The 57,671-nt window shown below is 45.7% G+C and carries 51 protein-coding genes (1 of these 51 running past the window's edge); 30 read left to right on the top strand and 21 right to left on the bottom strand.

Features of this window, described 5'->3' with window-relative positions:
* The 5 genes from atpA to LWP20_RS00235 form a co-directional block, all read left to right on the top strand.
* Positions 1–1,229: the 3' portion of a F0F1 ATP synthase subunit alpha gene (gene atpA / locus LWP20_RS00255; RefSeq protein WP_242926100.1), read on the top strand. 352 nt of this gene lie to the left of the window's left edge; only the last 1,229 of its 1,581 coding nucleotides appear in the window; its start codon lies off the left edge, out of view; it ends in the stop codon at positions 1,227–1,229.
* Between the two features lie 72 nt (positions 1,230–1,301).
* Positions 1,302–2,192, top strand: a complete 891-nt coding sequence (gene atpG / locus LWP20_RS00250; RefSeq protein WP_242926099.1) for an ATP synthase F1 subunit gamma — start codon at positions 1,302–1,304, stop codon at positions 2,190–2,192.
* A 170-nt stretch (positions 2,193–2,362) separates the two neighbouring features.
* Positions 2,363–4,066, top strand: a complete 1,704-nt coding sequence (gene pafA / locus LWP20_RS00245; RefSeq protein WP_242926098.1) for an alkaline phosphatase PafA — start codon at positions 2,363–2,365, stop codon at positions 4,064–4,066.
* 54 nt (positions 4,067–4,120) lie between these two features.
* A complete protein-coding gene (locus tag LWP20_RS00240) occupies positions 4,121–4,678 on the top strand; it encodes an inorganic diphosphatase (protein ID WP_242926097.1) in 558 nt (185 codons plus the stop codon).
* A gap of 114 nt (positions 4,679–4,792) precedes the next feature.
* Positions 4,793–5,701, top strand: a complete 909-nt coding sequence (locus tag LWP20_RS00235) for a UbiA prenyltransferase family protein (RefSeq protein ID WP_242926096.1) — start codon at positions 4,793–4,795, stop codon at positions 5,699–5,701.
* On the opposite strand, the gene LWP20_RS00230 is transcribed toward LWP20_RS00235, so the two are convergent.
* Positions 5,698–7,209 carry an NAD(P)H-hydrate dehydratase gene (locus LWP20_RS00230; protein ID WP_242926095.1) on the bottom strand — a complete coding sequence of 504 codons (1,512 nt, stop codon included), beginning with the start codon at positions 7,207–7,209 and terminating at the stop codon, positions 5,698–5,700. The two genes, LWP20_RS00235 and LWP20_RS00230, sit on opposite strands and share 4 nt — an antisense overlap.
* A 279-nt stretch (positions 7,210–7,488) precedes the next feature.
* Here LWP20_RS00230 and LWP20_RS00225 point away from each other — a divergent pair, with 279 nt between their 5' ends.
* From LWP20_RS00225 to LWP20_RS00215, 3 genes are read left to right on the top strand one after another with little or no spacing between them, the layout of a single operon-like run.
* The gene (locus tag LWP20_RS00225; RefSeq protein WP_242926094.1) at positions 7,489–8,007 is read left to right on the top strand and encodes an NADH-quinone oxidoreductase subunit A; all 519 of its coding nucleotides are present in this window, start codon (positions 7,489–7,491) and stop codon (positions 8,005–8,007) included.
* A 39-nt stretch (positions 8,008–8,046) separates the two neighbouring features.
* Complete coding sequence (gene nuoB, locus LWP20_RS00220; protein ID WP_367615732.1) at positions 8,047–8,562, top strand: NADH-quinone oxidoreductase subunit NuoB; 516 nt, start codon at positions 8,047–8,049, stop codon at positions 8,560–8,562.
* Positions 8,510–9,202, top strand: coding sequence for an NADH-quinone oxidoreductase subunit C (locus tag LWP20_RS00215; RefSeq protein ID WP_367615731.1), 693 nt, complete (start codon positions 8,510–8,512; stop codon positions 9,200–9,202). Before nuoB ends, LWP20_RS00215 begins: the two co-directional genes overlap by 53 nt.
* A 26-nt stretch (positions 9,203–9,228) precedes the next feature.
* On the opposite strand, the gene LWP20_RS00210 is transcribed toward LWP20_RS00215, so the two are convergent.
* Positions 9,229–9,651 carry a hypothetical protein gene (locus LWP20_RS00210; protein ID WP_242926093.1) on the bottom strand — a complete coding sequence of 141 codons (423 nt, stop codon included), beginning with the start codon at positions 9,649–9,651 and terminating at the stop codon, positions 9,229–9,231.
* Between the two features lie 452 nt (positions 9,652–10,103).
* Entirely contained in the window at positions 10,104–10,970 is an 867-nt protein-coding gene (locus LWP20_RS00205) for an O-fucosyltransferase family protein (protein ID WP_242926092.1), read from the bottom strand.
* 204 nt (positions 10,971–11,174) lie between these two features.
* Between LWP20_RS00205 and LWP20_RS00200 the strand changes: the two genes are divergently transcribed.
* The 4 genes from LWP20_RS00200 to LWP20_RS00185 all read left to right on the top strand — a co-directional run bounded on the left by LWP20_RS00200 (position 11,175) and on the right by LWP20_RS00185 (position 17,334).
* A complete protein-coding gene (locus LWP20_RS00200) occupies positions 11,175–12,386 on the top strand; it encodes an NADH-quinone oxidoreductase subunit D (RefSeq protein ID WP_242926091.1) in 1,212 nt (403 codons plus the stop codon).
* A 79-nt stretch (positions 12,387–12,465) separates the two neighbouring features.
* On the top strand, positions 12,466–13,311 hold the full coding sequence (locus LWP20_RS00195) for a phosphatase PAP2 family protein (protein WP_242926090.1): 846 nt from the start codon (positions 12,466–12,468) through the stop codon (positions 13,309–13,311).
* Positions 13,312–13,417: 106 nt separating this feature from the next.
* The gene (locus LWP20_RS00190) at positions 13,418–15,826 is read left to right on the top strand and encodes a DUF5686 and carboxypeptidase-like regulatory domain-containing protein (protein WP_242926089.1); all 2,409 of its coding nucleotides are present in this window, start codon (positions 13,418–13,420) and stop codon (positions 15,824–15,826) included.
* Positions 15,827–15,915: 89 nt separating this feature from the next.
* Entirely contained in the window at positions 15,916–17,334 is a 1,419-nt protein-coding gene (locus tag LWP20_RS00185) for a thioredoxin-like domain-containing protein (protein WP_242926088.1), read from the top strand.
* A gap of 33 nt (positions 17,335–17,367) precedes the next feature.
* Here LWP20_RS00185 and LWP20_RS00180 read toward each other — a convergent pair whose 3' ends face one another.
* Both LWP20_RS00180 and LWP20_RS00175 read right to left on the bottom strand, forming a co-directional pair.
* On the bottom strand, positions 17,368–18,012 hold the full coding sequence (locus LWP20_RS00180; RefSeq protein WP_242926087.1) for a YczE/YyaS/YitT family protein: 645 nt from the start codon (positions 18,010–18,012) through the stop codon (positions 17,368–17,370).
* Between the two features lie 109 nt (positions 18,013–18,121).
* A complete protein-coding gene (locus LWP20_RS00175) occupies positions 18,122–18,682 on the bottom strand; it encodes a DinB family protein (protein WP_242926086.1) in 561 nt (186 codons plus the stop codon).
* A 205-nt stretch (positions 18,683–18,887) separates the two neighbouring features.
* Here LWP20_RS00175 and LWP20_RS00170 point away from each other — a divergent pair, with 205 nt between their 5' ends.
* A complete protein-coding gene (locus LWP20_RS00170) occupies positions 18,888–19,574 on the top strand; it encodes a carbon-nitrogen hydrolase family protein (RefSeq protein ID WP_242926085.1) in 687 nt (228 codons plus the stop codon).
* Between the two features lie 133 nt (positions 19,575–19,707).
* Here the strand turns inward: LWP20_RS00170 and LWP20_RS00165 are convergent, their stop codons facing one another.
* The 3 genes from LWP20_RS00165 to LWP20_RS00155 form a co-directional block, all read right to left on the bottom strand.
* Positions 19,708–20,262: a Crp/Fnr family transcriptional regulator gene (locus LWP20_RS00165; protein ID WP_242926084.1), complete on the bottom strand. Its 555-nt coding sequence runs from the start codon at positions 20,260–20,262 to the stop codon at positions 19,708–19,710.
* Positions 20,263–20,269: 7 nt separating this feature from the next.
* Positions 20,270–21,283, bottom strand: a complete 1,014-nt coding sequence (locus tag LWP20_RS00160; protein WP_242926083.1) for a type II restriction enzyme NmeDI-related protein — start codon at positions 21,281–21,283, stop codon at positions 20,270–20,272.
* A 66-nt stretch (positions 21,284–21,349) separates the two neighbouring features.
* Positions 21,350–21,637, bottom strand: a complete 288-nt coding sequence (locus LWP20_RS00155) for an acylphosphatase (RefSeq protein WP_242926082.1) — start codon at positions 21,635–21,637, stop codon at positions 21,350–21,352.
* A gap of 272 nt (positions 21,638–21,909) precedes the next feature.
* Here LWP20_RS00155 and sdaAA point away from each other — a divergent pair, with 272 nt between their 5' ends.
* The 5 genes from sdaAA (at position 21,910) to LWP20_RS00130 (ending at position 26,719) form a co-directional block, all read left to right on the top strand.
* On the top strand, positions 21,910–22,815 hold the full coding sequence (gene sdaAA, locus LWP20_RS00150; RefSeq protein WP_242926081.1) for an L-serine ammonia-lyase, iron-sulfur-dependent, subunit alpha: 906 nt from the start codon (positions 21,910–21,912) through the stop codon (positions 22,813–22,815).
* Between the two features lie 304 nt (positions 22,816–23,119).
* Entirely contained in the window at positions 23,120–23,854 is a 735-nt protein-coding gene (locus tag LWP20_RS00145) for a hypothetical protein (protein ID WP_242926080.1), read from the top strand.
* 137 nt (positions 23,855–23,991) lie between these two features.
* Positions 23,992–25,167, top strand: coding sequence for a DUF4407 domain-containing protein (locus LWP20_RS00140; RefSeq protein ID WP_242926079.1), 1,176 nt, complete (start codon positions 23,992–23,994; stop codon positions 25,165–25,167).
* A gap of 104 nt (positions 25,168–25,271) precedes the next feature.
* Complete coding sequence (locus LWP20_RS00135; protein WP_242926078.1) at positions 25,272–25,430, top strand: hypothetical protein; 159 nt, start codon at positions 25,272–25,274, stop codon at positions 25,428–25,430.
* Between the two features lie 29 nt (positions 25,431–25,459).
* Entirely contained in the window at positions 25,460–26,719 is a 1,260-nt protein-coding gene (locus LWP20_RS00130) for a pyridoxal phosphate-dependent aminotransferase (protein WP_242926077.1), read from the top strand.
* A gap of 55 nt (positions 26,720–26,774) precedes the next feature.
* On the opposite strand, the gene LWP20_RS00125 is transcribed toward LWP20_RS00130, so the two are convergent.
* Positions 26,775–27,233, bottom strand: a complete 459-nt coding sequence (locus tag LWP20_RS00125) for an Lrp/AsnC ligand binding domain-containing protein (protein ID WP_242926076.1) — start codon at positions 27,231–27,233, stop codon at positions 26,775–26,777.
* Positions 27,234–27,397: 164 nt separating this feature from the next.
* Here LWP20_RS00125 and LWP20_RS00120 point away from each other — a divergent pair, with 164 nt between their 5' ends.
* Entirely contained in the window at positions 27,398–28,351 is a 954-nt protein-coding gene (locus LWP20_RS00120) for an asparagine synthetase A (RefSeq protein WP_242926075.1), read from the top strand.
* A gap of 821 nt (positions 28,352–29,172) precedes the next feature.
* On the opposite strand, the gene LWP20_RS00115 is transcribed toward LWP20_RS00120, so the two are convergent.
* The 7 genes from LWP20_RS00115 to LWP20_RS00085 all read right to left on the bottom strand — a co-directional run bounded on the left by LWP20_RS00115 (position 29,173) and on the right by LWP20_RS00085 (position 37,604).
* Complete coding sequence (locus LWP20_RS00115) at positions 29,173–30,546, bottom strand: LutB/LldF family L-lactate oxidation iron-sulfur protein (RefSeq protein WP_242926074.1); 1,374 nt, start codon at positions 30,544–30,546, stop codon at positions 29,173–29,175.
* Positions 30,547–30,699: 153 nt separating this feature from the next.
* Positions 30,700–32,256, bottom strand: a complete 1,557-nt coding sequence (locus LWP20_RS00110) for a M28 family peptidase (protein ID WP_242926073.1) — start codon at positions 32,254–32,256, stop codon at positions 30,700–30,702.
* A 35-nt stretch (positions 32,257–32,291) separates the two neighbouring features.
* Entirely contained in the window at positions 32,292–32,777 is a 486-nt protein-coding gene (ispF, locus tag LWP20_RS00105) for a 2-C-methyl-D-erythritol 2,4-cyclodiphosphate synthase (RefSeq protein WP_242926072.1), read from the bottom strand.
* Positions 32,778–33,042: 265 nt separating this feature from the next.
* Positions 33,043–34,161, bottom strand: coding sequence for an alkene reductase (locus tag LWP20_RS00100; RefSeq protein WP_242926071.1), 1,119 nt, complete (start codon positions 34,159–34,161; stop codon positions 33,043–33,045).
* Between the two features lie 110 nt (positions 34,162–34,271).
* Positions 34,272–35,090, bottom strand: coding sequence for an aldo/keto reductase (locus LWP20_RS00095; protein WP_242926070.1), 819 nt, complete (start codon positions 35,088–35,090; stop codon positions 34,272–34,274).
* A gap of 61 nt (positions 35,091–35,151) precedes the next feature.
* Entirely contained in the window at positions 35,152–35,601 is a 450-nt protein-coding gene (locus LWP20_RS00090) for a MarR family winged helix-turn-helix transcriptional regulator (RefSeq protein ID WP_242926069.1), read from the bottom strand.
* A 743-nt stretch (positions 35,602–36,344) separates the two neighbouring features.
* Complete coding sequence (locus LWP20_RS00085; RefSeq protein WP_242926068.1) at positions 36,345–37,604, bottom strand: M16 family metallopeptidase; 1,260 nt, start codon at positions 37,602–37,604, stop codon at positions 36,345–36,347.
* A 192-nt stretch (positions 37,605–37,796) separates the two neighbouring features.
* Between LWP20_RS00085 and LWP20_RS00080 the strand changes: the two genes are divergently transcribed.
* The 4 genes from LWP20_RS00080 (at position 37,797) to ytxJ (ending at position 40,785) form a co-directional block, all read left to right on the top strand.
* Positions 37,797–39,776, top strand: a complete 1,980-nt coding sequence (locus LWP20_RS00080; protein WP_242926067.1) for an alpha-ketoacid dehydrogenase subunit alpha/beta — start codon at positions 37,797–37,799, stop codon at positions 39,774–39,776.
* A 27-nt stretch (positions 39,777–39,803) separates the two neighbouring features.
* Positions 39,804–40,025, top strand: a complete 222-nt coding sequence (locus tag LWP20_RS00075) for a hypothetical protein (RefSeq protein WP_242926066.1) — start codon at positions 39,804–39,806, stop codon at positions 40,023–40,025.
* Positions 40,026–40,139: 114 nt separating this feature from the next.
* A complete protein-coding gene (locus LWP20_RS00070; protein ID WP_242926065.1) occupies positions 40,140–40,406 on the top strand; it encodes a hypothetical protein in 267 nt (88 codons plus the stop codon).
* Positions 40,407–40,443: 37 nt separating this feature from the next.
* Entirely contained in the window at positions 40,444–40,785 is a 342-nt protein-coding gene (gene ytxJ / locus LWP20_RS00065) for a bacillithiol system redox-active protein YtxJ (protein ID WP_242926064.1), read from the top strand.
* Positions 40,786–40,817: 32 nt separating this feature from the next.
* Here ytxJ and LWP20_RS00060 read toward each other — a convergent pair whose 3' ends face one another.
* Positions 40,818–41,222 carry an OsmC family protein gene (locus tag LWP20_RS00060; RefSeq protein ID WP_242926063.1) on the bottom strand — a complete coding sequence of 135 codons (405 nt, stop codon included), beginning with the start codon at positions 41,220–41,222 and terminating at the stop codon, positions 40,818–40,820.
* Positions 41,223–41,292: 70 nt separating this feature from the next.
* On the opposite strand from LWP20_RS00060, the gene LWP20_RS00055 reads away from it, so the two are divergent.
* From LWP20_RS00055 to LWP20_RS00030, 6 genes are all read left to right on the top strand, one after another.
* Positions 41,293–42,030, top strand: a complete 738-nt coding sequence (locus LWP20_RS00055) for a hypothetical protein (RefSeq protein WP_242926062.1) — start codon at positions 41,293–41,295, stop codon at positions 42,028–42,030.
* A gap of 116 nt (positions 42,031–42,146) precedes the next feature.
* Positions 42,147–43,058, top strand: coding sequence for a lipoyl synthase (lipA, locus tag LWP20_RS00050; protein WP_242926061.1), 912 nt, complete (start codon positions 42,147–42,149; stop codon positions 43,056–43,058).
* 381 nt (positions 43,059–43,439) lie between these two features.
* Complete coding sequence (locus LWP20_RS00045) at positions 43,440–45,905, top strand: ice-binding family protein (protein ID WP_242926060.1); 2,466 nt, start codon at positions 43,440–43,442, stop codon at positions 45,903–45,905.
* A gap of 32 nt (positions 45,906–45,937) precedes the next feature.
* Positions 45,938–46,873 carry a PorP/SprF family type IX secretion system membrane protein gene (locus LWP20_RS00040; RefSeq protein WP_242926059.1) on the top strand — a complete coding sequence of 312 codons (936 nt, stop codon included), beginning with the start codon at positions 45,938–45,940 and terminating at the stop codon, positions 46,871–46,873.
* 19 nt (positions 46,874–46,892) lie between these two features.
* Positions 46,893–48,866 carry an OmpA family protein gene (locus LWP20_RS00035; protein ID WP_242926058.1) on the top strand — a complete coding sequence of 658 codons (1,974 nt, stop codon included), beginning with the start codon at positions 46,893–46,895 and terminating at the stop codon, positions 48,864–48,866.
* Between the two features lie 161 nt (positions 48,867–49,027).
* Positions 49,028–51,313, top strand: coding sequence for a TonB-dependent receptor domain-containing protein (locus LWP20_RS00030; protein ID WP_242926057.1), 2,286 nt, complete (start codon positions 49,028–49,030; stop codon positions 51,311–51,313).
* 12 nt (positions 51,314–51,325) lie between these two features.
* Here LWP20_RS00030 and LWP20_RS00025 read toward each other — a convergent pair whose 3' ends face one another.
* The 4 genes from LWP20_RS00025 to gcvP all read right to left on the bottom strand — a co-directional run bounded on the left by LWP20_RS00025 (position 51,326) and on the right by gcvP (position 56,157).
* A complete protein-coding gene (locus LWP20_RS00025; protein ID WP_242926056.1) occupies positions 51,326–51,934 on the bottom strand; it encodes a DUF4136 domain-containing protein in 609 nt (202 codons plus the stop codon).
* Between the two features lie 68 nt (positions 51,935–52,002).
* Positions 52,003–52,368 carry a hypothetical protein gene (locus tag LWP20_RS00020; protein WP_242926055.1) on the bottom strand — a complete coding sequence of 122 codons (366 nt, stop codon included), beginning with the start codon at positions 52,366–52,368 and terminating at the stop codon, positions 52,003–52,005.
* A gap of 138 nt (positions 52,369–52,506) precedes the next feature.
* Positions 52,507–53,085, bottom strand: coding sequence for a DUF4136 domain-containing protein (locus LWP20_RS00015; protein WP_242926054.1), 579 nt, complete (start codon positions 53,083–53,085; stop codon positions 52,507–52,509).
* Positions 53,086–53,241: 156 nt separating this feature from the next.
* Positions 53,242–56,157 carry an aminomethyl-transferring glycine dehydrogenase gene (gene gcvP, locus LWP20_RS00010; RefSeq protein WP_242926053.1) on the bottom strand — a complete coding sequence of 972 codons (2,916 nt, stop codon included), beginning with the start codon at positions 56,155–56,157 and terminating at the stop codon, positions 53,242–53,244.
* A 259-nt stretch (positions 56,158–56,416) separates the two neighbouring features.
* Between gcvP and LWP20_RS00005 the strand changes: the two genes are divergently transcribed.
* Positions 56,417–57,640 (top strand): NAD(P)-dependent oxidoreductase, encoded by a 1,224-nt coding sequence (locus tag LWP20_RS00005; RefSeq protein ID WP_242926052.1) that lies wholly within the window; start codon positions 56,417–56,419, stop codon positions 57,638–57,640.
* Positions 57,641–57,671: the final 31 nt, after the last annotated feature.

The raw sequence follows: 57,671 nt of genomic DNA, 5'->3' as shown, positions 1-57,671 counted from the left end.
GCCGTGGCCCAATTGCCGGCGATCTGTATGAGATGCCACTTGAGCGTAAAGCACCAGGTGTAATCTTCCGTCAGCCGGTAAACGAGCCAATGCAGACTGGTATTAAAGCGATCGACTCTATGATTCCGATCGGCCGTGGCCAGCGTGAACTTATCATCGGTGACCGCCAGACTGGTAAATCAGCTGTTGCGATCGATACTATCCTGAACCAGCGCGAGTTCTACGAAAAAGGACAGCCTGTATTCTGTATATATGTTGCCGTAGGCCAGAAAGCGTCTACTGTAGCACAGGTAGTAAAAGCACTTACTGAAGGTGGTGCAATGGATTATACAGTTGTAGTTTCTGCTTCTGCTTCTGATCCGGCTCCAATGCAGTTCTTTGCTCCATTTACTGGTGCAGCTATCGGTGAGTTCTTCCGCGATTTAGGACGCCCTGCACTGGTAGTTTATGATGACCTTTCTAAACAAGCGGTAGCTTACCGTGAAGTGTCTCTTCTTTTGAGAAGACCTCCGGGACGTGAAGCTTACCCAGGTGACGTATTCTATCTGCACTCACGTTTATTAGAGCGTGCTGCAAAAGTTAACGCATCAGATGAGATTGCTCGTAACATGAACGATCTTCCTGAGTCTATCAAGCACTTGGTAAAAGGTGGTGGTTCATTAACAGCACTTCCAATTATCGAAACACAGGCTGGTGACGTTTCTGCTTATATCCCGACTAATGTTATCTCTATTACAGATGGTCAGATCTTCCTTGAGACGAACCTTTTCAACTCAGGTATTCGTCCGGCGATTAACGTAGGTATCTCGGTATCTCGTGTGGGTGGTAACGCTCAGATCAAAGCCATGAAAAAAGTATCAGGTACTCTGAAGCTTGATCAGGCGCAGTTCCGTGAACTGGAAGCGTTTGCGAAGTTCGGTTCTGACCTGGATGCTGCTACTAAGCTTACAATTGAGCGTGGTCGCCGTAACCTGGAAATCCTGAAGCAGCCACAGTTCTCTCCGGTTTCTGTTGAAGAGCAGGTAGCAATTATCTACTGCGCTACAAACGGCTTGCTGGATGATGTTCCTGTAAACGAAGTAAGAACTTTCGAGAAAGACTTCCTGCGTACAATGCGTGCTCAGCACCAGGATACACTTACAGCCCTACTGGCTGGTAAACTGGATGACCAGACAACTGGTGTAATGCGTCAGGTAGCGAAAGAGCTATCAGCTAAATACAAGAAGTAATATTTAAGTTATGTGTTAAAGGTTAAGGAGACATTTCCTTAACCTTTAACTTTTGTTCATAACAAAAACTATATGGCAAGTTTAAAAGAGGTTAGAAGCCGCATTACATCGGTGTCGTCGACACAGCAGATCACGAAAGCCATGAAAATGGTGGCAGCTGCGAAGCTTAGACGTGCACAGGATAATATCCTGCGTATGCGCCCTTATGCCCAGCGCCTGGGTGGAATCCTGGCAAACCTATCTTCGCTTACAGAGGGTTCAGTATCTAATAAGTATTCAGAAAAGCGTGAAGTTAATCGTGTACTTATTATTGCTGTAACATCTGACCGTGGGTTGGCCGGTGCTTTTAACTCAAACATTATTAAAGCTGTAACAACACTGGCTACTACAAAGTATGCAAGCCAATTTGAAGCCGGAAATGTATCTTTCATGGCCATCGGTAGAAAAGGTAATGATGCCTTCTCTAAAAGAGGCTATAACATGATCGGCGATTACAGCACCCTGTTTTCAAATCTTTCTTTTGATACAGTTCGTGGCGCAGCAGAACGCGCTATGGATGGTTTTATCAACGGTGAGTTTGACCAGGTAGAGCTTGTTTATAACGAGTTCAAAAATGTGGCAACACAAATTGTACGTACTGAGCAGTTCCTTCCAATAGAAGAGAAGCCTGCGGATGCACATGCACCAACCGCAATGGTAGCAGAGTATGAATTTGAGCCATCAAAAGAAGAAATTATCCAGGAGCTTATTCCTAAATCGTTAAAGATACAGGTATATAAGGCAGTGTTAGAGTCTAACGCTTCTGAGCACGGAGCCCGAATGACAGCCATGGATAAAGCCACAGAAAATGCCGGCGAACTTCTGAAGCAGTTAAAGTTGACTTACAACAGGACAAGACAGGCCGCCATCACGAAGGAAATTTTAGAGATCGTGGGTGGTGCCGAAGCCCTGGCTGCCAAATAGCAACAGCATTAAATAGCAAAAGCAACGCCCATCAATCCGGTGGGCGTTCTTTTTTTATAGCTATTACAAAGCCATTGCATGTTTTATTTTGTTCTGTAAAGTTAAATTACTGTTAAAGAGTGTTTAAACACGTAAGTGCTTTTATATTTGCGCACGCGAAACAGAATACCATGAAAATAGATTCTCTCTTACATAGTAAAAGTATAAAGGCTTTTAGCTTAGGCTTACTATTGCTCTTAAATGCTTGTGCGGTTCCTGGTAAAACAGATAAGCAACAGCAGGCAAATACAGGTATAGGTAAAGAGCTAAACCGCCCAAAACTTGTAGTAGGTATAGTAGTGGATCAAATGCGCTACGATTTCCTGTACAGATACTGGAGTAAGTATGGTAATGGCGGTTTTAAAAAGCTGGTAAGAGAAGGCTATAATTTTAAGAATACACAGTATAGCTACGTGCCAACCTATACAGGCCCGGGCCATGCATCAATCTATACAGGAAGCACCCCTTCACTGAATGGCATAATTGGTAATTACTGGTATAACAGAAACAATGTTACGTCAGTATACTGCGTGGAAGACAAAACTGTAAATACAGTTGGCAGCACATCAAAGGCTGGCTTAATGTCTCCGGCCAACTTACTTACTACTACTATTACAGATGAGCTGAGGCTGGCAACAAACAAAGGTTCTAAAGTAATTGGCATAGCACTTAAAGACAGGGGATCTATACTTCCGGCAGGTCATTTGGCTAATGCAGCTTATTGGTTCGATTCTCCATCTGGTAATTGGATCACAAGCACTTATTACATGAACAATTTGCCGCAATGGGTACAGGAGTTCAATAATAAAAAATATGGCGACCAGTATCTGAGCCAGGTTTGGAACACGTTACTTCCAATTGAAGAATACATAGAGAGCAGTGCAGATGATGTGGCTTGGGAGCAGCAGCTTCCGGGAGAGAAAAAGCCTGTTTTCCCGCATGATGTACCTTCGATCAGAGAAAAGGATTATGAGTTGCTACGTTCATTGCCAGGCGGCAATACCATAACTAAAGATTTTGCTCTTGCTGCTCTTTCAGCAGAAAATATGGGTAAAAGCAACTATACCGATTTTCTGGCAGTAAGCTTTTCTACCACAGATTATGTAGGGCACTCGTTTGGCCCGAATTCCATAGAAACACAGGATTTATACCTGCGCCTGGATAAAGATATTGAACAGCTTATAAGTGAAATTGAAAAATCAGTGGGCAAAGAGAATGTTCTATTCTTTCTGACAGCTGACCATGGTGCTGCACATGTACCCGCTTTTATGCAGGCTAATAAAGTACCTGCAGGCGTAGCAAATTCCACGATGCTGCAAGATACGGTAGAACATTACCTTAACAAGGCTTACGGCACTGGCAAGTGGATCGAAAAGTATACCAACCAGCAAGTATACCTGAACCGCAAACTCATTGAAAGCAAAAAGCTTGACAGGGCGCAAGTACAGCAAAAAGTGGCCGGTATTGTAATGCGACTAAACGGTGTGGCAAGAGCTGTGCCGGCAGACCAGATGCAAAGCACCAGCTGGAGCAGCGGGCTAATGGAGCGACTGGAAAGTGGTTATAATGCCCAGCGATCAGGTGACGTTATTGTGTTGCTGCAGCCAGGTTGGTTTGAAGGCTGGGAAGGTAAAGAACCTAAAGGCACAACACATGGCTCTTACTCCAATTACGATACACACGTTCCGCTAATCTGGTATGGCTGGAACATTAAACCAGGCGAAAGCTCAGCAGAAGTTAAAGTAGCCGATATTGCTCCTACTATCGCATCATGGCTCTATATCCAGGAGCCGAATGGCAGCGTAGGCAAACCATTGCAAGAATTAATGAAATAGATAAAGTACCACAATCTGGTGGTGCAGCAATTTGAAAAAGTTTAATTAAAGAATATGGAAAATAACAATCCATGGCACAGCGTGAGTTTCGGTGAAGAAGCTCCTAATGTAGTAACAGCTATTATTGAGATACCGAAAGGCTCTAAAGCAAAGTATGAACTGGACAAAGAAAGCGGCATGCTCAAACTGGACAGAGTACTTTTCTCTTCGGTTAATTACCCTGCTAATTACGGTTTTATACCTAAAACATATTGCGATGATAAAGATCCGCTGGATATCCTGGTGATCTGTTCATTAGATGTGCAGCCAATGTGCCTTATTGATGCAAAAGTAATTGGCGTTATGCGTATGATCGATAACAACGAGGAAGACGATAAGATCATTGCGGTTGCCAACAACGATATGTCTGTGCGCCACATTAACGATATTTCTGAATTACCTCCGCATACTTTATTAGAAATGCGTCGTTTCTTCGAGGATTATAAGAAACTGGAGCACAAAGAAGTAATTGTGGAGCAGTTCCTGGGCCGCGAGCAGGCGTATGAGATCATCCAGCAAAGTATAGAATTATATAACGCCACTTTCGGAACAACCAAAGAAAGCGTATTGTAAATTTTACTTTTCCTGTAGAGCCTGGCGTAGATGTATACTATGCCAGGCTTTTCGTTTTATAGGTACTTCTATACTTGAGGAAAGCTGCAGAATATACGAACTTGCAGGCAACGCATGAGAAAGAACAGCACTGAAAATACCCTTAAAAGCTATAACGAGCCAGGCCTCAGATCGGGGGCAGCCTGGCTAGCGGAAGCATTGCTGTTTAGTAGCATCTTTATATCATGTTGTGCCTTCTTGCTTACTGTAGAAACCTACATGCTGGCTGGCCTGGAAGTATCTGTACCGATGGCGATCTTTGTGTTTCTGGCCACATTGTTTACCTATAACCTGAGCAGTGTGCAAAGTATGATCAGGCGCCCCCGACAGAAGATTAACCGTTTTGATGCTTCGTGGGTGCAGCGGCACAAGCCGTGGCTGGCTATACTTGGGTTGCTAAGTATACTTTCAGCTACGTATATATACTTCGCTTACGGTCTCCGCCTTAACTTCTGGTTTGTAGTGCACCTGGCCATCATTTCGATAGGTTATACAGTTCCCTTCATTTATAAAACCAAAAGAGTAAAGCCCCTGCGTAGTGTGCCTTTGCTAAAAGTGTTTCTGATAGCTTATGTATGGGCGGTTGTTACGGCTTTATTCCCGTTGCTGGATGCAGGTTTACCACTCTGGAGCGGCGAGGCATGGTTGCTATTCGCGAGAAGGTTTTTATTTATACTTGCCCTTGCACTGCTATTCGATATCAGGGATTATACTTATGACCGCCAAACCAACACACTTACATTTCCGGGGCTGATCGGGGTCAGGAATACAAAGTTACTTTCGATGTCATTATTGTTGCTGTATGTAGTAGTGGCTGCATCTACAGAAGATGGCGCTACGCGAATTGCACTGCTGATAAGCGGAGTGGGAGCCGCGCTTGTAGTAATGTTCTCATCAGAAAATAAACCGCGGGTATACTATGCCCTTTTAGCCGATGGGGCCATGCTGCTGCATGCAGCGCTAATATACCTTGCCAAATCTTAAAGTATAGCCAGTTGCTGAAAAGCCTTTGGCAGGTTATCTACCAGGTCAGATGCAATCATCGCTATTTCGCCAACTGTAATTTTAGCCATATCGCCTGCCAGACCGTGCACATAAACCCCAAGTATACAGGCTTCCTCCAATGTATAGTTCTGCGCTATAAGTGCTGTAAGTATACCTGTTAGCACATCGCCGGTGCCACCTGTTGCCATGCCCGGGTTGCCGGTGCTATTAAAGTATACTTTGCCATCCGGTGTTCCAATAGCCGTGTGAGCCCCCTTTAATACGATATAACAACTGTACTCGCAGCAGAACTCGCGCAGGTTTTGTAGCCTGTCGTAATCGTCTTTAGAAGTACCTACCAGACGCTCAAACTCTTTCGGGTGCGGTGTAAAAATGATGCGGTTCTTCGGAAGCTGCGATTTTAAACGATCGCTGCTGGCAATAATGTTGATGGCATCGGCATCCAGGACGAGCGGTGCAGAAGAGGTTGCTAAAAGCTGGCCCAGTAAGGTTTTGGTCGGTTTCTCTTTGCCTATGCCCGGCCCTATACCTATGGCACTGTATACTTCCATCTGCTGGGGGAGTTCAGATAGGTTTTTCCGGTTTTTATCGGCTATGGCCATGGCTTCGGGCACAGCGGTTTGCAGTATAGTATAACCCATTGCCGGGGCCTGAACAGTAAGCAAACCTACGCCGCTCCGCAAGCAGGCACGAGCAGCCAGAACGGTAGCCCCCATTTTGCCAAAGCTTCCGCTTAATAGCAGTGCATGCCCGTATGTACCTTTGTGCGAGAATTTTTTGCGGGGCTTCAGGATATGTCGCGCATTCTGTGCAGAAGTATAATAGAAGTTCGTTTCTGTAGCAGCTATAAATTCCTGGCTCAGGCCAATAGGCACTACATGCCATTCTCCTACATAAGCTTCGTGTTGCGGCAGGAAGAAAGCCAGCTTAGGAAGCTCGAAACTGATAGTATAAGTTGCTTTTACGATAGCGCCCTCAGCAGGAGTATGAACATCGGTGAATAACCCGGATGGCACATCGATAGAAGTGATACAGGCTTTGCTACTGTTTATACTTTCGATTACGGTTGCAAATAAACCTGTTACCGGTTTGTTCAGTCCGGTGCCGAACAACGCATCTATAGCACACGCATCTTCCGGAATAGAAGGTAAGTCAGAGTCATTCTGAATAGCGTTTACTTTAACTTCCGCAGGAAGCTTTTCAAAATTGGCTTTAAAATCCGAGGATGCTTGGGAGGTATCGCCAACTATAAATACCTGTGTTTTATACTTTCGCTGTTGCAGCAAGCGGGCAACAGCCAGCCCATCGCCTCCGTTATTGCCGGGGCCACAGAAAATAAATACTCCATCCTGTGGCGTGAACTTATTTTCGAACCAACCTGCAAAAGCTTTCGCAGCCCGCTCCATTAGCTCTACCGAGGGTATACTTTCCTGTTTTATAGTATAGGCATCGGCCTCGCGTGTTTGTGCTGCAGTTAGAATTTTCATAGTGCTGTTGGTGGCTACGGATTACTAAATATACTTAATAATGAGTTGCAGGTTGAGGGTTTTGCCTGTTACTCAAGTATGAAACTATACTTACAACTATAAGCCTGTTCAAAAGGCCTTACAGCACTTACAAAACCTCTGAGATTTTTATGTCAATACCATTGTTTCGGAGTAAGACGCTCCTAGGAGCTTCGCGCGCTGCGAGGTTTAATAAGCTCCTTATCCTGATTTAAGGTGGGGTAAATATTTTATTGTAAATTTGTGTAAACAGTGGCAACTATGGCGGAAACCTATACTTCAGATTTCGGAACGATCCTGCTCTATTTGGTAGGCGGTGCCATATTTGTGGTGATTGGTCTGTTTACGGCAAAGCTGATTCGCCCAAGCCGGCCCAACGCCGAAAAGCTCACTACCTATGAATCGGGGGAAGAGCCGATTGGTAACTCGTGGGTGCAGTTTAACCCGCGCTTTTACGTAGTGGCACTTATCTTCATTATTTTCGATGTCGAGCTGGCATTTTTGTTTCCGTGGGCAACGGTGTTTGGCCGAAGAGATCTGATTGAAGCTACTGATGGCGTTTGGGGTTGGTTCTCGCTGGTCGAGATGTTTATCTTTATCGGTATTCTGGTTTTAGGCTTAGCTTATGCCTGGGCAAAAGGCCACCTCGACTGGATAAAACCTGCCCCGGTTATACCTAAAAGCCGATCAAAAATACCCATGGATGTATACCAGCGCGTAAACGAACGTAACTATAACACAAAGACAAAAGACGAGGGACAAAAGACAAACGAGCTATAGTTTATCAGAGTCACTCATAATTTATAATTCAACATTACTGTGGATAAAACCGGAGAAGGCGGCATTGTAATTACCAAGCTGGACGACCTGCTGAACTGGGCGCGACTTACCTCGCTGTTCCCGATGGGGTTTGGCCTGGCTTGCTGCGCTATTGAAATGATGGGAGCCTATGCTTCGGGTTACGACCTGGACCGTTTCGGGATTATTCCGCGGGCTTCTCCGAGGCAGTCTGATGTGATGATCGTGGCTGGTACGGTTACCTTTAAAATGGCCGACCGTGTGCGCCGACTCTATGAGCAAATGCCGGAGCCACGTTACGTAATATCAATGGGGAGTTGCTCTAACTGTGGCGGCCCGTACTGGGAGCACGGTTACCATGTGGTGAAAGGCGTAGACAGAATTATACCTGTGGATGTCTATGTGCCCGGCTGCCCGCCACGCCCCGAAGCGCTGATCGGCGGTTTTCTGAAACTTCAGGAAATCATCCGCCAGGAAACGATACGTGCTCCAAGAGCTGTGCAGCAAATCATGGCGAAACGCACGCAGCAAGTATAAGTATTCAGTTATTCAAAATTCACTCATTCAAAAATCAGACGAAGTGCAGTTCGGAGAACTAAGAGATTTTATAGTTGAGAAGTTTGGCGCTGAAGTTATAGTTGCTGAGAAAGCCGATAGCCTGCAGCCTTACTTGGTGCTGCAAACCGAGCGCCTTGCCGACGTATGCCTGGGGCTGCACGACAATGAACAGACTTACTTTGATTTTCTTTCCTGTGTTACAGGTATAGATAATGGCCCAGAAGTCGGTACGATGGAAGTGGCTTATAACCTATACTCTATCCCGTACGACCATCACCTGATGCTGAAAGTACAGGTACCACGTAACTCCGAAGGCGAAGCTATACCTGCTGTACCAACTGTTAGCCACATCTGGCGCACCGCCGACTGGCACGAACGAGAAGTATTTGATCTGGTTGGTATATTATTCACAGATCACCCGGATATGCGCCGTATACTTTGCGCCGCCGACTGGGAAGGACACCCGCTCCGAAAAGATTATAAGCTACAGGATTACTACCACGGCATTAAAGTGCCCTACGACGATCACAACGAGTACAGCGGTTTCCGGGGCGAGCCTGTAAAGCTTATCAACCAGCTTCACGAGCAATTCCCGGATATGCGGGAGAAACCGGAGTAGGTGTTAAAGCAACTACAAAAGCACTATTAATATTGGGTGCGATGTTTGCCACTCCTGTAGAGCAAGAACCCCACGGCCAGGTAAACTATAACTGCCATTGCAATCGGGGCTTCCTCCTGCGCATAACTAATACTACTGTTCTCAAATAACGGGCTGGTTACCATACCAAATAGCAGAAACGAGCCAAAAACCAGGGCAGGGGAAAGTATGATAGCAATAACCCGAAGCAAAACACCACGATTAATAGTCAGGTAATACCCTATACCTGTAGAGCCTACCAAAAGCAACACGATACCGATTTTCATGAGCAGTGCCGCGGCACCGGTAGTAATAACCTGGCCATTCGTGGAAATAATAACAGCCAGCTTTATAGCCCAGGCCACAGCACCTCCTATCAGGAGTAAACCTGCTACCTGTACCCATCTTGAAAAAAGTAATTTCAATTGCATAAATAGTTGGTTATGATAAGAACTAATTTTACAAAATATTAAGTACAAGTATGATTAGCAGCTTTCTGCTGGCACGAGCTTGTAACTAGTGGGTAATATAAATGGACAGAGGTACGAGCTAAATTCTACATCATTAGGGGCTTGTTTTAAAGACGTATCATCCCGACAGTTAAAAGGAATCGGTAGCTGGTATTAAGTACAATAATTACTGTAAATATAAATCAGATATAGGCGGATAGTTATAAATGAATCTATGATAGGCCACAAGTTGTAATAACACTTAATTTGCTGTATTGGATCAAATAGGGGCTTATGCAGCTCAAGCTAGAAGCATAAATGCTTTGATTTACGGGTATTGTATGTTATTGCTACCAGTTAATACAATTTTGGTTCAATATTAAACTAATTTTTATAATAAACTTAAGCTAGAATTGTCTAAATAATGCTAAATTTTAATATAGTATTTCTGATTTTTTTATTGTTTTGAATTCTATTTTTCCAATTCTTGAAGCGATATCTGAAAATGAACTCCAATATGAGCCATAAATGTATTTCGTTTTAGATAGACAATATAAATCTACAACTGCATCTACAATACCTTTCTTGGAGTTCCTATTTAGTTCTTTTTCATAAGTAATAATTTTGTTTCCAAAAATTCTCTTAAGTTCATTTTCTGTTGCTAAATCATCTGTTGCCAAAAAGAAGTTTGTATTTTTATTATTATCAATCTCTTTCATCATTTTTTCAATAAACAATGTAGTTGGGCTATATTCAATTGATTTCTGATTATCTGTTCGCCTTATATGAATTCCAATTGTATTATTATTGAATAATTTTGTAATTTTATTAATATTTTGTTGCACTTCATCATTTGGTTTAAATCTTGAAAAATATTCTAAATTTTTTCCGAGATTCAAATCATAAGAAAATTTAGTTAGTTCAAGGCAGGTATGAAAGTAGATATTATTATGTTCTTTTATAATTTTAATAATATCTGCTTTTTTTTCCCATATATATTCCTTAACATCTTTTTCTTTTATACAGTAATTAATCCCAATCAGGTTATTTATTATCCAAACCAAAATTCTTCTATACATTTTTGTTTGATTTGTTGATTTTGCATATCTGAATTTTGTTCGACTTGTGATTATTTCTAATTCTTCGACTGGATTAAATAAATCTAAAAATTCGCAATTCAAATCTGAATTTTTAATCCAAATTAGTTTAATTCTTTTATTGGTTAACTTACTTAAAGCCATTGCTGATGCAATTACTCTCATTCTATTTGCTAATCCGCCTATCGGATGTATAATTATCATATTTATTTGGTTTTTGACGTTATTTTTATTGATGCATTTAAAAGTTACGTTTAGCCCACAATGGTAGTTGCGTAAACTAAAAATGATAAAAATGATATATTTTATTAATAATGTATATTATTTTTTGAACAATAGCTACCGAAACAAACCCCTGCATAATTCCCCCATTTTTCCGAACTTTGGCAATCATTAATCATTTCGCACTTGAGCCAGTCAACTATTTATAAAGAATACCTGCTGCAGTCTGAGCCGAACAAGTTTAGTTTGGATGGCCTGAAGGCGGGCGAGATGATCGTGAACATGGGGCCGCAGCACCCGAGCACGCACGGTGTTTTGCGCCTCGAGGTGATTACCGACGGCGAAGTGATTCAGGAAGTGGCGCCGCACATTGGCTACCTGCACCGCTGTTTCGAGAAGCACGCCGAGCACATGGCCTATAACCAGACCATCCCCTACGTAGACCGCATGGACTACTTGGCTGCCATGAACTCGGAGCATGTGTGGTGCATGGGCGTAGAGAAACTGATGGGCATTACCGACCAGATACCGAAGCGGGTAGAGTACATCCGTGTGTTGGTTGCCGAGCTTAACCGCCTTGCCTCGCACTTTGTAGCCATTGGTACTTATGCCATCGATATTGGTGCTTTTACGCCTTTCCTGTGGCTGCTCCGCGACCGCGAGCATATTCAGCGTTTGCTGGAGTGGGTTTCGGGGGCGCGCATGCTCTACAACTATATCTGGGTAGGTGGTTTATACTACGATCTGCCGATCGGGTTTGAGGAACGCTGCCGCGAGTTTATAAACTACCTGCTGCCCAAGCTGGATGAACTAGATACTATACTTTTAGAGAACAAGATCTTTATTTACCGCACCGCTAACGTAGGCGTTTTGCCTTTGGATGTAGCGATAAACTATGGCTGCTCCGGCCCGATGCTGCGTGGCTCCGGCCTGAAGTATGACCTGCGCCGCGTAGATGGTTATAGTGTATACCCTGAGTTGGAATTTGAAGTACCCATTGGTACAGGCATGGTTGGCACCACCGGCGACTGCTGGGACCGTAACTATGTGCGCGCGTTAGAGTGTAGAGAATCTGCCAAAATTATACTTCAGTGCCTCGACAGGTTAACCGGCGACTATAAACGAACCCCTGATTTTGACCCGCAGGCGGCCTGCCTTAAAAAGCTGCGTATGGTAGGCTCACAGGAGCTATACTTCCGTGGCGAAACCCCGCGCGGCGAGCTGGGCTATTTCTTTAGAACTACCGATAAAAGCGATGTGCCTTTCCGTTGCCATGGCCGTGCACCAAGCTTCGTAAACCTCTCTGTTTTGCCCGAAATTAGCCGTGGCTGCATGGTTGCCGACCTGATTGCTATAGTTGGCTCCGTGGATATTGTATTGGGCGAAGTAGACCGCTAAGTATAAAAACAAAACCGCTTCGGGCACGATTTCCGTATGGCATTTCTGTAACTATAACCCTTCAAAACCCATTTATACTTTGAAGCTATCTAAGTTAATAACCGTGCACTTGTTATGGATGAGTGCATTGGCAAGCCCGGTAGTGGCACAAACTCAGGAATCTCCTGTTATAAATACAGGCAAAACTATACTTTTAGCAGATTCTGCCGCTGCCCCTGCCGATACAGTTTACCCTGGCCAGAAAAAGCCTTTCACCGAAGCCCAGCTCAGAGAAGGTAGTAACAAACGCTATGTTACACGTGCCGTTTTGCCTGCCGCTGCTTTAATAGGAGCCGGTATTTATACTATCCAGGATAATGGGTTTTTCAGTAGCCATGATGCCCGCGATGCACGCCACGAAAATTTCCCTAATTTCAGCACGAAGGTAGACGATTACCTGTTCTTTTTGCCGGTAGCTTACATGTATGGCTTTAACGCATTCTCATCTCAGAACCGCCACGACATACGCCGCCAGACAGGTTTATTGATTGCTTCGGGTGTGCTTACTTCCGCTATTGTATGGCCTACAAAAAAGCTAACCAACATAGACAGACCGAACGGCGACCCGACCGCTTTTCCATCGGGCCACACGGCTTATGCTTTTACCATTGCCACTATAGTTGATAAAGAATTCCGCCATAAAAGCCCTTGGGTAAGTGTAGGCAGTTATACAATAGCCAGTGCTACCGGTGTGCTGCGCGTGCTTAACAACGAACACTGGATGGCCGATGTGCTGGCCGGAGCAGGCGTAGGTATACTTTCGGTGAATACAGTATACTGGCTACATGATAAACTATTCCAGAACAAAGGCCTGAACAATCCTGTAATTGCCCCTACGGTGCTGCCAAATGGCAAACCGGGTATGGGCATGTCGTTAACATTTTAAGTTCTTAAAGGCTGGCAAATACTAAACTATAAACTAAGTATAAAAGTATAAAATGGCGCTTCTTCCGGTTTTGGGCGAGGCGCCATTTCTTTTATATCTTTACCAGATGCGACCACTCCTCACACTGTTTTTCTGTTTGTTAAGTATAGCCATACCGTTGCTGGCGCAGGTGTATACGCTGCGGGGCACTGTGCGCGATGCCCAGACAAATGAGAAGCTGGCTTTTGTAAATATAGCCGTAAACGATGGCGAAACGGGCACTACCACCAACCTTGACGGGCAATATCAACTGCGGCACAACCGGCCTGTTAAAAGCGTAAGGTTCAGTTATGTAGGCTATGCGCCGCAAATTGTTTACCCCGACTCGGTAGAAACTATAAATATTAACCTGCAACCGGCCGCCGCACGCCTTACAGAAGTTATTGTACGCTCCGGCACTAACCCGGCGCACCGCATCATCCGGCTGGCGCACCAGAACCGCGAACACAACAGCACCGAAAATCTCCCGGCTTATACTTACCGCACTTACAACAAATTTATACTTACCGCAACCGATGCCCAGGAGTATGAACTAAGCGATACCCTGCAGCTCTCGAAACAGGACTCGGCATACCTGAAAATGCGTGACTTGCTGGCAAAGCAATACCTTTTCCTGATGGAAAGTGTAACCGATTATGCCTACCTGCGCCCCAACCAGGCAAAAGAAACCATACTGGCCACGCGGGTTTCGGGTTTGCAGCAGCCCAGCTTTGGGGTAGTAGCCGCCGAAGCCCGTGAGTTTTCCGTTTACGCCGATATGCCCGTGTTCTTTGGCAAGCGCTACCTCAGCCCCTTAAGTACCGGAAGTATCCGCAAGTATGATTTCCTGCTGGAAGAAACCTCTGTAGTTGGCCCGGATACAGTATACATCATCTCTTTTAAGCCTCTGCGCGGGAAGAATTTTGACGGACTGAAAGGCTTACTTTATATCAACAGCAATGGCTGGGCAGTGCAGAATGTTATAGCCGAATCGGCGGCCAGGGATGATAAACGTGGCTTGAAACTGGAGCAGCAGTTTGAATTGGTAAACGGAAAGCAATGGTTTCCGAAAGAGCTGAATGTGGAAATTACCGTGCAGCATTTGTTGCTTCGTGGCCATCAGCCTTATGGTATACTTCGCACCTACATCACCAACGTAAACCTGAACCCGGGTTTGCGCAGCCGCGATTTTAGCATTATCGCCCTCAAACAAAACGCCGATGCAGGCCGGCAACAGGATAGTTTCTGGCAGCAGCAACGCCCCGATACGTTAACCACCATAGAGCAGCGCACCTACCAGCGCCTCGATAGTGTAGGCAGGAAACAAAAGCTCGACAGAACTATCCGGACCATCGAATACCTGGTGGCAAAGCAGATCCCGCTAGGGCCCCTTAGCCTGGATATTAACCGGCTGTTTCGTGTGAGCAGGTTTGAAGGTACCCGCCTGGGAATTGGCGCCCACACCAACGACCGGCTTTCGGAGCGCTTTAGTATAGGTGGTTACTGGGGCTATGGTCTGCGGGATGAAAAGAAAAAGTATGGAGCTGATGTTTCTGTAGTATTGCACAAGCCCTCTGATTTAAAACTGGCGGCAGAGCATTTTGAAGACGTGTTGGAGCCCGGCGGCCGGCGCTTGCCTTTTAAACTACGCAGTTTGCTTTCTGATCTGCGCCCTGCCGTGCTGGATAACCTTGATTATACTACCCACAACAGTGCTTCGCTTTCGGGGCGTGTTTTCAGGTATATGCAGGTGCAGACAATTTTACGGCAGGAGCAGCGCCGCCCAACCCTGCTTACAACCACCCAGGAAAGTATAGCTCAGCCGGAGTTTAACATTACAGAAGCCGGCATTGGTTTACGTTATGCCTATGGCGAGCAACTGATGCAGCAATTTAACCAGGTTATGCCGGTAGCCTCAACTTACCCTGTACTATGGTTGCAATATACTCGCGGCATTGATGGCTTGTTGAACGGAGCGTATAGTTACAGCAAGTATGACGCACGGCTGGAGGCATCGGTAAGCCACCGTAGCTTTGGCGAAACAAGTTTAACTTTAGCTGGCGGATTGATAGAAGGCGCGGCTCCGTTTGTGAGCCTTTACAATGGTTATGGCAGCTATAGCTCTACCTATACCGTGTATACCAGCGATGGCTTCGAAACGATGCGGCCTTACGAATTCCTGTCTGACCGTTATGCTGCTATTTTTTTTAAACAAAACTTTGGCAAACGCCTGCTCAAAACCGGCTTTTTTAAACCTGACCTGGTAGCCATCACCAACATAGGCTTCGGCGATCTGAAACAGCAACAGCAGGAGCTGCCTGTAAACTTTGCTAACATGCGGAAAGGGTTTTACGAGTCAGGTCTTATGCTCAACAACGTTATCAGCTCCGCTTTTTCAGGTATAGGTGTCGGGGCTTTTTACCGCTATGGGCCGTATGCTTTTGATAAGGCCTCTGATAACCTCATTTTCAAGCTTACTTTATCGCTGGCATTTTAATACTTTCTGCACAGTTGGCAGCATAACCTTTCCGGCAACGAAGCGGTAACAGTAAGGCACTATTTCTGACATTAAAACCTGCTATACCTATGCTTACCGGACGTGTAAATGCACCAGAAATTGATACCCCATATGGTTGGCTAAATTCCGGCCGCGCCTGGTCTGTAAAAGACTTTAAAGGCAAAATTGTGCTGCTCGATTTCTGGACTTTCGGTTGCATTAACTGCCAGCATATTATCCCTGACCTGGAAAGGCTGGAAGAAGAATTTACCGATATACTGGTTGTAATAGGTATACACTCCGCTAAGTTCGAAGCCGAAAAGCATAACGAAACTATAAGGCAGGCCATACTTAAATTTGGTATTAAGCACCCCGTAGTAAACGACGCTGATTTTAAACTATGGGACCAGTATGGCATAAGGGCATGGCCAACCATTGTGCTCATAGATCCCAATGGAAAGGTAGTAGGGCAACATGCCGGCGAAAGCGTGTACCAAACTGTGCAGCCACACATCCTGAAAATGCAGGAAGAATTTAAGGATATTCTGAACAGGGAGCCGATCCGGTTTCACGTGGAAGCGCGGGAAAACTCTGTTTTATACTTTCCATCCAAGCTTATAAGCGATAGCGAAGGCCATATTTACCTTTCCGACAGCGGGCATAACCGCATACTTAAACTGAACCAGCAAGGGCAGATACTGGAAACTATAGGCAACGGCGCAGCAGGTTTTGCAAACGGTAGTTACACAGATGCCAGCTTTTATGAGCCACACGGGCTGGCACTGCATGGGCGCATACTTTATGTAGCCGATGCTAAAAATAACGCCATACGAAAAGTAGACCTGGATCGGAAACAGGTAAGTACTGCCGCCGGCACAGGCGAACTGGATTATTATTTCCTGGATGATAAACTGAACGAACCGGTAAATCCCAACAGCCCCTGGGACCTGCTTATACTTGAAAACAACTTATACATTGCCAGCGCCGGCAACCACCAGCTACTGCGCATGGACCTTGTAACAGAAAAAGTATACCGTTTTGCCGGAAGCGGCCGCGAAGCCCTTACCAACGGTACGCTGCATGAAGCTGCATTTAACCAACCCAGCGGGCTTGCTCATAAGGGAAACATACTTTATGTCGCCGATGCGGAAGCCAGTGCCATCCGGTCTGTTAATTTAGAAACAGGTATGGTGCTAACACCGCTTGGCAGGGGCTTATTCGATTTTGGTGATGCAGATGGGCCGGTAGATGATGCCCTGCTGCAACACTGCGTAGGCCTGGAGATAATTGACACAGATGTATACATTGCCGATACCTACAATGGCAAAATAAAAGTGCTGGATATGGAGCGCCATCGCGTCTGGACGCTGGCAGATGGGCTAAGCGAACCTAATGATGTTTTATTTCTGGGCGGGCAACTATGGGTAACCAGCACCAACAGCCACCAGCTTTATAAGATCGATATCAGTACGGGAGAGAAAGAAGAAGTAAAGGTTAGTTATACTTAAGATAGCAGATCAAGTACAGAGCAATAGCTCAGGCTAGGCGCATACTTTTGTTTTTTCTTTTTCGCGTTTCTCGATCATGCTCATGCGCACGTTGCGGAAGAACTTAAGCGTAAACTGGAATATCGGGCTTTGGATAAGGGTATAGAAAAATGACGCGATAAAAGCAGGCCCGCCCATAACATAGCCTATCCCCAGCACGATCAGTTCTACCAGAATGCGGGCATTGCTAACCGATAGCCTGGTACGCTCCGAAATAGAAAGCATAAAGCCATCGCGGGGACCGGCTCCAATTCCGGCTGCTACATACAGGCCGCCTGCAATACCGCCAATTACAAGGGTACTGCCCAGTATCAGGAAATCAAGCCAGGTATCGGTAGCTTTAGGTAAGAAATCAAGCCATAAGAACAGGTCAGTAAAAGGGCCGATCAGCAGAGCATTCAGGAAAGTGCCAATGTTCACATACTTCCGGTTCATAAACCAGGAAATAATCACGAACACTAACCCAACTATGGTGCTCCAGGTACCCAGGCTAAACCCGAACTTCTGAAACAAAGCCATGTTAAGCACTTCCCACGGGTGCAAGCCCAGGTATTTTACCTGCACGGCCAGGGCGTTGCCCAGGCCAAACATAGCCATTCCTGTCAGGAAAAATCCGTAGTCTATTGCCTTCTGTTTCATACCCTTTGCGCGTGCTTGCCTGTTGTAGTTTGTTTAAACATCAAACCGGCCGCAAGAAAGCAAATTTTAAGCAGAAGTATAAAAGTATGTGTTATAGGAAACAACAACTTTAAGCGGCAGCCTGGCGCACTACCTGTTCTTTCACTCGCAACGCCTGCTGCAGGTGGCGCTCCTGGTGCACTATCACAAACTCCAGCGTTTCGCCAATTCGCAGCTTCAGTAATTTAAAGAACTCTACAGGTATGGCTTTTTTGTTCAGGTCGGAGCCTATGGCCGCATGCAGCAGGTGCAGTAACTGGTGCTGGTGTTGCAAAAACTCTTGTATGGTATTTAAACCGAGATGGCTGTTGTTGGGGTTCATGTGCTTTACGGTCTTGTGCTTTTTCATATTTTCAGGCCGTACCATGTCCAGCGATTTTTTACCGAGCCAGCTATAGTTTATACTAGGTGTAGGATTGCTGGCAGGGTTGGCGGCAATGGCCTTGGCCAGCGCAGGGTTATAGTAGCGGCTGTAACGGTTCAGGTGTTCCAGGCATTCAAGTATGCTCCAGCTGTCGGGGCCTGGTTTGTAATTTAACTGTTGCAGGTCTAAGCTGGCAAATTCGGCGGCTCTGTCGTGCAGGTTCTGAGCTCTCTGGGATAGCTGTTCTACTGTGATCATGGTTTTCATAGTTTTATTTGTACACTACAAAGATACAGCTGGTTATACTTCCCGATCCTTGACGGAAATCAAGATTTATAGAAGCTTTATACTGTTTAATAACTGATTTTGCTTTTCATATTAATTTAGGAAGATTGTATTTGCAAAATCTTATATATAAATTACCTGGGTAATATAGATTTTAAAATTCTATTGCTTTATAACTTTGGTTAATATGAAATCGATTCTGTTAAAAGTAACGCTGTCTGCGGCCTTTATGTGTGGGTGTGTTATTAGCACTAATGCACAGGGAGTTAATATTGCTGTTGATGCAAATGATGTAAATATAATGTCGAGCAAGCCCTTCGGTGTTGAAGGTTCTCCATACTTATATAATACCTGGTCTAAAGGGTCGGTAACGCTGGCAAACGGCATTGTTTACGATGGCATGAGCCTGTTATTTGACCAGATGAAAGATGAGCTGGTATTTAACGCAGATGGTAACAAGCGCCAGTTATTTATGGAGCCTGTTCACGAGTTTACAATCCAGGAGCCCGGAAATAAGGCTTCCATAAGAAGGTTCCGAAACGGTTTTCCTGCAGTAGATGGAGAAAGTGTAAAAGCGTTTTATGAGGTTCTTGCTGATGGCGATACGAAGTTATTGAAAAGGTCTTCCAAAGCTATTGTTGAGGAGCGGTCTACCAGCTCACATGCAAAAACCAAGCAGATTAAGGAAAGTGTAAAGTACTACATTGCCACGCCTGATAAAATGGTTAAAATAAAGAAAGACAAGAAATCAGTTATCACGGCTTTAGGAACAAAACAACCTGAGCTAGAGGCGTATATAACAACAAATAAGCTGAACGTAAAGAACGATGCTGATTTAACAGAACTGGTTATATACTTTAATAGCCTTAACTGATTTTAAGAAGTTTCATAAAAATCCAAAGCCCATCAGTTATGCTTAAACTGATGGGCTTTGGATTTTCTATGCTTAGTTTTGGTAGCAGCCATAAAGTATAAAATAGATCATTACCTGCTGTTTAATCCTGTATTTATACTTTAATGCGGCTCAGCGTTTCAGGCGACATGCGCAGGTACGAGGCAATATACTTTTTAGGGATGTGCTGGAACAGGTGCGGGCTGCGCTGCATAACGCGTTGCAGGCGTTGCTCCGGCTCAGGTAACAATAAGTCTACTTCGCGATCTATTTTACCTACCAGTGCTTTCTCCAGTTGCTCGTACCAGAAACGTTTAATGTTGGGCCGCTCCTCCATCAGGTTTACCAAATCGGTTTTGCTGATGCCCAGCAGCTCGCTCTTTTTAAGCGCCTGTATGTAATACGCCGACGGCTTACCATCTACAAAAGACGGAAACGAGATCATCAGCGTGTTCGGGTAGCCAAAGCCTACACAAATATCTTCGTCGGGGAGCGGGTAGTAAATGCGAAGCGCACCGCTGGTTACAAAGTATAAACCCTGCTCTACCTGCCCCTGCCGTATCAGGAAGTCATAACGGTTCAGGTGCACCTGCTTCTTCCAGAGCGGTTCAAACGCAGCTATATCTTCCGGGGTGAAGTATGGGATTTGCTGGAGAAGGGCGCGGAGCATGGGAGAATTAAACTATAGTTCCTATAGTTTTTGATGTAAGTGCAGACTCAGATAAATCATCTAGAATAGATTCTTTAATGAATTTGAGCATCTTCTGCTGTGCAAGCTCTTCTATTGCTGCGTAAGAAATAAAAGTGCACGAAGGAGCCAAAGTATGCTTAAAAACAGGTCTGGATAATTCTTGCATTACTTTCTCTCTCCTTTCATTAGGAGCAACTATATGTGCTTTAATAGATATGTTTGGCTGCAGTGCCATCAAATCAGCCATTCTCAAAATGCCTGAATAAATGGAAGTTGTATGTTCTACTTCAAAAGCTCTGACTATTGTTCGATCATTTATCCAAAGCACATCTATATTTTCAACTGTTTGCAGAGTATCGAGATTATAGTTTAGAGGTAAATCTTTTAAGACAGAGCCTTGCTTAGGTGTCCATACTTCAAAAATTCTGTTTCTATCATTCCTTGGAAGCCACACTTTAAAGCCCATACCTTCTCCGATTTTGGCTATAGTTGCTTGAATCTTTATTGAATCGCGCGTAAGCGGTGGCTCTTCAATAAGAGTATCTGCAAGTTCTGTCAAAGCCTGTGCTTCAATTTTAGGAACTACAGGAGTGTCTAATTCAAAAGGAATAAACTTATCAATCTTATTATTTATAAACTCCTGATTTAATAAATCGCTTGCAAGTTGATCTGATATTGGTTTAGAGCCTTGAATGTATTTAATGCTCCATGAATTTCCTCCTGCTTGTGAAAGTATGGAAATGTCAAAAGGTTTACAGTATTCTAGTTCTTTTAGGCTCAAAGTATGTTTATATCTTTCGCCGTCTGGCCAAGGCTTCAAATCCGTAAGCTTATCAAGCTTGAATCGAGCTCCGCAAAGTGTCTTCTTTCCAACTTTAACAACTAGGTAAATCAAATCATTAGGTTGTGGACCACGATGGGAAAATCCAGCTACCTGTTGTTCAATACAAATATTATAGTTCTCAACAGATGTGGAACAGTGCAGGATTCTTGTGCTCATTTTGGTAAGATAAATTACATCTCAATATAGTATAAAGTTAATCTATTATTATACATCTTCCTAACCCTACCTCCTCTGTTCAAACTTCACAAAGCCTTCCAGTTCGTCTAATTCCTTCACTATTACCTTTTCAACCTGTGCCGCGCGAGGGCCAACATGTGCCCATGCTTTCAGCATTTCCAGGGCTTGTGCGTCTCCTTCGGCTTCCAGGTAAACAGTACCGTCAGCTTCGTTCTGCACAAAACCGGTCAGGCCCAGTTCTTCGGCCTTTTCCTGGGTGCTGGCCCTGAAGAATACACCGTGTACTTTGCCGTGCACGCGCATGGCTACGCGCTTTTTATTTTGCTTATCCATCGTATTTACAAGTATAAATTAGCTGCCAAAGTATAAACTCTCTCCCGAATAACGCAGTCTGCCAGCCCCGGGTTAAAACAGAAGCAGCCACCTTAAATTGGTAAGCTTTATACTTGAGTCAGAATTTTACTGAACTTGATGAGAGCAAACCGAACAAATACCAGGGCGGATAGTGTTTGTAACTTGGGGCAAAGTATAGCTGTTTCCTGAAATTTGATTTATCTTTAATGCTCTTGTCGCGGCTTGCGGCAAATAGGTTTAGAAAGCATTTTATGTCATTACTATTCAACGACTTTAAGAGCTGGAGCAAGCATTGCGCTGAAACCGGCGAACCACTATATCAGCCTGTACTCGATTACGAAATTGAGCAGAAAGGCCGCACCGAAGAATTTATTTGGGAAAACATAGCCAAAGCTTACGAAGTGATGAAGGATGCCGTAAAAACCGGCCTCACCGAAAACATGACTTCGCGCTCGGGCATGGTGAACAATGGCGCTAAAAAAGTGGCCAACTCGCCGGTTACGGTATTGTCGCCGGAGTTCCAGATGCTGGTGTCGCGGGCTTTGGGTGCTAAAGAAGTTAACTCGTGCATGGGCCGCGTGGTGGCTGCTCCAACGGCAGGCGCATCAGGTATTTTGCCAGGCACGCTAACAACTTTGCAGGAGCTTCATGGCCTTGCCGATAGAAAGATACACGAAGGCTTACTGGTTGCGGCAGGCATCGCGCTTATTATAGAGCAGAATGCATCGCTGGCAGGTGCCGTAGGTGGTTGCCAGGCCGAAACCGGCAGCGCGGCTGCTATGGCGGCCGGAGCTATAGTTTACTGCCTTGGCGGTAACGTAGATCAGGTGTTTAATGCGGTGGCCATAACAATACAGTGTATGCTGGGTTTGGTGTGCGACCCTGTTGCCGGATTGGTGGAAGTACCATGCATCGTTCGTAATGCCAGTGCAGCCGCTATTGCCTATTCATCGTCTCAGTTGGCCATAGCCGGCGTAGACCCTGTTATACCTGTAGACCAGTGTGTGGCAGCCCTGGGCGAAGTAGGCGAAAGTATGGAACGCAAGTACAAAGAGACTGCCGAAGGCGGCCTGGCCAACACACCAAAAGCCCGCGAAATAGAAAACTTTGTATTGGTGCAGGATGTAGAAATACTGCCTGACGAAGACGAAGTATAAAGTATAAAATAATAGTAGCAAAAGAGGCAGGAAGTATACTTTCTGCCTCTTTTATTTTACAGCTCAGGCAACTGTTTTCATAGTTTAGGGCTCTTATTATTAGAAAGTTATAGTTCCAATTTTCATGGCGCGAGTGTCTTCGCTCGTGACTTACTATAGTTGGGCCTCCGGCCCTTATTAACAATAGTGCTTTTTGTATTACAGTGGCCAGAGGCCACCCTATACGAAACACGAGCCAGGAGGCTCGCGCTATGGAATCTATAATTTTGCCTACAGAAGTGATCAAACACCAACTATAAAAACTATGAAAAAGTACCTACTACTAATTTCGCTGGCAGGCGCGCTTGCATTGGCTTCCTGTTCAGTTCCTCCAATGGCGGTTGAGTCTTCTTTTAAACAGCAGGCCGAAGTGTTGCCTGTAGCAGGCCGAAAAACCTTTAAGCCCAATGGCAGCTTTACAATCGGCAAGTATACGGTGGCGAATGTGTACCGCGGCTGGCGCAACATGGGTGGCTTCTCTATCTTTAGCTACAACAATATTAAAGCAAGGCAGCAATACCAGTTTAGCCTGCAGAATGGCCAGGGTAGCGAATGGTATGTATTTGGCGCCAGCAAACTTCAACACAAATCGCTTAAAGATAACACCGGCGTTACAATTGAAGTAGCTCCTAACATGGAGTATTATGCCAGCCATTTTACCTCGCCGGAAAGCGGTCAGTGGCATTTGCTAACTGTAGACCCACGCCATTACCTCGAGCGCAAAAAGTTTGAAGGAGAGCTTTCTAACGGCACTACTACCTATACTATAGCTCCTGTCTATAAATTTGAGGGCAAAAATCTGCCTGTGTCGGATATTATTGGGTATGAGTTTAAAGATGGCAATGCTATAGTTGGGGCAGTGCAGGTCATAAATAACGGCAATGTATGGATGCACCCCGAGCTGGCACCTGATACCCGTATGGTTCTGGCAAGCGCTATGGCATCGTTGCTGCTCTACGAAAAGCTGGATGAAGCCGTAACCGAAGCTGCATTGAATTAACGAACCTGAATTGCAGATTTATTTATTTAGCCTGTTGATTTTTAGTTGCTTATGCTTGTTGTGAAGTATAAACTGAATACCTTTGTACTATTACAAATCATGGCCTGTTGCAGGCATTCTCAAGCAGTAAAATTATAATGCAAAAATTCTTCTGGTGGTGCGCCGGTTCCGATGACACTATCCTCGAAAAATGCTCCAGATCGGAACATACTAAATACGCCGGTATTGGCGCCACCGTGTTCTTTACAGGCGTTCTGGCCAGCATTTCCGGTGGCTATGCCCTTTACACAGTTTTCGATTCAGCAGTTATGGCCACGGCCTTTGGTTTGCTGTGGGGTGCTGTTATTTTTAATCTCGATCGATTTATAGTTTCCACGTTGCGGAAAGAGGGCAGGTTCTGGAAAGAGCTGCTGATGGTAACGCCGCGCATATTGCTGGCTTTGGTTTTAGCTGTAGTTATCTCAAAGCCATTGGAGCTGAAGATTTTTGACAAAGAGATACAGGCTATACTTAAAGAGAAACAGGCAGAACTGGCTATTCAGCACAAAGCGTTGGTGGGCAAACAATTTGCTGAAGTAGATTCGGTAAAGAGTGAAATTGCCGGCATCCGGAAAGAAATTGAGGCAAAAATGCTGGAGCGTAATAAACTATATGAAGCCGTTGCTGCCGAATCGGATGGCACGGGTGGTACAGGTAAAGTTGGTAAAGGCCCGATTTACGAAGAAAAGAAGCGCCAGTATGATAAAGTAGATGAAGAACTCAAACTACTTCAGGCCAGTGCTGCAGACAGGATTCTGGTAAAAGAAAAGCGTATTGCCGACCTGATGATGAACCAGGATAAGGTAGTAGCCGAAGGGCAGGCCAGTTTCCAGAATTACGATGGTCTGATGGCGCGTATTGATGCGATGGATAAATTACCCTGGCTGCCGGTTTTCTTTATAACCCTGCTTTTCATCTGCCTCGAAACCGCTCCGATCTTTACAAAGCTGATTTCAAACAAAGGCCCTTACGATGATATCCTGAAAGGTGTGGAGCATGAACGCACCACACAGGAAATGCAACGCGTGGCAGAGCGCCAGAAACAGTATGACACCCACCATGCAGTAGCCGAGGCCAAATTTGCTGCCCGTACCGAGCATGAGGTTGCCGCCCAGAAAGAGAAAGAGCGCCTGAAGTCTGATGCTCACCTGGAAGTTGCCCGCGAATCGGCTGCAGTCTGGAAAGAGCGTAAATTGGCGGAGGTAAACAGAAGCCCTAATACGGCATCGGAAGTTTTGAACGATGGCGAAGAAAATGGCTACTATAAGTGGTAAATCTGGAAAAGCATAAACGTTACGAGTGTCTTCGCACTTAATTTTCTATAGTGAGACCTCTGGCTATTAAAGTTGTAGATTAGATAAACTATACCTGTTAAGTAGTGGCCAGAGGCTACGCTATACTAAACACGAGCGATGAAGCTTGCGCTATATTTATAAAGTATAAAACCGCCCGGATAAGTATAAACAGCTTGCCCGGGCGGTTTGCTTTTGCAGGTTTTTTGCCGGTAATGTGGGCTATACTTTTCCGGAAATCGTAACTTGCTATTAAACCAAAAACCGAAGCAGTATGACCGTTTCCAGAATGGCACAAACCCTAATCGGCTCCGAAATTATACGGGTGGCCGGCGAGGTAAATGCAATGATAGCCCGTGGCGAAGATATCTGTAACCTCACCATCGGTGATTTTGACCCTGGTATTTTCCCGATTCCGGCAGAGCTGCGCGATGGCATAGCTGAGGCCTATAACCTGGGCTACACCAACTACCCGCCAGCAAATGGAGTAGCTGAGCTGCGCAAAGCAGTAACAGCCTTCACGCAAAAGCACCTGGGCTTAACTTACCCTGACGCAGATATTTTAGTGGCCGGTGGTTCAAGGCCATTAATTTATGCTACATACCTGGCTTTAGTAGACCCGGGCGATAAAGTAGTTTTCCCGACGCCATCCTGGAACAACAACCACTACTGCCACCTGTCTGGTGCTACGCCTGTAATGGTAGAGACCAAACCAGAGAATAACTTTATGCCAACCGCGGCCGATGTGGCCCCTCACCTGAAGGGCGCAACCATGCTGGCACTTTGCTCGCCGCTAAACCCAACCGGCACCATGTTCTCCAAAAAAGACCTGGAAGAGATCTGCGACCTGGTACTTGCCGAGAACCGCAACCGTGCCACAGGAGAAAAACCGCTTTACATACTTTACGACCAGATCTACTGGATGCTGACCTTCGGCACTGAGCACAAACATTACGACCCGGTTAACCTGCGCCCTGAGTTACGCGATTATGTAATTTACATAGATGGTACTTCTAAGTGTTTTGCGGCTACCGGCGTACGCGTAGGCTATGCTTTCGGGCCAACCGTAGTGATGGATAAAATGAAGGCTATACTTGGGCACGTAGGCGCCTGGGCTCCAAAAGCCGAGCAAATGGCTACCGCTTCTTTCCTGAACAAGCCAGAAGCCATAGATACTTTTATGCAGGGTTTTAAAGCGAAGGTACAGCGCAGCCTCGATATACTTTACAACGGTTTTAAAGCGCTGAAAGAAGAAGGTTATGCAGTAGATGCCATAGAGCCAATGGGTGCTATTTACCTGTCGGTTAAGTTAGACCTGGCAGGCAAAACCACACCAGACGGCACCATTTTACAGACAAGCCAGGATATAACCTTTTATGTGCTGCATGAGGCGAAGCTGGCTGTGGTACCGTTCTCTGCTTTCGGTTCTGGTAAGGAAGTATGCTGGTTCAGGCTGTCGGTTGGGGGCGCTTCAGCAGAGGCCATAGAAGCATCGTTAACAAGACTGCGCAGCGCTTTAGAAAAGTTGAAATAAGAAGTATAAAACCTTAAAGTATAAACGCCGCCTTACCGTTAAGTAAGGTGGCGTTTTAAATTATAGCCACCTGCCTGTTTATACTTTCCTCCAGCGAGATAAAAGTTTCGGTGCGCTGCACACCCGGTATTGTTTGCATTTTCTCATTCAGGGTTTCGCGCAGGTGTTGCGTATCGCGGCATATTATTTTGGCAAACATACTATAAGAGCCGGTAGTATAATGCAGCTCTACAATTTCGGGTATCTGGCGCATCTGTGCTACCGCCTCTTTATACTCTGAGCCCTTCTCCAGGAACACACCAATAAAAGCACATATATCGTAGCCCACGGCTGTTGGGTTTACCAGCAACTGCGACCCTTTTACCACTCCGAGCTCATTTAATTTCTTCATGCGCACGTGTATAGTGCCGCCCGAAACGCTCAGTTCTTTTGCTATATCAGTGTACGGACGCGTTACGTCCTGCATCAGCATCGTTAAAATCTGCTTATCCAGTTTATCAATTTCGTAATTCATAAGCCTCTATACTTCCTGTTTTTATCAAAGTTTCAAATATACATACTTTAAATTATGAATATAATAACAGAGAAAAATATTATTTATCAAATTGGTAATAAATAGCAACATCTGTTACTTTTGTGAAGTATAAATCCTCAATAAATTGTAAAATCTTTAAAAAAATGGAATCAAAAACACTTGCCGAACCAACGGTGCTGGATGCAACTTTGCACCACCTGCGGCGTGCCTCTCTTCCTAAAGTACTACAAGTGCAGCAGGGCATTGTGCGCGCCACCCACGACTTTATGTTCCGGAAAGGCCTTACGCAGCTTATGCCGCTTATGCTCTCGCCCATCACCGACCCGCTTAACCATGGCGTGGTAGATGCCACGATCGGCTATGCCGATAAACCCTGGAGCCTGACCAAATCGATGATCTTTCATAAGCAACTGGCCCTGCTGAACCCGGAGTTGAAAAGCCTTTACATTGTGTCGCCGAACGTGCGCCTGGAGTTTGCTGACCGTGCCGAAACCGGCCGCCACTTATTCGAGTTCACACAAATCGATTTTGAGTTTAAAGGCAAAGACCGCTTCTATGTAATGGAGTTTATGGAGGAACTGGTAAACTTTATTTTTGCTCGCCTGAACGCAGAGTTGCCTGAAATACTACTGGAGTTGCGTGGAGAGTTGCTGCCACAGTATGAGAAATGGCCTGTTTACCGCACCGAAAAACTGGAAGCTGCTTATGGCCCAGATTATGAGCGGCTGAAATCAGAAGAGGCGGAAACCCCATTCTGGCTGCTAAACCACAAACGCGAGTTTTACGACAAAGAAGATCCTGCAAAACCGGGTACTTACCTGAACTATGATCTGATCTGGCCGGAAGGATTTGGCGAGGGTTTATCAGGAGCCGAGCGCGAAAACGAATACCACCAGATAAGAAAACGTATGGCCGATGTGGGCACCGATGAAAAGGTATTTAAGCACTATCTTGATATTGCCAGAGAAGACGGCTTGCCAAAAACAGCTGGCGGTGGCTTTGGAGTAGAGCGCATGACCCGCTTTATCTGTCGCCTGAAAGATGTAGATGAGGTAACAGTTTTCTCCCGTAAGCCTTTCGCAACATCACTGTTTTAAAGTATAAGTTATGGATGATAATGACAACGGAGATAATCCGGATAACAGCGTAGTATAAACGGTCTGCTAAAGTATAGCAGGCCGTTTTGTTTTATAGTTGTTTTGCTTCATCCAAGTTCTCTCCTTGCCTAATGGCTCTTTGCAAACGGTAAGCTTCGATTTCAACTGTTTTGCTTTGAATCAGCTTTCGCCTCGCCGGCAGGCCTTCCTTTTTTCTTGATAAAAAAGGAAGCAAAAAATCAAGACACTTCGTTTATCGAGGGCCCCTACCCCCACTCGCTGAACGCTCAAACATCGAATCGTCAATGGGTGCACCTGGCTAAGGCCGTTGCTTTGTAGGTACTGTTTTCACCTCACCCTGGCCCTCTCCTCAAGGAGAGGGGACTGGTTTTGGTTATACTTGAAGTATAAGTTTTATAGCTGCGGTTTGAACATCCCCCTTCGCCCCCATCAAAGGGGGGGTTGATTCTTTTGCATAGCCAGCAGCTATCGAACCTGTTTCCAGTCCTTGGGTTGAGCGCCTTGGTGTGTCCGGTGCCCGTTAAGGGCAGCCTGCAGGCGGAGCCGAAGGCAGGACTCGCCACAGCGCGATGCCCGAGGACGAGGCCCCGCGGGCTTGGAGCGAGCCATAGCAAACTATGAAACAAGAAACTAGTAAGACTGAGGATGAAGTCAACTATGCAAGTATAGCCTGCTTGCCAATAGCAGAAGTAAGCAACTATGTAACTATATCAGATTTCTCACTATAGTTCGAAATGACAAATTGTGATAAAAAGCAAAAGCCTGCAGTTACGCAGGCTTTTAGTTGAAGGATCATACTTCTATTTCTTCCTTTCCTTCCACATTTGGTTAAACGTTTTAGGCGGGAAGTGAACCGGTTCGCGGCGTTTGCTCCAGGTATCTTTCGTGAAATGTTTTACCACAAAGTTCTTGATGCCGGCGGGTGCCAGGTTCAGGAGCTTGCGGCTTTTCATGGCTTTGGTCCAGTACTTAAAGGCAAGTTTCTCCTGGCTGTCGGCCAGACCCTGATCTACGCTTTGCTTACGGTTTAGCAACAGCAGATTATGAATGTTGATCTTAACCGGGCAAACAGAAGTACAGGCACCGCACAACGAGCTGGCAAAGCTCAGGTGCTTGTTCTCGGCCATGCCGCTCAAGTGTGGCGTAATAACCGAACCAATTGGGCCGCTGTAAGTAGTTTCGTAAGTATGGCCACCAATGTTTTTGTAAACCGGGCAGATGTTAAGACACGCGCCACAACGGATGCAATTTAGTGCCTCGCGTTTTTCGGGTTGTGCCAGCAGTTCCGTGCGGCCATTATCCAGTAGTACCACATACATTTCTTCCGGTCCGTCCTTCTCTTTTGGCTGGCGTGGGCCTGTAAAAATGGTGTTATAGATAGTAACGTTCTGGCCTGTTCCGCTGGTGCTAAGCAATGGCCAGAACAAATCCAGATCCATCACCGACGGAATCATTTTCTCGATGCCAACTATGGCAATATGCGTTTTAGGGAAGGTGGTTGATAAACGGCCGTTACCTTCGTTCTCGGTTACGGCTATACCGCCAACATCCGCAATCAGGAAGTTGCCACCGGTTATACCTACTTCAGCTGATGTATACTTATCGCGGAGCAACCTGCGTGCTACGCCTACCAGTTCTTCGGCACTATCGGTCGGGGCTATTTTAAGCTTCTCAACAAACAGGTCGGCAATGTCTTTTTTAGACATGTGCATGGCCGGTGTTACAATGTGGTAAGGGCGCTGCTCTGCCAACTGCACAATGTACTCACCCAGATCCGTTTCTACAGTTTCAATGCCATTTTTCTCCAGATAATCGTTCAGGTGCACCTCTTCTGTTGTCATCGATTTTGACTTAACAATAGAGCGGGCGCGCTTGCGCTTCATGATCTCACCAATCTCTTTCAGGGCCTCCTGCGCATCGCGTGCCCAGATAACTTTACCGCCACGGGCAGTAAAATTGGCCTCAAACTCCATCAGATACTTATCAAGGTTATTGATGGTGTTTGTTTTTATATAAGATGCCCTTTCGCGAGCGAGTTCGTGATCGGTATACTGGGTGAGGCCACGCTGTACGGCTGCGTTATACTTGCCGATGTTGAACTTAATGGTATTGCGGTGGCCTAAATCGAATGCTTTCGTTTCCGCATCCAGCAGAAACTGTTTTAGTTTACTCATAACGATACTACCCTACGGTATTTCCTGAATTATAGCTGCATTCAGGGGATGCTATTCAAAAGAAAAACACCCTTAAAGTTAGGGTGTTTTTCTAAAAGCCACTACAGCTATACTTTATTTCTGGTAAACGGCTGCCGTAGCCTTATAGTATATTTATTTTTTGTTGCTGTCTACTACAATGCGGTTGTCGCGGTTTGCCAGTTCCCATGCCACGTGGAACGCCAGGCGAGCCACTTTTTCAGCACTTTCAAAAATGATCTTATCTACTGAGTCTGATGCCTTGTGATAATCTGCGTGTACACCGTTAAAGTAGAAAATGATCGGAATGCCTTTCTTTGCAAAGTTGTAATGGTCTGAGCGATAGTAGAAACGGTTCGGATCTTTCTCGTCGTTATACTTGTAATCGAGCTTCAGGTTAGTATACTTCTGGTTTGCCTCTTCGTTAATTTTGTGCAATTCTGAAGAAAGCTTGTCAGCACCAATCACATAAATATAGTTGCTGTCGTTGTTCTTTTCATAATCAAAGTCCATGCGGCCGATCATGTCGATGTTTACATCGGCAACCGTGTTAGCTAACGGGAAAATCGGGTTTTCAGAATAATACTCTGAGCCCAGCAGGCCTTTTTCTTCGCCGGTTACAGTTAAAAACAACATGCTGCGACGTGGGCCTTTACCATCTTTTTTAGCTTGTGCAAAAGCCTGGGCCAGCTCCAGTACAGCTACTGTGCCGGAGCCATCATCATTGGCACCGTTAAATATCTTATCGCCTTCCTGGGTTGAGTCTACGCCTACGTGGTCGTAATGCGCGCTAACTACCACTATTTCATCTTTTTTATCAGATCCTTCGATATAACCCAGCACGTTTTCGGTAGGCAATGGCGTAACAACACGCTCTGTCAGGATTTTAACGCCTGCAGCAGGTTTAAAAGAAGTTGACTTGGTGTTTGCTGCAAAAAGTTTTTCAGGAGTTGTACCAAGTATAGCTGCACCTACTGTAGCAGATGCTACCAGGTTTGTTGCGCGCTTGCTGGCTCCATTGTTTTTACGCGAAACCGATGACTGCTTTAAACGGTTGGCATAACGCGTAGACATGGTTGTAAAGTCGGCAGGATTGAGGATGTATAACACGCTGGCGGCTCCGCTGGTTTTAGCCAGTTCGCCCATATCGTTCATTGCCTTTTCAGTGTCGGTAAGCGAGTTTACCAGCGTTACAATCATTTTGCCCTGCAGGTTCTGGTTAGCTGCGCTGGCTGCATTAGCTACAAATACTGCTTCAACACCTTGCTCGGTGCCATAAACAGATGCGCCCAGCGGGAAGAAGTCCTGCATCATCATAAACTTCTTGTTGCCAACTGTAATGTAGCCTTGCCCCCACTTGCCTTTTTCAAGGTCAAAAGTCTGGTAGTATGGGTTGCTGCCAGTTTTAACCGGGCCAGCTAAACCATCTGCCTGGAACTGCTTAGAGATGTACTCAGCTGCCATTTTCTGGCCTTTCTCGCCTGTGTTGCGGCCTTCATACTCATCCGAAGCGATGATGTGGAGGTGCTTGGAAAGGTCGGCGGCAGTAATGGTGGCAGCATACGTTGGGGCAGCTGCCTGCAGTTGAGCAGCATCCGTGATCGGAGCTTTTACAGAAGCGGTAGGTGTTTTAGCGCAGCCGGCAGAAAGGGCAGCCAGCACGATTCCCGCATACAGGTGATTGTACTTCATAATTTTGTTTAAGGTGAGAGGTAAGTTTTAAAAGGTTATAGTTTTTGGATCAGTACGGTAGCAAATGCAGCCACGCCTTCTTTTTTGCCCACAAAGCCTAGGTGCTCGGTAGTGGTGGCTTTTATAGAAATATCATGTTCCGGTATCCCCATAACTTCGGCCAGGCAAGCTTTCATGGCCGGAATGTGCGGGTTTATCTTTGGCTCCTGCAGGCAAATAGTAGAGTCGATGTTTCCGATCTCATAGCCTTCGCGAGAGAGCAGATGCATCACTTCTTTCAGCAGAATTTTGCTGTCAATGCCTTTATACTTGGGATCCCTGTCGGAAAAGTGGTAGCCGATATCGCGCATGTTGGCAGCACCCAGCAGTGCATCGCAGATCACGTGTATCAGTACATCGGCATCGGAATGGCCCAGGGCACCGTGCGTGTGCGGAATCTTAATACCACCCAGCCAGAAATCCAGCCCTTCCTGCAGTTGGTGCACATCGTAGCCAAAGCCGGTTCTTATCTTCAGTTTCATCAATCTAAGCTATGAAATATTGGGAGTAAGCCTGCCCGAACGCAGCAGGTATAAAAGGTAAATGTAATTTAAATTGGCTTAAAGTTGTAGTGCTTGCGCAGTTTTTTGATGTTATACCTTTAGAGTAAGTTTAATCTTCGCTTGCAAAACCAAATTGAACATACTCTTATACTACATTCAGGTTCTGGCAAGTATAGGCAAGTATAAAATAAAATAAGCCGGCTACCCAAAGGCAACCGGCTCATTTTAAAGTATAAACAGGAGTTTAAGCACGAGCTTCTTCCTCGTTCTGCTCTTCTTCTAAGGTAGGGTAATCGGTGTAGCCTTCCGGGCCTGTGGAATAAAACGTGTTCTTGTCGGCCTCGGCCAGTTCGGCATATAGCTCAAAGCGCTTCGGCAGATCAGGGTTCGAGATAAACGGTACACCAAAAGCTACCATATCAGCATCGCCTTCTTCTATTACCTTGTTTCCGCTTTCCTGCTTAAAGCCAGCGTTAATGATCAGGTTGCCTTTGTAAATAGGGCGGTAACGTTTGGCAATATGCGGCTCGGCATATGGTACAGCGCTTACGTTTGTAAACGGCTCCGAAAGGTGCAGGTATGCCAGGTTATAGTTGTTTAGCTTCTCAACAATATAATCGAAAGTTGGGATAGATTCTTCATTTAGCGTAATGCCAAAAGAGTTGTGCAGGCTTGGGTTCAGGCGAACACCCACTCGCTCTGCAGGCACCACTTGTTTTATAGCATCCAGCACCTCGAAAAGTATGCGCGCTCTGTTTTCTATACTTCTGCCGTACTCATCAGTTCTAACGTTAGCTGTAGATACAAAGAACTGGTGCAACAGGTACCCATTGGAGGCATGCACTTCTACGCCATCGAAACCGGCATCTATAGCGTTTTTGGCTGCGTTCTTAAAGTCCTGTACAATCTGGCTGATGTCTTCCAGCGTGAGTTCGCGTGGCGTAACGGTATCTTTAAAGCCCTGGGGTGTGTATGATTTATCGTTCGGGTTGATGGGCGATGGGGCAACCGGCAATTCTCCGTTATGGAAATCTGGGTGCGACATACGGCCAACGTGCCATAACTGCAGAAATATTTTGCCGCCTTTTGCATGCACGGCATTGGTTACTTTTCTCCAGCCTGCTACCTGGTCCTGCGTGTAAATGCCCGGCGTATTAATATAACCTATAGCCTGCTCCGATATCTGCGAGCCTTCTGAAATGATAAGGCCGGCGCCGGCACGTTGTGCATAGTATGTTGCTATCAGGTCGGTAGCCACATTGCCCGGGTTATCAGCGCGGCTGCGTGTCATCGGGGCCATTACCACGCGGTTCTTAAGTTCTAAATCGTGTAATTTTATCGGTTTTAAAAGCGGTTGTGCCATAATATAGTTAATTGTTAATCTGTTAATAATGAAGCAAGTATAAGCTTTAGACCCATTCAGGGTTAAACTTTCTGCTTACTCGTTCAGTTATGTAGCAATCCAAAATTGACTTAGTCCCATTGCGGCCCGAAAGACGGATTGATGACACGCAGATTCTCTCTGCGAAGTCCGTTTATACTTTCCATTTCATCCGGGGTAAGCTCGAAGTCAAAGATCTGCAGGTTTGATATAAGATTTTCTGTTTTAGTTGTGCGCGGAATAGCCAGCACATTATCCTGCTGCATGAGCCAGCGCAATGTTACCTGTACTTCCGATTTGCCATACTTAGCGCCTATACTTTTAAGCGTTGGGTTACCAATTACTTTGCCTTGTGCAATCGGGCTGTAAGCGGTAAGCGTAATGTTGTGCTCCTGCAGGTAAGTATAAAGTTTGGTCTGGTTGATAAGCGGGTGGTACTCTACCTGGTTGGTAATAATATCTGCGCCGGTTGCCAGTACTTCATCCAGAAGAGCGATGGTGTGGTTACTTACGCCAATAAATTTGGTGTAGCCTTTCTGCTGCGCTTCCATTAACTGCTCCATATACTCGGCTACCGGTACAGCAGCGTTTGGCCAATGTATAAGCAACAGGTCTACATGATCGGTTTTGAGCTTGCGCAGGCTTTCTTCTACCGATGGCAGAAAATCTTTTGCGCCCAGGCTTTCACGCCATACTTTGGTGGTCAGAAATACCTGATCACGGGCTACGCCGGATGCTTTTATGGCTTCCCCTACAGCTTCTTCGTTGCGGTAAATTTGTGCCGTATCTATGTGGCGGTAGCCTTCGTGTAAAGCTGCTTCCACCATTGTTTTTGCCTGTGTGCTATCTAACTGAAAAGTGCCAAACCCAAGAGCAGGTATCAAAGCGTCTTTTATCTTTATTTCTTTCACGGGTTTATTTTAAAGGTTTATACATTACTTGTGTATACAAATATTACGGTAAAAAAATAGCTCAGCTTCTGAGCTTATCCAGCATATTGCTTACTATAACGGCTTCTTCTTTCGTGAGGCTATGAAAACGCTGGTATAGTTTTGGGAGTTCCTCGTCTATCTGTTCTAATAATTGCAAACCTGTTGGTGTTATCCGAACCTCAATCATGCGCCTGTTTGATGGGCAGATATCGCGGGTAACGTAGTTTTTTTCGATCAGCTTATCAATGAGCCGGGTAACGTTAGAGTTGCGGTCCAGCATGCGCTCCTGAATATCGCCGAAGCAAACCGGAGCCGGATGTTGCCCGCGCAGAATACTTAGAACATTATGCTGCTGTTGCGTAAGGCCAAAATTTTTGAAGAAAGGCAAAAGCTGCTGGTTTACCCAGTTGTTGGTAAACAACAGGTTCACGAGCAGACGGCGGTAATCGTCTTTAAAGTCTTTCTGTTTTATTTCGTCTTCTATGCGCATAAAGTGTGGCAAATGTAAGTCGTATCTTTGTATATACAAATGTTGAGGGGAAAAAGTTTGAATGAAGTGAAGATAAGGCTGGTTTATATTTGGTGCTGTTAAGCTATACTTCCAGTTTTGCTTTCTTCCTTAGTCTTACTTACCAATTGTTTCATAGTTTGCTTTGGCTCGCTCCAAGCCCGCGGGGGCTCGTCCTTTGGCATCGCGCTGTGTTCCCTTCCTTTGCTCGTACCTCGAAATGCCTGCGGCACCGGAATCTCACAAGGCGCTCAACCCAAGGACTGGAAAGGATACTTCTTCGTTAGCGGCTGTGTAATTGGAACCAGTTGTAGGGACAGGTCGTGACCTGTCCGCGCGAAGGTTGGAACTATGAAACTATAGGTATTGCTCTAGTAAAGTATGACCCCCCCTTTGAAGGGGGCTAGGGGATGTTTATACTTGAACTACGAAGCAAAAGCTTCAGCCAGGTGCACCAACTGACGATTCGATGTTTGAGCGTTCAGCGAGTTTCGAAGTGTCTTGATTTTTTGCTTCCTTTTTTATCAAGAAAAAAGGAAGGCCTGCCGGCGAGGCGAAAGCTGACTCGAAGCATAGAAGTTAAAATTGAAGCTTGCCGTTTGCAAAGGACCTTCTAGCTACTCTCCAGAGGAGAGCTTATCCTTATATCAGCTTGCCATAAAACAAAAAAGCGGCTGCAACCGGTGTGGTTACAACCGCTTTTTATACTTTATACTTTCAGCTCACTAAGCTGTTACAGGTTCTTCTTTCTTCTCTGCACGGTATAGTAATGTAGAGCAGTTATTCGGGCTTAGTACCTGTTTGGCGCAACGCAGAATATCTGCCGGTGTAACAGCCTGTACTTTCTCACCTTCCAGGTTAACCAGGTTTGTGTCGCCTAGGAGTTTGCTGTAGGCCAGGTTCATAGCACGGTTCAGAAGTTCTATTTCGGAGAATACAATCGTGGTTTCTGCTTGGTTTTTTACCTTGTTCAGTTCTTCCTCGTCCACCAGTTGCTCCATCAGTTCCTGGTTAATGGCTTCAATGGCAGCGTTGGCTTCGTGTATGTCGGCACCTTCGTGCAGTTTGCCTTGTATAATCAAAAGGCCCGGCTCTATAGAACCCGAAACAGAAGCAGTAATTGAGTTGAAAAGTTTTTGCTCTTTCACCAGCTTGTTGTATAACCTGCTCGATTTTCCACGGCCCAGTATATCGCTGATCAGGTCTACGGCATGGTAATCCTGGTGCGTGCGGCTTGGCATATGGTAAGCTTTATAAATGGCACTAAGTGGCACATCGGCTGTAGTTTCCAGCACACGCGGGCCGGCTTGCGCAGGCTCGGCAGGTATGTTGCGCTCATACTTCACACCCGACGGAATAGGGCCGAACCATTTCTCTGTAAGTTCTTTTGCACGCTCAAACGTTACATTGCCTGCCACTACAAGTATAGCATTGGCCGGTGAGTAATGCTTCCTGAAAAAAGCTTTTACATCATCCATTACAGCGTTTTCGATATGCGAGATCTCTTTGCCAATAGTAGCCCATTTATATGGGTGGTTTTCGTATGCCAGGGGGCGCAGCTTCAGCCATACATCGCCGTAAGGCTGGTTCAGGTAATTCTGCTTAAACTCCTCTACTACCACTTTGCGCTGTACCTCCAAGCCGTTTTCACTGAAGGCCAGTTCCAGCATGCGGTCAGACTCGAGCCAGAAACCGGTTTCGATATTTTGAGCTGGCAACGAGAGGTAATAGTTTGTAATGTCGGGGCTGGTGAAGGCATTGTTCTCGCCACCTACACGCTGCAATGGCTCATCGTAAACAGGTATGTTTTTAGACCCGCTGAACATCAGGTGTTCGAAAAGATGGGCAAAACCTGTGTGGTCTTCGTCTTCGTCGCGCGAGCCAACATTGTAAAGTATATTTAAAACAGCCATAGGCGAAGTAAGATCTTCGTGCACTATAACCTGCAGGCCGTTTTCTAATGTAAACTCTTTAAATTGTATCATGATTCTGTTAAGACGTTAGCTAATTAGATACCAGATGTTAGACTGCACAATTTAAACCTGAAGAAAGTCTAATGGCTAAAGTCTTACGTCTAATATCTATTTTAAGAACAAAAGTATAAATTAGCCGGATATTTCAGGGCAACCGCTAATACATTAACTTGCCTAACTATAACGAAAATTTGCTTTCCGAAGATGAACTTTAACCGCAAAGAATATACCGACGACGAACTTCTGGCACTTTACAGAGGCATTCTGAAGCCACGTTTAATTGAAGAACGCATGCTGGTGCTGCTGCGCCAAGGCCGCGTAAGCAAATGGTTTTCCGGAATTGGCCAGGAGGCTATCTCTGTTGGTTCTGCCATGGCACTGGAGCAAGACGAGTATATTTTGCCCCTGCACCGCAACCTGGGTGTTTTCACTAGCCGTAACATGCCCCTCGACAGGCTGTTTGCGCAGTTTCAGGGCAAGAAGACCGGCTTTACAAAAGGCCGCGACCGCTCTTTCCATTTTGGCTCCAACGAACACCACATTGTAGGTATGATCTCGCACCTGGGCCCGCAACTGGCTGTTGCCGATGGTATTGCGTTGGCTGATTTGTTAGATAACAAGGAAAAAGTAACGTTGGTTTACAGCGGTGATGGTGGTGCCAGCGAAGGCGATTTCCATGAGGCGCTGAATGTGGCTGCTGTCTGGAACCTGCCGGTGATCTTTATGATCGAGAACAACGGTTATGGTTTATCTACGCCAAGCAACGAACAGTTTAAATTCAACCATTTTATTGATAAAGGCCCTGCTTATGGCATAGATGCCCTGCAGATAGATGGTAATAACATACTGGAAGTATACGATACGGTGCGCCAGGCTGCTTATAGTATGCGCAAGAACCCGCGCCCAATGCTGATAGAGGCCATTACCTTCAGGATGCGTGGCCACGAAGAAGCCAGTGGTACCAAGTATGTGCCACAGGAGCTTTTCGAAAAATGGGCTAAAAAAGACCCTGTGGAAACTTTTGAACAGTACCTCTTAGAAGAGTTAGTGCTGACGCAAAAGACCATGGAAAGTATAAAAGAAGAGATAAAGGCTGAAATAGAAGAAGGCCTGCAAACTGCTTTTGCCACTCCAATGCCGGTTGCCGACCAGCAGGAAGAACTGGCCGACATGTACCAGCCATTTGAGCAAAAAGTAATAGAGCCTGCTTCGGGAGCCAAAACCGAGAAACGATTTGTAGATGCCATATCAGATGCGCTTCGCCAAAGTATGGAGCGCTACCCAGACCTGGTGCTGATGGGCCAGGACATTGCCGAGTATGGTGGTGTGTTTAAAGTAACAGAAGGTTTTGTAGAAGCATTTGGTAAAGGCCGTGTGCGTAATACACCGCTTTGCGAATCGGCTATACTTGGTATAGGCCTGGGCATGTCGGTTAAGGGTAAGAAAAGTATGGTAGAGATGCAGTTTGCAGATTTTGTGAGCGCAGGCTTTAGCCAGATCGTGAATAACCTGGCTAAAAGCCATTACCGTTGGGGCCAGAATGCCGATGTGGTAGTGCGTATGCCTACAGGTGCCGGTTCTGCTGCAGGCCCGTTCCATTCGCAAAGCAACGAGGCTTGGTTTTTCCATACGCCGGGGCTTAAGGTAGTATACCCATCAACTCCATACGATGCCAAAGGCCTGCTGAATGCAGCCCTCGAAGACCCGAACCCCGTTATGTACTTCGAGCACAAAATGCTGTACCGTTCTATCTCACAAGAGATTCCGGATGATTACTATACTGTGGAAATCGGCAAGGCAAGATTGGCAGCTGAAGGTACAGACCTTTCTATTATTACGTATGGTATGGGGGTGCACTGGGCCAAGCAACTACAGCAGGAAATGCCGGAGTTAAGTATGGATATCCTGGATCTGCGCACGCTGTTGCCTTGGGATAAAGAAGCTGTGGAGAAAACTGTAGCTAAAACAGGCCGCGTAATCGTATTACATGAAGATACCTTAACCGGTGGTATTGGGGGCGAAATTGCAGCCTGGATTGCAGAACATTGCTTCCAGTACCTGGATGGTCCGGTGGCACGCGTTGCCAGCCTGGATACTGCCGTACCTTTCGCGCCGCCGCTGGAGCAGGAATTCCTGCCTAAGCAACGCCTCCGCGAAAAGGTAGAAGCCATACTTGCTTACTAGATCAAAACCCGAATTTCACCCTTGGATATGCTAAAGTCCCGGTTATTTATACTTCCGTTGTTGTGCCTTGCCATTTTGCTGGGCACAGGCAGCTGCCAGCGTAAAGGCATACCTTGCCCTAAACCAGCCGGCAGTAGTGGCGGCATTTTTAAAGTATTTAAAAAGAAAGCTCCTAATTCCGGCGCTACCATGCAAGGTATACAAGTGCCAATGGGTAAAAATGGCCTCGTAAAAAAGAAGCGCATGTAAACTGCCGAACCAGTAATTGGTTACTTAAGTATAACACCTAAAAATATAAGCTTTATGTGCAGGCCATTGGTTGTATATTCTAAGGAGCTGATGCTATTGCTTGTGTTACTGTTTATGGCAATCGGCTCCGCATCGGCGCAGATCAGCCATAAAGAAACCAGCAAGCACAAGTTGTATAAGAAGCGTTTCCTGAAACAGGCAGATAAGACAGAGGCCGCATATAAAGAAACACACCTGAATACGGAAGCTTATACTTTTAAAAAAGGGAAAGCAGCACGTAAAAAAGCCGTCCGCGATGAGCGTGGTAAGTATAAATTTAGCCAGGACGGGCAGGCCATGCCGCGCAAGCCTAAAGTGAAAAAGATAAAAAGGCTGCAATAAAAGATCAATAAATACGAATACACAGAAAGGAATAGAAATGAATTGGCATCCGCTTACAAGTACCGAGCAGTTAGAAAAAGTGATAGAGGAATCTAAAAGTACACCTGTAGTTATTTTCAAGCACAGTACTTCCTGCTCCATCAGTGCTACCGCTAAAAGCAGGCTAGAGCGCCAGTGGCAGGATGCAGGCTTAGACCATGTAAAACCGTATTATCTTGATCTGCTGCGCTACAGGCCGGTATCGAATGAGATAGCAGAGGTGCTGCACGTTAGGCACGAGTCGCCGCAGTTGCTGTTGGTAGAGGATGGGGTTTGTACCTACGATGCCTCACATTTGGGCATCAGCTTAGATACCGTTAAAAAGAAAGTACAGGCATAGTGGCTAAAGTATAGCACCTATGCCTGCTATACTTAGTATAAGAAAGTAACAGATTGTTTAATCTCCGGGTGCAGGCTTAGGGCAACCGGGCATGTGCGAGCCGCGTTTTCCAGCATCGCTTTCTCTTTATCAGTGTAAGAGCGTGCCGGCATTTTAAAGGTTAGCACTATTTCTGCAATACGGCGTGGTTCTGAAGCCATTATTTTGGTGGTTTCGATTTCCATGCCTTCAATGTTTATTTCGCTGCGGTTTGCCACGATGCCCATAATTGTCATCATGCAGCTGCCGAGAGCGGCACAAACCAGGTCAGATGGAGAGAAAGCCTCGCCACGACCGTTGTTATCTACAGGAGCGTCTGTAATAACAGTGTTGCCTGATGCAATATGCTGAGCCTGAGTGCGTAAGTCGCCTTTATAGGTACTGTTAATTGTTGCCATAAGTGCTAACGATTGTTTTGTTAAGAGCGTAAATTTAGATAGATTTAAGCAAACTATAAATTATAAAAAGGTGCTAAGATACCTCGCATTAGTCCTGGCCGTTGCGCTGTGTGTAACACTACCGGCAGCAGCACAATCCTCTGAAGAAGAAACTTTTCGGAATGAGCTGAGCTATGGTATAAACTTTAACTCGAATGGCGGCCTGGTTGGCGGTGTGTTTGGGCGTTCGGCATATTTAGTAAGAGATGGCTTGTACCAGTTCGGCGGATTGGAAATTGTGGAGGTAAAGCATCCGAAAGAGAACCGCTTGTACAGCGCCAACACCGGCGATTTTTTTATAGCAGGTAAGCAGAATTATCTTTTTGTTGTGCGTCCGCAGTATGGTGCCGAGTATGTACTGTTTAAAAAAGCAGCCGAATCGGGCGTGCAGGTAAATGCTGTAGGCGCAGTAGGGCCGTCGCTGGGTTTCCTGGTACCTTACTATATTCGTTACAACTATGGCAGCCGTACTTCCGATTCTGATGTGCGTACCGAGCAGTATGACCCCATACAGCACCGCGATATCGAACTTATAGAAGGCAGCGCAAATGTTTTCACTGGTTTAGGTGAAGCAAAAGTAAACTTTGGCTTGCATGCCAAAGCTGGCCTTAGTTTCGAATATGGCCGCTATAACGAAAGTATAACAGGTATGGAAGTTGGCTTTATGGTAGAAAAATATACTAAAAAGCTTAACATGATTCCGCAGGCCGAGAACTACAGCACTTTCGCCTCTGTGTACCTCAACCTGTACTACGGTCGCAGAAAATAACACCCCCCGAACATTTCTTTTAAGTTGTTTGTTAAGATGGCAGTTTCTGTATTAGAGGCAACACAAAACTTGGCCAATTGCCAGTGTCTTAATGCATAACTTCCTATCTTTGCAGCATGGATGAATTAATATCACTTCCGGTTATACAGCCTAACACTACTCCCGCCGAGCTGAGTGAAAATGGCAAAATACGCAAGCCTAACTGGTTACGTGTAAAGTTGCCTGTGGGCCAGGAATACACTAAAGTAAGAAACATAGTATCTGAATATAAACTGCATACCATCTGCGAGAGCGGCAACTGCCCGAATATGGGTGAGTGCTGGGGCGCAGGTACGGCTACCTTTATGATTTTAGGTAATGTGTGCACCCGCAGCTGCTCTTTTTGCGCTGTAGCCACAGGCCGCCCGAATGAGTATGATGAGGATGAGCCACGCCGTGTAGCTGAAGCCATTCAGCTGATGGGTGTGAAGCATGCTGTAATTACCTCTGTAAACCGCGACGAACTGAAAGACTGTGGCGCTGCCATCTGGCACGAAACGGTAAAACAGGTAAAGCTGCTGTCGCCGGCCACTACCATAGAAACCCTTATCCCGGATGTGAAAGCAAACTGGGATGCCCTGATCACCATGATATCTCCTGGCCAGGAAGTGGTTTCGCATAACATGGAAACGGTAAAAGAACTTTATCGCCGTGTGCGCCCGCAGGCCAAGTATGAGCGCAGCTTAGAGCAAACACGCCGTACTAAAGAATATGGCAAGCGCACTAAAACAGGTATAATGCTAGGCTTAGGCGAAACCAGAGACCAGGTATACCAGGCAATGGATGATCTGGCAGAGAATGGTTGCGATATACTTACACTTGGCCAGTACCTGCAGCCAACAAAACTGCACATAGAGGTAGCCGAGTTTATACACCCGGATCTGTTTGAGCATTACAGAGAAGAAGGCCTGAGACGCGGCATTAAGTATGTTGAGTCGGGGCCGTTGGTTCGCTCTTCTTACCACGCAGAACGCCACGTGCACGTTTAGTAAAAAACTCATTTATAGTATAAAAGCCCCGGTTGCTGTGCAGCCGGGGCTTTTTTATATGCCTGTTAGTACCGCAACGGCTCCTTTCAATTATCACTATATATATTATTTTATAAACTTTAATATATCTGCCTACGTATATATGGAACACTGTATCTAACAAGTACTTAAGAACTCCAAGTGCAACTTTTAGACTCAGAAAACAGCATTAGCAGGCTGCATTCAGCTGATCCGTGTATTTTGAAGCCTGTAATATATAAACATCTAAATTTTTCATTAATAAACACAAACTTATTTATTTTTATCAGTACATTTACAATATAAATATGTATAATTACATATATATATACAAAAAGACCCAATTACTTTACAATTCGATATATGCATAGACTTTTACTAATCTGCCTTTTCCTGATTGCTGGCACCACCCTAAGTCTGGGACAAACAGATCCGGGTCTTAACACTGCCTCAACTTTTGCAGTATTAAGTTCAACTTACATCGAGAACACTGGTATTACAGGTGTTACAGGTGATGTAGGTCTTGCGCCGGCAGGTATGTTCCTGGACAACGGAACCTTAATGGTACGGGGTGCAAAAAACATAAATGAGCCAGCTGCAACTGCTGCTTTGCTTGATGCCAGGGCATTGCATACGTATTACAGTAATGCACCCGGCAGATCTATTACAAGCGCCGACCTTAAATCGCATGTTACATTTCCTGGCATCTACCACTTTGATGGCGATGTAAACCTCGACGGCATTGCTGTCCTGAATGGAAATAAGGATGTAAACGCTACTTTCGTTTTTGTTATTGATGGCGATCTGACCACGCCTCTGCCAGCCCCTCCGGCACCCGGCACAGGTTTATTGCCCGAGGATGGCGCACAGGCCAAAAATATTTTCTGGATCGTAAAAGGTAAAGTAGACCTGGGAAGCTCTACAAATTTCATGGGTACCATCATTTCTGAAGGTAATATTAGTTTAGGAGCAGGTGTAAGTTTAATTGGAAGAGCTATTTCTTTAAACGGTGGGGTTGATCTTCACTCCAACAATATTTACCTGCCAACCATGATAATTGCCGATCTGCAGGTGAAGAAAACTGCACTAGCAGGAGAATATGTAATTGGCGATGAAGTAACTTATACTATAACAGCACAAAATGCCGGCCCGAATGCAGCTACCGGGGTGGTGGTAACAGAATTACTGCCGGCCGGCCTGCAGTTTGTAAGCTTTACTACAGCAAAAGGTACGTATGATACCGCCACTAATAAATGGAATATTGGCAGGTTGGAGAACGGAGAAGTAGTAACACTTACTATTGTTTTCAGAATCGCATCGTCTGGACAGATTGAAAATAAAGTTGCCATAGAGGGCGACAACCCGGATCCGAACCCGACAGATGATGAAGACAAATTCCCGATAGAAATACCGGTAATTGCTGCTAACCTCTCGGTAACTAAAGTAGCCAGCGGCGGGCCTTATACAATAGGTGGCAATGTTACCTATACAATCGATGTGAAAAATGCCGGCCCTTATACTTCGCAAGTAGTAAGTTTAGTTGATGCACTGCCGGCAGAGTTAGAATATGTTAGCAGCACAGCTACACAAGGAAGCTATAACCCAGCTACCAGTATCTATACTGTAGGCGATCTGGCAAAGAATGGAACGGCAACATTAACCATTGTTGCTAAGATCAAAAGTTTTGGCACTAATGGTGGCAAGATCACAAACATTGCTGAAGTTAAAAGTGAAGTTACACCGGAAACAGACCCAACAGATAATAAAGATACAGAGGTAATTCAGATTACTTGTCCGGCTCCTGTATTAGCCATAGAAGGCGAGTCATCAGTTTGTGCCGGCACAAAGAACCTGGTTTATACTGTAACTGACATACCTGGCGCTACTTATACTTTCTTACTGACAGACGGAAAGTCTGGCGGTTGGGGAATCGTATCGCAAAACAGAAATACTGTAACGTTAAATGCGGGCACAGAGCCAGGCATTATAAGGGTGTGTGTAAAAGATATCTGTGGTAACTGCTATAATATTGAGAAGACTGTTAAAGTAGTTACTCCTCCTACGCTCTCTGCTATAAGCGGCCCGGCTTCAGTTTGCGCCAATGCCGAGAAACTGGTATACAGTGTTACTGGTAACGCAGCAACTTATAACTGGGTAGTGCCTGCCGGCTGGACAATTGAAAGCGGCCTTGGAACAGCCAGCATTACAGTAACAGCAGGTACCAGCGGCGGAGATATCAGTGTAACGGCTGGCAACAGCTGTGGTACCAGTGCAGCAAACATCCTGGCTACTACTATAACAATACCTCCGGTAGCTCCCGGCCCGATAGCAGACAACAGCAATGTATGCGATGGCCTGAAGTATAGCATTGCTCCGGTAGCTGGTGCAACTTCTTATTCATGGGCAGTGCCGTCAGGCTTCACCATCACAGGGGGCCAGGGCACAACAGCTATTACTGTAAAAGCCACTTCACCAAATGCGTTTGGCGAGGTAACCGTAACTGCCAGCAACAACACCTGCGAAGGCGCTGCAGCTACAGCAAGTATAAACATTGCCCTGGCAGATGGCGAGCTTAGCTTCCCGAAAGCCATCAGCCCGAACGGCGACGGTAAAAACGACACCTGGATAGTAAATAACCTGACAAAATTCCCAACAAACGAAGTAGTGATCTTTAACCGCTGGGGGTCAGAAGTATACAGAAGGAATAACTATCAGAACGACTGGGCCGGAAACGGGGTGGAGCAGGGTACTTACTTTTATAAAGTTAAAGTGCAGCTCTGCAACGGCATACAAAAAGAGTTTACCGGTTACATAACCATTTTCCGCTAAGCAAACCCTTAAAAAGAAAAACACCCGGAAAAATGAAAATACTTTACACACTGCTAGGCCTGTTGCTCACTTTTACAGCCAATGCCCAGCAAAACCCACAGTACTCTCAATACATTTTTAACAGTATGGCCATTAACCCGGCTTATACTGGCAGCAAAAATGTACTTAACCTGAATGCCTTCCACCGTTCGCAGTGGTCAGGTATAGAAGGTGCTCCTACAACGCAATCGCTGAGCCTGGATGGCATTGCCGCAAACAACCGCTTAGGATTAGGTATGGATATTACCCGCGATAAGCTGGGCGCCCAGTCTACCCTATCAGCTTATGTAAACTCTGCTGTAAAATTGCAGGTTAGCCATAACGGCGTACTTAGCCTGGGTTTGGCAGCAGGTATAGTGCAGAATGCTATTGATGGCTCTGAATTAGGTATTTCAGATGACCCTTCTATACCTAGCAACAGCGAATCAACTATAAAACCGGACATGAAGGTTGGTTTATACTTCCACACCGACCGCCTGTATGCAGGTTTATCGGCCACCGACCTTCTGGAGTTTAAAGATGCCCAGATGCTGGAGCCCGCCCGCCATTATTACTTTACAACCGGTTATGTGTTTGATATGGGCACCTTTCTGAAGTTTAAGCCAAGTGTACTTATAAAAGAAGATTTCAAAGCTCCTGCCAGTGTTGATTTGAACGCATTTGTATTGTTGGCTGATAAGTTGTGGCTGGGTAGCTCTTACCGCACCAGTATGGATCTCTTCAGCAAAACAGATAATAACACCGATATGCAAAAGCGCACAGCCATAGCCTTGATCGCAGAGCTGCAGATTCAGAAATCGCTGCGCCTGGGTTATGCCTATGACAAAATGCTGAACGGGCTGAATGGCTTTAACACGCACGAGATATCGGTTGGCTATTACTTCTTCAAGAAGAAAGATACCAAAATGCTTACTCCGCAATACTTTTAATCTATAGCGCCCTTATACGATGAACTATAAATCTACACCCTTTTGCCTTTTGATTGCTGCCATGCTGGGATTAGCTCCCGCTGCACAGGCCCAATCTGAGTTGCGAAAAGCAAATAAACATTACGAGAACTATGAGTTTGCCCTGGCGCTGGAGCAATACCAGGTTGCCGTAACAAAGCGCAAACCCGATCTGCAAACTGCCCAGCGCATTGCCGATGCTTACCGCCTGACACGCCGCACCCAGGAAGCTGAGAACTGGTATGCCAAAGTAGTAGCAATGCCAGACCGTAACCCTGTAAACCTGTACCAATACGCTGAAATGCTGCGTAGCAACGGCAAGTATAAAGAGGCCAAGGAGCAGTATATGCGTTGGAGCGAAGAGGCACCGGAAATGGCCGAACGTGCCCAGCAGCTGATAGCAGCCTGCGACCAAAGCACAAAATGGATGCAACAATCACCGGTGGCTGAAGTGAAGCACGAGCAAAGTATAAACTCCGCTAACTTCTCCGAGTTTAGCCCCATGAGCTACGGCAATGGCATCATTTTTACTTCTGACCGTGGCCTGACCTCCGACAATAAGAAAGATATTTATGGCTGGACGGGACGCCCGTACCTGCAGCTTTTCACAGCCCAGAAAGACGACCAGGGTAACTGGAAATCTCCGATGGTGCTGCAGGAAGTAATAAATTCACAGTATCATAATGCCACAGCATCTGCTGCCGAAGATGGCCAGATGCTATACTTTACCAGAACGCACCTGGTTAAAAAACGCAATAACGTAAACCCTGACCCTACCAGCTGGGTGAAAGAGGAGGCGGTAACAGAGTATGTAAACCGACTTGAGATCTTCACTGCAAAAAAACAATCCGGCACCTGGAGCAATATTCAACCATTTATATATAACAAAGTTGAAGAATATTCCGTAGGACATCCTGCACTCTCTGCTGATGGTAAAGTGCTGTACTTTGTATCGGATATGCCAGGCGGGCAAGGCGAAACAGATATTTATTATACCACACGCCAGGCCGATGGCAGCTGGAGCGAACCTGTAAATGCAGGCGCTACTGTAAACACGGCAGGCCGCGAAAGCTTTCCTTATGTAGATAAAGAAGGTAAGTTATACTTTGCTTCGGATGGGCATGCCGGCATGGGAGGCTTGGATATGTTTCAGGCAGAAGGCAAGCACACAGCCTGGACAGGAGTTCGTAACCTGGGTTACCCGCTTAACTCGCCTAAAAACGATTATGGTATTATGTTCGACAGCACAGGCAATAGCGGGCTGTTTTCATCGAACCGCGATGCTGCCGATGGTACTGATGATATCTATAGCTTCGGTAATTTACAGCGACCTGTAGTGCTAGCTGTTAAAACGCTGGAGCGCAAACAGAACGAACAGAAGCGAAATATTCAGGTTGCTTTGCCGCAGGTAAAATTAGTTGTGGCACAAAAGAACCTAAAAGATTCGACTGTGGTTATGACAAATGAAGGGGGACAGTATTTTATGGATGGCCGTAAAGGCAGCACTTACTCCTTCCAGGGCTCAAAAGACGGTTATCTGAACCAATCGGTGCAAGCCGTAATACCGGAAACAGCCGGCGACACAGTGCAGGTGGCATTGTTGTTTGATAAAAATGAAGTAAACAAGGCTATCGTGCTGGAGAATATCTACTACGACCTTGATAAGTGGGACATCAGAGAGGATGCAGCTGCCGAGCTCGATAAGCTGGTGCAAACCCTGATGGATAACCCTGAAATTAAAATAGAAATGAGCGCACATACCGACAGCCGCGAAGGTATGAAGTATAACCAACTGCTCTCCGAGCGCCGCGCAAAAGCCGCAGTTGATTACCTGGTATCAAAAGGAATCAGCAGAAAAAGGCTGACAGCAAAAGGCTACGGTAAAACCAGACTGGTAAATGGTTGCGCTGAAGGTGTGCAGTGCTCCGAAGAAGAGCACCAGCTCAATAGAAGAACAGAATTCAAGATCAGGTAATACTGACTGAAAAATATCTCATTAGCTTTCATAGTTTGGAAAGGCTCCGCAGTTTCTGTCGGAGCTTTTTTGCTTTCTGGGGCAGCTATAATAAAGTTAAGAAGGCTAAATTACTAACCCAGAACCGCAGCTGCACGTTTTGCTACTTATCTTCGGTAACTATGAAATTAACCTTACTACTCTATCTGCTTCCGGTATTTATACTTTGTACCTTGCCCTTTAACTCCTGGGCACAAACAAGTATAGCCGGGCAAGTGCTTGATGCCAGAAGCAAATTACCACTCGAAGGCGTAACCATCAGCACAAACACAGGGCAACAAACTATAAGCAGCAAAAGCGGTGATTTTATGCTGATAACAGCTGATGCCTCCGTTTTATACTTTAGCTACCTGAGCTACCAAACGCAAACTATAACGCTACCAGTTTCAGCTCCTGAACTTAAAGTATACCTGCAACCAACAGCTGCCGCTTTGCAGGAAGTAGTTGTAACAGGTTACCAGAGCAACCGCCCGCTGCTGGAAACAGCCGGCGCGCTAAGTATAGTTGGCAGCGATGTGATCAGCAGGTTTGATGAAAGCTCTTTGGTAAGGGCCGTGAATACAGCGCCGGGCGTACGCATGGACGAACGTGCACCAGCCAGTTACCGCCTCTCAATTCGTGGCAGTACCTTACGCTCGCCTTACGGCATCCGGAACATAAAACTATACTTTAACGGCATGCCGCTAACAGAGGCAAATGGCACTACTGCCCTTAATTTAATAGATGCGGCAAGTATAGGAAGTATGGAAATCCTGAAAGGGCCGACTGCCAGTATTTATGGTGCAGGTACCGGTGGCACAATACTTTTAGAACCCAAACGTGCCGAGGCAGATAAACAACAGGTGCAGGTTGGAGCGACAGTAGGTTCGTATGGTTTCCGGAAGTATACCGCTACTGCTACAGCTGGTAACAGTAAAAGTAATGTGTTGGTGCAGTATGCCCGCCAGCAATATGATGGCTACCGCGAGCAATCAGCTCTTGACAGGCATGTGCTTCTCTTATCGCCTGAGTTTTATATTTCCGATAAGCAAACCATAGCCGCAAACATACTTTACACCGATCTGTACTATGAGCTGCCGGGAGGAATTACAAAAGAACAATACGATCAGAATCCGCGTCAGGCGCGGGGCGGTATGTCTGGCAGCGTGCGGCAACAGGCATCCATCGACCTGCAAAGTATAAATGTTGGGCTAAAGCAGGAATACAAATTCAGTGATAACTGGCGCAACACTACCTCAGTTTATACTTTGCACCGCTTCCGCGAAAATCCTTTTAACACAGATTATGAACGTGTGGCAAACCAGGAATATGGCGGCCGTACCAGTTTTACCCATTCTGCCAGTTTAGGAAGTATACCTACAGTTTATACTTTTGGTGCAGAATTTCAGCGTGGGTTTGAAGCAGCCCGCACTTATAATAACAATGCAGGCACGCCCGACAGCCTGCGCACCGATGATGAAGTAATTGCTAAAACCGGTTTTATTTTTGGCCAGGCCGAGCTTGAGCTTCCTGCTGATTTTATACTTACCCTGGCACTCAGCCTGAATGATACAAAGTATAACATTACCAGATTAAAGCAGGCAGCTACGGGGCAGTACAAGTATAACCGCGATTTTAAGGCCGTAGTATCGCCGCGGGTAGCATTGCTGAAGAAGCTTACTGACCAGGTGTCGGCACATGTCAGCATCAGCAGCGGTTTTTCGCCGCCCACTGAGGAAGAATTGCTTCCATCGGATGGCAGTCTGAATAAAGACCTGGAAGCCGAAAAAGGGATAAATTATGAAGCTGGGCTAAGAGGTAGCACTAGTAATAATAGGTTTACTTATGATGTGGTAGGCTTTTACTTCCGCCTGAACGAAACGATTGTAAGCCGGCAGAATGCATTGGGCGTGGCGGTGTTCCGGAATGTAGGCTCTACAGCACAGAAAGGAATAGAAACAGCACTAGGTTATACTTTGCTGGAAAATCAGGACCAGCTTTTAACACTGCTCAAGCTATGGACAAGCTATACTTACAGCCATTTCAGGTTTAAAGAATATCAAAAAGATCAGGAAGATCTGTCAGGCAATAAGCTTACAGGCGTGGCACCGCATACACTTACGGCTGGCCTCGACCTTAATACCAAACCGGGTTTATACTTTAACCTGACCTCCAATTATGTTGATAAAACGCTACTAAACGATGAAAATACCGTTTTTGCTGACAGTTACTTTATACTTGCGGCCCGTGCCGGTTATCGTAAAAGTATAGCCAGGCATTTTGAGCTGGAAGTTTTTGCCGGCGCAGATAACATAACAGATCAGAAGTATAGCCTGGGCAACGACCTGAATGCTTTTGGCGGACGCTACTTTCAGCCGGCACCTAACCGGAATTACTACGGCGGCCTCACTCTGAAGTATAAACTATAACATTCATGCTTTTTACCTGGCTGCCGTACCCACCGGATACCCTGAAAGTATGCTTGCAACTGCTCTGTTTATTTCCCGGCTATCTGCTTTGGTTTCTGTTATTCCGTCCGTTACCCACCCGCGCCATACCAGCTGGTTTGTATCCGGGTCTATCAGATCAATAATGAGAGTGCCTTTAGGGTAAGCAGCCACCGTACGGTAGTCAGGTAGGCGACTTGTATCATAATTATAGCGGTAGCCATACCAGTAGCTATACCCATAGCCGAAGCCGGGTGCAAATGCATCAGCCGGAATATCTTGTGCAGGCTGGCCAATATTGAGGTCGTAAGCTAATAACAGGTCTGGGTCTGATGTGGCTGGCGCGAGGCCTTTCTTTACCAGTTCGCTTTCTATGGCTAGTCTTAGCCGTTTATCTATATCAGTGCTATAAGTTGCCTGGCCAGATTGAATATTGGCAGCAGGCGTAGCTTGGTACCAGCCAAAGGTGCGAAACCGCTGGAAATCTGTTGCCCGATCGAAAGATGCCTGCACATCAGAACCAGGTGCGCAGCTAATAAGGTTAAGGAGGAAAAGTAAAGTATAAATGGCGCCAATGCCGTGCCTTTTCAGAGAAGCTCCCATAATGTTGTAGCCTTTTTATTAGCTACTATACGCGGCAAGGTTAACGAGAGCTGAATTACGAAGAGGGATTAACGGAGCTTGCGGCGGCTCTTTTTCAGAATAAGTTCGTTGGCAACCCAGGCTTCCAGTTCTTCAGCCATTGATTTGGTGTTGCCATTGCTATTATTTGTCTCAGCTATTTCGCCTGCGGTTTTGTTAGAGCCAGGTATAAAGTCAGCTTGTGGTAACAGGTTCAGGTGTTGTTTTGTAACCTGAGGTATAGCAGCATTGCTTTCAGCTGTAGCATTTGTTGCTTTCTCTTTATTAGTATCATCTACTCTCGCAGCAGCAGTGTAATTAAATGGGGTATTACCGGCCTGCACTACCTGCGCATTTGCAGTAGAGCATAACAGGCAAAACGCTACCAGAAGTTGTAATACAGCTGCTTTCTTCATGGCAATTAAAGAATAAAGTCAATAAATAATTGTAACAGTACAAAGGTAAGAAAATATGTATAGCGAAATCTATATTTTCTAAATACAAGTATATTTTACCTGTTTAAAGTGCTTGTTATGCCGGGTTGTTATAGAGGTTTATTTGGGTGGGTACTGCGAGAGTATTTTGCTTACCGAACCTCTGATATCTCTTTCGTCTGTCTGGTCGGCTTCAATTTCTCCTTCTGCTACACCGCGCCAAACCAGCTCATTTGTTTTGGGGTTTACCAGATCGATGATTAAGGTGCCCGTCGGGTATTGGGTTATACTTTTGGAGTTGGGTACGCCGTTCACATCATACTTAAACCGGTAGCCATACCAGTAACTATACCCATAGCCAAAACCAGGTGCTAAATCTGCATTTTCTGCCTGTTTTTCCTCTAGTGCCACATCAAAAGCGATCAAGATATCCGGGTTAGCTGCATCAGGTAAGATGCCTTTCTTTACGAATGCTGCTTCCACAGCTGTTTTTACACGTCGGTCTACTTCCGGATCGTAGCCGGTTCTGAGGTTATTGGCTGCCTCTGCCGGATACCAGGCAAAAGTCTTGTACTGCTTAAAATCGGCTGAGCGGTTGAAACTGCTCTGCACATTCATAGTTGGCTGGCAGCTAATCATTCCTACTATACTTGTCAGGAGTAAAAGCAGGCTAATACCTTTAATCTCGAAGCTTTTCATGGTTCTATCATTAAGTGGCAGCAAGTATAAAGTATACGCTATTGGTGGTAGGTTGATAAAAACAGTTTTGAAGTATAAAAGATGTATGAAAAGCAGTAAAAGCAAAAAGCCTGACACATTGCTGCGTCAGGCTTTTCTGTATTTAAAAAGATGTTTTTAAACTGCAGTCATCTCCTGGCTCTGCTCATTATAAGCTTCAATCGGAGCACAAGAGCAAACCAGGTTACGGTCGCCGTAAGCGCTGTCGATGCGGCTAACAGTTGGCCATACTTTGTTTTCGCGCAGGTAAGCCATCGGGAATACTGCTTTCTCACGAGAGTAAGGTCTTTCCCAGTTCTCTACCATTACAACCTTCATCGTATGTGGCGCATTCTTCAGCACGTTATTCTTCTGGTCAGCTTTGCCGGCTTCAATCTCACGAATCTCCTCTCGTATCGAGATCATCACTTCGCAGAATCTATCCAGTTCTTCCTGTGCTTCAGACTCGGTTGGCTCTACCATCAGCGTACCAGCTACCGGGAATGATACAGTCGGCGCATGGAAACCATAGTCCATTAAACGCTTCGCGATATCTTCTACCTCTACGCCATACTTCTTGAACTCACGGCAATCCAGGATCATCTCGTGTGCACAACGGCCTTTAGAGCCAACGTAAAGCACAGGGTAGTGCTGCTCCAGGCGAGCCTTGATATAGTTCGCATTCAGGATTGCAATCTTCGTAGCCTCTGTTAAACCTTCGCCGCCCATCATGGCAATGTAAGCATAAGAGATAGGCAGGATAGATGCAGAGCCCCAAGGCGCAGCCGAGATAGCGTTGATCGCATCCTTACGACCCAAATCAACCACAGCGTGACCAGGCAGGAACGGAGCCAGGTCTTTTACCACACCGATTGGACCCATGCCAGGACCACCACCACCGTGAGGTATACAGAAGGTCTTGTGCAGGTTCAGGTGGCAAACATCGGCACCGATGTGCGCCGGCGAAGTTAAACCAACCTGAGCGTTCATGTTGGCACCGTCCATGTAAACACGACCACCATTGTCATGTATGATCTGGCAGATCTCGATGATAGACTCCTCATATACACCGTGTGTAGATGGGTACGTCACCATTAAGCAAGACAGCTCATTCTTATATTGTTCAGCTTTCGCGCGCAGGTCAGCAACATCAATATTACCTTTTTCATCGCACTTCACAATCACCACTTTCATGCCGGCCATTACCGCAGATGCTGGGTTAGTACCGTGTGCAGAAGATGGAATAAGCGCAACTGTGCGGTGATGATCGCCGCGTGACTCATGGTAAGCACGGATAACCATCAGGCCAGCGTACTCGCCCTGCGCACCTGAGTTAGGCTGCAGCGATACTGCATCGAAACGGGTGATCTCACAAAGCCATGCTTCCAGGTCTTTAAATATCTGTGCATAACCTTTTGTCTGGTCAGCTGGAGCAAACGGGTGCAACTGCCCGATCTCTGGCCATGTAACCGGGATCATCTCAGCAGTAGCATTCAGCTTCATAGTACAAGAACCCAGGGAGATCATCGAGTGAACAAGAGAAATGTCTTTGTTCTCCAGGTGCTTCATGTAGCGCAGGATCTCGTGCTCAGAGTGGTGCTTGTTAAACACTTCGTGCGTCAGGTACTCGCTCTTACGGATCAGGCTATCAGCCCAGGTTACTTCAGTTTCTTCCGGTAACGCATCTATAGTTAGTACGTCCGCAGATTTACCGGCCACCTTCGCAAATACAGCAACTATAGCTTTAATATCTGCCAGGTTTGTGTTCTGGTGAAGTGAGATACCGATGTTGTTCTCACCGAAATAACGGAAGTTGATACCAGCCGCTTCAGCCTCAGTACGGATAGCATCTCTCAACTCAGCGCTTTCTACAGCAATTTTCAGCGTATCGAAATACTGTTCGTTCTGCTGCTCAAAGCCTAATGCTTTCAAGCCATCTTCTAACTGCTGGGCTAAGGCGTGTGTGTTAAGGCCGATATACTTCAGGCGACGTGGGCCATGATAAACGGCATACATACCAGCAATAACAGCTAATAATACCTGTGCAGTACAGATGTTGGAAGTAGCTTTCTCACGGCGGATATGCTGCTCACGTGTCTGCAGGGCCATGCGGTAAGCCTTGTTACCAGCTGCATCTACAGAAATACCAATAATACGGCCCGGGATAACACGCTTAAAAGAATCCTTTGTAGCAAAGTAAGCAGCATGCGGACCACCAAAGCCCATTGGTACACCAAAACGCTGGGTAGTTCCAACTACAGCATCAGCGCCCATCTCACCCGGAGGTGTTAATAAAGTAAGCGAAAGAATATCGGCAGCAACAGCTACGAACATTTCCTGCTCGTGTGCTTTTGCTATGAAATCTGTATAGTCAAAAATGGCACCATCGGCAGCAGGGTATTGCACCAGCGCACCAAATAATGTTTCATCAGAGAAATCTACTTCACGGTGATCACCGATAACCAGTTCAATACCGATCGGAATAGCACGCGAAAGCAGGATATCTATAGTTTGTGGCAACACCAGTTCCGATACAAAGAAACGGTTGGCTGCTTTGCGGGCGCCTTTACGGTTTGCAAAGAACATACCCATCGCCTCGGCAGCTGCAGTACCTTCGTCCAGCAACGATGCATTGGCGATCTCCATACCTGTCAGGTCCATTACCATGGTCTGGTAATTGATCAAAGCCTCCAAACGGCCCTGTGCAATCTCAGCCTGGTACGGAGTATAGGCAGTATACCATCCCGGGTTCTCCATAATATTACGAAGTATAACCGGAGGCATGATTGTGTCGTTGTAGCCTAAGCCGATATACGACTTATATAGTTTGTTCTGCTTCGCGATCTGCGAGAACTGGTTCAGGAACTCAGTCTCTGTCAGAGCTGCTGGCAGGTTTAATGGGTTTTTAAGTCGGATGGCGGCCGGTACGGTCTCCTCAATCAGCTGATCCAGCGAGTCTACCCCGATGGTCTTAAGCATATCCTGCATCTGTTCTTTGTCAGGGCCGTTGTGGCGCTCCTTAAACACGTCTGCAGGTTTGGTTTTAAATATCATAGCAGTGATCTATTGATTGGGAATTATGGATTTTAAAATCTTAAAAGGAGCGATGTGTTGCTACCCTTTCATTTTTTACAAAAGTAATAGTAAATGTTTATTATATTGAAGCTTAAAAGCTAAATAGTTCGAGCTCTATTACAATGCTTAAGATATAAAAGTAGATTATATCTAAACGCTGCCGCAGGGGGCTTATACTTTAACCCTTAGCAGACTGCTTAACACTTTTTAACCGATAACAATTCAAGAACACAAACAGATGCGTAAAGTTAAGATCGGAATCATAAAGGAAGGAAAAGTGCCGGTAGATAAGCGTGTGCCGCTAACGCCAAAAAAGTGTATAGAAGCCATGCAGGAGTTTCCGGGTGCAGAGATAATAGTACAGCCCAGCGAGGTAAGATGCTTTAAGGATGACGAATACCGGGAGCTTAATATACCAATGCAGGAAGATCTGAGCCAGTGTGATGTACTGATGGGCGTTAAAGAAGTGCCGATTGATCAGCTTATACCTAACAAAACATACTTCTTCTTTTCACATACTATAAAAAAGCAGCCCCATAATGCTAAACTCCTGCGGGCTATACTTGACAAGAACATTACTTTAATAGATTACGAAACCCTGACAGATAATAAAGGACAGCGTGTAGTGGCTTTCGGCAGGTATGCCGGTATAGTTGGTGCCTATAATGGTATACTTACCTATGGTAAAAAATGGAACCTGTTCGATTTAAAGCCAGCTTACCAGTGCCACGAAATGGAAGACATGCAGGAAGAGTATTTTAAGGTAAAGCTTCCCCCTATAAAGATAGCCGTTACAGGTGGTGGCAGGGTAGCTGGTGGGGCCATGGAGGTGCTGGATAAAATGGGTATCAGAAAAGTAAGCGTTTTTGATTACTTATATAAGCAATTTAATGAGCCTGTTTATGCACAGTTGCATTCCGGAGATTACAATACCCGCCCGGATGTAGAAGTATGGGACTCGCCTGATTTTTATACGCACCCTGAACTATACCAGTCTACTTTCCGCAAATTCACCCGCGTTACAGATCTATTATTAGCCTGTGCCTATTGGAACCCTAGTGCACCAAAGCTTTTTACAGAAGAAGATACCCGCCAACCTGATTTTCAAATAGATACAATTGCTGATATTACCTGCGATGTAGATGGCTCCATACCTACAACCAAACGCTCTTCTACTATAATAGAGCCCGCCTACGATTACAACCCGCAAACAGGAGAACTGGAACAAGCCTATAGTCGCCGCGACAACATTACTATTATGGCAGTAGATAACCTGCCTTGCGAATTGCCACGTAATGCCTCCCGTGATTTCGGACGTAACCTGCTAGACTATGTATTTCCGCAGCTATTTAACAATGACGAAGGAGGGATGCTGGAAAGAGCAACTATAGCCAGAAGCGGTGAACTAACTACAAAGTATAAATACCTGCAGGATTACGTGGAGGCGGTCAAGGTGTTATAGATAAGCGAACCTTACGCTATTATATATAAAG

This window comes from Pontibacter vulgaris, from assembly GCF_022758145.1.
GTDB lineage: Bacteria > Bacteroidota > Bacteroidia > Cytophagales > Hymenobacteraceae > Pontibacter > Pontibacter vulgaris.
This window is presented reverse-complemented; position numbering and strand designations above follow the sequence as displayed.

What these genes read in the sequence shown, in the direction of transcription:
- LWP20_RS00180 (WP_242926087.1), bottom strand. Translation starts at nt 18,012, where the DNA reads ATGAAACAGAAGGCAATAGACTACGGATTTTTCCTGACAGGAATGGCT.
- LWP20_RS00235 (WP_242926096.1), top strand. Translation starts at nt 4,793, where the DNA reads ATGAGAAAGAACAGCACTGAAAATACCCTTAAAAGCTATAACGAGCCA.
- LWP20_RS00155 (WP_242926082.1), bottom strand. Translation starts at nt 21,637, where the DNA reads ATGGATAAGCAAAATAAAAAGCGCGTAGCCATGCGCGTGCACGGCAAA.
- LWP20_RS00160 (WP_242926083.1), bottom strand. Translation starts at nt 21,283, where the DNA reads ATGAGCACAAGAATCCTGCACTGTTCCACATCTGTTGAGAACTATAAT.
- pafA (WP_242926098.1), top strand. Translation starts at nt 2,363, where the DNA reads ATGAAAATAGATTCTCTCTTACATAGTAAAAGTATAAAGGCTTTTAGC.
- LWP20_RS00015 (WP_242926054.1), bottom strand. Translation starts at nt 53,085, where the DNA reads ATGAAAAGCTTCGAGATTAAAGGTATTAGCCTGCTTTTACTCCTGACA.
- LWP20_RS00230 (WP_242926095.1), bottom strand. Translation starts at nt 7,209, where the DNA reads ATGAAAATTCTAACTGCAGCACAAACACGCGAGGCCGATGCCTATACT.
- ispF (WP_242926072.1), bottom strand. Translation starts at nt 32,777, where the DNA reads ATGAAACTGAAGATAAGAACCGGCTTTGGCTACGATGTGCACCAACTG.
- lipA (WP_242926061.1), top strand. Translation starts at nt 42,147, where the DNA reads ATGGATGAATTAATATCACTTCCGGTTATACAGCCTAACACTACTCCC.
- LWP20_RS00140 (WP_242926079.1), top strand. Translation starts at nt 23,992, where the DNA reads ATGCAAAAATTCTTCTGGTGGTGCGCCGGTTCCGATGACACTATCCTC.
- LWP20_RS00185 (WP_242926088.1), top strand. Translation starts at nt 15,916, where the DNA reads ATGCTTACCGGACGTGTAAATGCACCAGAAATTGATACCCCATATGGT.
- LWP20_RS00070 (WP_242926065.1), top strand. Translation starts at nt 40,140, where the DNA reads ATGGCAATCGGCTCCGCATCGGCGCAGATCAGCCATAAAGAAACCAGC.
- LWP20_RS00225 (WP_242926094.1), top strand. Translation starts at nt 7,489, where the DNA reads ATGGCGGAAACCTATACTTCAGATTTCGGAACGATCCTGCTCTATTTG.
- LWP20_RS00175 (WP_242926086.1), bottom strand. Translation starts at nt 18,682, where the DNA reads ATGAAAACCATGATCACAGTAGAACAGCTATCCCAGAGAGCTCAGAAC.
- sdaAA (WP_242926081.1), top strand. Translation starts at nt 21,910, where the DNA reads ATGTCATTACTATTCAACGACTTTAAGAGCTGGAGCAAGCATTGCGCT.
- LWP20_RS00035 (WP_242926058.1), top strand. Translation starts at nt 46,893, where the DNA reads ATGAACTATAAATCTACACCCTTTTGCCTTTTGATTGCTGCCATGCTG.
- LWP20_RS00045 (WP_242926060.1), top strand. Translation starts at nt 43,440, where the DNA reads ATGCATAGACTTTTACTAATCTGCCTTTTCCTGATTGCTGGCACCACC.
- LWP20_RS00115 (WP_242926074.1), bottom strand. Translation starts at nt 30,546, where the DNA reads ATGAGTAAACTAAAACAGTTTCTGCTGGATGCGGAAACGAAAGCATTC.
- LWP20_RS00100 (WP_242926071.1), bottom strand. Translation starts at nt 34,161, where the DNA reads ATGGCACAACCGCTTTTAAAACCGATAAAATTACACGATTTAGAACTT.
- LWP20_RS00170 (WP_242926085.1), top strand. Translation starts at nt 18,888, where the DNA reads ATGAAATCGATTCTGTTAAAAGTAACGCTGTCTGCGGCCTTTATGTGT.
- atpG (WP_242926099.1), top strand. Translation starts at nt 1,302, where the DNA reads ATGGCAAGTTTAAAAGAGGTTAGAAGCCGCATTACATCGGTGTCGTCG.
- LWP20_RS00190 (WP_242926089.1), top strand. Translation starts at nt 13,418, where the DNA reads ATGCGACCACTCCTCACACTGTTTTTCTGTTTGTTAAGTATAGCCATA.
- LWP20_RS00110 (WP_242926073.1), bottom strand. Translation starts at nt 32,256, where the DNA reads ATGAAGTACAATCACCTGTATGCGGGAATCGTGCTGGCTGCCCTTTCT.
- LWP20_RS00240 (WP_242926097.1), top strand. Translation starts at nt 4,121, where the DNA reads ATGGAAAATAACAATCCATGGCACAGCGTGAGTTTCGGTGAAGAAGCT.
- LWP20_RS00205 (WP_242926092.1), bottom strand. Translation starts at nt 10,970, where the DNA reads ATGATAATTATACATCCGATAGGCGGATTAGCAAATAGAATGAGAGTA.
- LWP20_RS00165 (WP_242926084.1), bottom strand. Translation starts at nt 20,262, where the DNA reads ATGCTCCGCGCCCTTCTCCAGCAAATCCCATACTTCACCCCGGAAGAT.
- LWP20_RS00030 (WP_242926057.1), top strand. Translation starts at nt 49,028, where the DNA reads ATGAAATTAACCTTACTACTCTATCTGCTTCCGGTATTTATACTTTGT.
- LWP20_RS00210 (WP_242926093.1), bottom strand. Translation starts at nt 9,651, where the DNA reads ATGCAATTGAAATTACTTTTTTCAAGATGGGTACAGGTAGCAGGTTTA.
- LWP20_RS00085 (WP_242926068.1), bottom strand. Translation starts at nt 37,604, where the DNA reads ATGATACAATTTAAAGAGTTTACATTAGAAAACGGCCTGCAGGTTATA.
- LWP20_RS00020 (WP_242926055.1), bottom strand. Translation starts at nt 52,368, where the DNA reads ATGAAGAAAGCAGCTGTATTACAACTTCTGGTAGCGTTTTGCCTGTTA.
- LWP20_RS00090 (WP_242926069.1), bottom strand. Translation starts at nt 35,601, where the DNA reads ATGCGCATAGAAGACGAAATAAAACAGAAAGACTTTAAAGACGATTAC.
- LWP20_RS00125 (WP_242926076.1), bottom strand. Translation starts at nt 27,233, where the DNA reads ATGAATTACGAAATTGATAAACTGGATAAGCAGATTTTAACGATGCTG.
- LWP20_RS00080 (WP_242926067.1), top strand. Translation starts at nt 37,797, where the DNA reads ATGAACTTTAACCGCAAAGAATATACCGACGACGAACTTCTGGCACTT.
- LWP20_RS00040 (WP_242926059.1), top strand. Translation starts at nt 45,938, where the DNA reads ATGAAAATACTTTACACACTGCTAGGCCTGTTGCTCACTTTTACAGCC.
- LWP20_RS00145 (WP_242926080.1), top strand. Translation starts at nt 23,120, where the DNA reads ATGAAAAAGTACCTACTACTAATTTCGCTGGCAGGCGCGCTTGCATTG.
- LWP20_RS00130 (WP_242926077.1), top strand. Translation starts at nt 25,460, where the DNA reads ATGACCGTTTCCAGAATGGCACAAACCCTAATCGGCTCCGAAATTATA.
- LWP20_RS00025 (WP_242926056.1), bottom strand. Translation starts at nt 51,934, where the DNA reads ATGGGAGCTTCTCTGAAAAGGCACGGCATTGGCGCCATTTATACTTTA.
- gcvP (WP_242926053.1), bottom strand. Translation starts at nt 56,157, where the DNA reads ATGATATTTAAAACCAAACCTGCAGACGTGTTTAAGGAGCGCCACAAC.
- LWP20_RS00060 (WP_242926063.1), bottom strand. Translation starts at nt 41,222, where the DNA reads ATGGCAACAATTAACAGTACCTATAAAGGCGACTTACGCACTCAGGCT.
- LWP20_RS00075 (WP_242926066.1), top strand. Translation starts at nt 39,804, where the DNA reads ATGCTAAAGTCCCGGTTATTTATACTTCCGTTGTTGTGCCTTGCCATT.
- LWP20_RS00005 (WP_242926052.1), top strand. Translation starts at nt 56,417, where the DNA reads ATGCGTAAAGTTAAGATCGGAATCATAAAGGAAGGAAAAGTGCCGGTA.
- LWP20_RS00120 (WP_242926075.1), top strand. Translation starts at nt 27,398, where the DNA reads ATGGAATCAAAAACACTTGCCGAACCAACGGTGCTGGATGCAACTTTG.
- ytxJ (WP_242926064.1), top strand. Translation starts at nt 40,444, where the DNA reads ATGAATTGGCATCCGCTTACAAGTACCGAGCAGTTAGAAAAAGTGATA.